The sequence below is a fragment of the Streptomyces sp. NPDC056600 genome (assembly GCF_042792855.1).
GTDB lineage: Bacteria > Actinomycetota > Actinomycetes > Streptomycetales > Streptomycetaceae > Streptomyces.
Genome location: NZ_JBHTVQ010000013.1, coordinates 1 through 57452, shown reverse-complemented (window position 1 = coordinate 57452; position 57452 = coordinate 1). Strand labels below are relative to the sequence as shown.

48 protein-coding genes and 1 pseudogene (1 of these 49 running past the window's edge) are annotated in these 57452 nt (G+C 72.3%); 27 read left to right on the top strand and 22 right to left on the bottom strand.

Annotated elements, in window-relative coordinates; all coding sequences use genetic code 11:
• Positions 1–1840, top strand: partial view of an amino acid adenylation domain-containing protein gene (locus ACFRAV_RS09645; protein WP_382553163.1) — the end only. The gene continues 3584 nt to the left of window position 1, outside the view; 1840 of the gene's 5424 nt are visible here — the last part of the coding sequence; its start codon lies off the left edge, out of view; the stop codon is at positions 1838–1840.
• Positions 1841–1894: 54 nt separating this feature from the next.
• Here ACFRAV_RS09645 and ACFRAV_RS09640 read toward each other — a convergent pair whose 3' ends face one another.
• Positions 1895–2800 (bottom strand): alpha/beta fold hydrolase, encoded by a 906-nt coding sequence (locus ACFRAV_RS09640; protein WP_382553161.1) that lies wholly within the window; start codon positions 2798–2800, stop codon positions 1895–1897.
• A 239-nt stretch (positions 2801–3039) separates the two neighbouring features.
• Here ACFRAV_RS09640 and ACFRAV_RS09635 point away from each other — a divergent pair, with 239 nt between their 5' ends.
• The 3 genes from ACFRAV_RS09635 to ACFRAV_RS09625 all read left to right on the top strand — a co-directional run bounded on the left by ACFRAV_RS09635 (position 3040) and on the right by ACFRAV_RS09625 (position 7460).
• A complete protein-coding gene (locus ACFRAV_RS09635; RefSeq protein WP_382553159.1) occupies positions 3040–3702 on the top strand; it encodes an HAD family hydrolase in 663 nt (220 codons plus the stop codon).
• 197 nt (positions 3703–3899) lie between these two features.
• Entirely contained in the window at positions 3900–4664 is a 765-nt protein-coding gene (locus ACFRAV_RS09630) for an ABC transporter ATP-binding protein (protein ID WP_382553156.1), read from the top strand.
• Between the two features lie 216 nt (positions 4665–4880).
• Entirely contained in the window at positions 4881–7460 is a 2580-nt protein-coding gene (locus tag ACFRAV_RS09625) for an ABC transporter permease (protein WP_382553154.1), read from the top strand.
• Between the two features lie 117 nt (positions 7461–7577).
• Here ACFRAV_RS09625 and ACFRAV_RS09620 read toward each other — a convergent pair whose 3' ends face one another.
• Both ACFRAV_RS09620 and ACFRAV_RS09615 read right to left on the bottom strand, forming a co-directional pair.
• Positions 7578–8030, bottom strand: coding sequence for an SSI family serine proteinase inhibitor (locus ACFRAV_RS09620; RefSeq protein ID WP_382553153.1), 453 nt, complete (start codon positions 8028–8030; stop codon positions 7578–7580).
• 63 nt (positions 8031–8093) lie between these two features.
• Entirely contained in the window at positions 8094–8522 is a 429-nt protein-coding gene (locus tag ACFRAV_RS09615; RefSeq protein ID WP_382553150.1) for an SSI family serine proteinase inhibitor, read from the bottom strand.
• Between the two features lie 135 nt (positions 8523–8657).
• Here ACFRAV_RS09615 and ACFRAV_RS09610 point away from each other — a divergent pair, with 135 nt between their 5' ends.
• The gene (locus ACFRAV_RS09610) at positions 8658–9092 is read left to right on the top strand and encodes a DUF4240 domain-containing protein (protein WP_382553148.1); all 435 of its coding nucleotides are present in this window, start codon (positions 8658–8660) and stop codon (positions 9090–9092) included.
• A 51-nt stretch (positions 9093–9143) separates the two neighbouring features.
• Here ACFRAV_RS09610 and ACFRAV_RS09605 read toward each other — a convergent pair whose 3' ends face one another.
• The 10 genes from ACFRAV_RS09605 to ACFRAV_RS09560 all read right to left on the bottom strand — a co-directional run bounded on the left by ACFRAV_RS09605 (position 9144) and on the right by ACFRAV_RS09560 (position 20834).
• Positions 9144–10367, bottom strand: coding sequence for a peptidoglycan DD-metalloendopeptidase family protein (locus tag ACFRAV_RS09605; RefSeq protein ID WP_382553145.1), 1224 nt, complete (start codon positions 10365–10367; stop codon positions 9144–9146).
• 120 nt (positions 10368–10487) lie between these two features.
• Complete coding sequence (locus tag ACFRAV_RS09600; RefSeq protein ID WP_382553251.1) at positions 10488–11123, bottom strand: DUF1345 domain-containing protein; 636 nt, start codon at positions 11121–11123, stop codon at positions 10488–10490.
• A 197-nt stretch (positions 11124–11320) separates the two neighbouring features.
• On the bottom strand, positions 11321–12058 hold the full coding sequence (locus tag ACFRAV_RS09595; protein ID WP_382553143.1) for a VOC family protein: 738 nt from the start codon (positions 12056–12058) through the stop codon (positions 11321–11323).
• A gap of 141 nt (positions 12059–12199) precedes the next feature.
• Positions 12200–13123 (bottom strand): phosphotransferase, encoded by a 924-nt coding sequence (locus ACFRAV_RS09590; RefSeq protein ID WP_382553140.1) that lies wholly within the window; start codon positions 13121–13123, stop codon positions 12200–12202.
• A gap of 119 nt (positions 13124–13242) precedes the next feature.
• Entirely contained in the window at positions 13243–14445 is a 1203-nt protein-coding gene (locus ACFRAV_RS09585) for an MFS transporter (protein ID WP_382553139.1), read from the bottom strand.
• Between the two features lie 164 nt (positions 14446–14609).
• Positions 14610–15002: a hypothetical protein gene (locus tag ACFRAV_RS09580; RefSeq protein ID WP_382553137.1), complete on the bottom strand. Its 393-nt coding sequence runs from the start codon at positions 15000–15002 to the stop codon at positions 14610–14612.
• Positions 15002–17350, bottom strand: a complete 2349-nt coding sequence (locus ACFRAV_RS09575) for a DUF4132 domain-containing protein (RefSeq protein WP_382553136.1) — start codon at positions 17348–17350, stop codon at positions 15002–15004. The genes ACFRAV_RS09580 and ACFRAV_RS09575 overlap by 1 nt, the downstream gene beginning before the upstream one ends.
• A complete protein-coding gene (locus ACFRAV_RS09570) occupies positions 17350–19860 on the bottom strand; it encodes a DUF4132 domain-containing protein (RefSeq protein ID WP_382553133.1) in 2511 nt (836 codons plus the stop codon). The genes ACFRAV_RS09575 and ACFRAV_RS09570 overlap by 1 nt, the downstream gene beginning before the upstream one ends.
• A 78-nt stretch (positions 19861–19938) precedes the next feature.
• Positions 19939–20472 (bottom strand): 2'-5' RNA ligase family protein, encoded by a 534-nt coding sequence (locus ACFRAV_RS09565; protein WP_382553131.1) that lies wholly within the window; start codon positions 20470–20472, stop codon positions 19939–19941.
• Between the two features lie 89 nt (positions 20473–20561).
• Positions 20562–20834, bottom strand: a complete 273-nt coding sequence (locus tag ACFRAV_RS09560) for a hypothetical protein (protein WP_382553129.1) — start codon at positions 20832–20834, stop codon at positions 20562–20564.
• 243 nt (positions 20835–21077) lie between these two features.
• Here ACFRAV_RS09560 and ACFRAV_RS09555 point away from each other — a divergent pair, with 243 nt between their 5' ends.
• The 7 genes from ACFRAV_RS09555 (at position 21078) to ACFRAV_RS09525 (ending at position 28824) form a co-directional block, all read left to right on the top strand.
• Positions 21078–21893: a VOC family protein gene (locus ACFRAV_RS09555; protein WP_382553127.1), complete on the top strand. Its 816-nt coding sequence runs from the start codon at positions 21078–21080 to the stop codon at positions 21891–21893.
• Between the two features lie 226 nt (positions 21894–22119).
• Positions 22120–23718, top strand: coding sequence for a M48 family metalloprotease (locus ACFRAV_RS09550; RefSeq protein WP_382553126.1), 1599 nt, complete (start codon positions 22120–22122; stop codon positions 23716–23718).
• Positions 23719–24471: 753 nt separating this feature from the next.
• Complete coding sequence (locus ACFRAV_RS09545) at positions 24472–25566, top strand: LLM class flavin-dependent oxidoreductase (protein ID WP_382553124.1); 1095 nt, start codon at positions 24472–24474, stop codon at positions 25564–25566.
• A 67-nt stretch (positions 25567–25633) separates the two neighbouring features.
• Positions 25634–26458: an NADPH-dependent oxidoreductase gene (locus ACFRAV_RS09540; protein WP_382553123.1), complete on the top strand. Its 825-nt coding sequence runs from the start codon at positions 25634–25636 to the stop codon at positions 26456–26458.
• Between the two features lie 108 nt (positions 26459–26566).
• Positions 26567–27604 carry an aldo/keto reductase gene (locus tag ACFRAV_RS09535; protein ID WP_382553121.1) on the top strand — a complete coding sequence of 346 codons (1038 nt, stop codon included), beginning with the start codon at positions 26567–26569 and terminating at the stop codon, positions 27602–27604.
• A gap of 288 nt (positions 27605–27892) precedes the next feature.
• A complete protein-coding gene (locus tag ACFRAV_RS09530; protein WP_382553118.1) occupies positions 27893–28240 on the top strand; it encodes a hypothetical protein in 348 nt (115 codons plus the stop codon).
• A gap of 50 nt (positions 28241–28290) precedes the next feature.
• Positions 28291–28824, top strand: coding sequence for a hypothetical protein (locus ACFRAV_RS09525; RefSeq protein ID WP_382553117.1), 534 nt, complete (start codon positions 28291–28293; stop codon positions 28822–28824).
• Between the two features lie 79 nt (positions 28825–28903).
• On the opposite strand, the gene ACFRAV_RS09520 is transcribed toward ACFRAV_RS09525, so the two are convergent.
• From ACFRAV_RS09520 to ACFRAV_RS09510, 3 genes are all read right to left on the bottom strand, one after another.
• Positions 28904–30307, bottom strand: a complete 1404-nt coding sequence (locus ACFRAV_RS09520; protein ID WP_382553115.1) for a cellulase family glycosylhydrolase — start codon at positions 30305–30307, stop codon at positions 28904–28906.
• A 162-nt stretch (positions 30308–30469) separates the two neighbouring features.
• Entirely contained in the window at positions 30470–31237 is a 768-nt protein-coding gene (locus ACFRAV_RS09515; RefSeq protein WP_382553113.1) for a calcium-binding protein, read from the bottom strand.
• A gap of 353 nt (positions 31238–31590) precedes the next feature.
• Entirely contained in the window at positions 31591–32196 is a 606-nt protein-coding gene (locus tag ACFRAV_RS09510; protein WP_382553112.1) for a lytic polysaccharide monooxygenase, read from the bottom strand.
• Between the two features lie 522 nt (positions 32197–32718).
• Here ACFRAV_RS09510 and ACFRAV_RS09505 point away from each other — a divergent pair.
• From ACFRAV_RS09505 to ACFRAV_RS09495, 3 genes are all read left to right on the top strand, one after another.
• Positions 32719–33408: an alpha/beta hydrolase gene (locus tag ACFRAV_RS09505; RefSeq protein ID WP_382553109.1), complete on the top strand. Its 690-nt coding sequence runs from the start codon at positions 32719–32721 to the stop codon at positions 33406–33408.
• A 56-nt stretch (positions 33409–33464) separates the two neighbouring features.
• Entirely contained in the window at positions 33465–35000 is a 1536-nt protein-coding gene (locus ACFRAV_RS09500; RefSeq protein WP_382553107.1) for a glycoside hydrolase family 43 protein, read from the top strand.
• Positions 35001–35152: 152 nt separating this feature from the next.
• A complete protein-coding gene (locus ACFRAV_RS09495; protein WP_382553104.1) occupies positions 35153–36211 on the top strand; it encodes a LacI family DNA-binding transcriptional regulator in 1059 nt (352 codons plus the stop codon).
• 106 nt (positions 36212–36317) lie between these two features.
• Here ACFRAV_RS09495 and ACFRAV_RS09490 read toward each other — a convergent pair whose 3' ends face one another.
• The gene (locus ACFRAV_RS09490; protein ID WP_382553101.1) at positions 36318–37613 is read right to left on the bottom strand and encodes an ABC transporter substrate-binding protein; all 1296 of its coding nucleotides are present in this window, start codon (positions 37611–37613) and stop codon (positions 36318–36320) included.
• A 303-nt stretch (positions 37614–37916) separates the two neighbouring features.
• Between ACFRAV_RS09490 and ACFRAV_RS09485 the strand changes: the two genes are divergently transcribed.
• Together ACFRAV_RS09485 and ACFRAV_RS09480 are read left to right on the top strand one after the other, a co-directional pair.
• Positions 37917–39458, top strand: a complete 1542-nt coding sequence (locus tag ACFRAV_RS09485) for a xylan 1,4-beta-xylosidase (RefSeq protein WP_382553099.1) — start codon at positions 37917–37919, stop codon at positions 39456–39458.
• Between the two features lie 81 nt (positions 39459–39539).
• Positions 39540–40043, top strand: coding sequence for an N-acetyltransferase (locus ACFRAV_RS09480; RefSeq protein ID WP_382553096.1), 504 nt, complete (start codon positions 39540–39542; stop codon positions 40041–40043).
• Between the two features lie 334 nt (positions 40044–40377).
• Here ACFRAV_RS09480 and ACFRAV_RS09475 read toward each other — a convergent pair whose 3' ends face one another.
• On the bottom strand, positions 40378–41529 hold the full coding sequence (locus ACFRAV_RS09475) for a helix-turn-helix domain-containing protein (protein WP_382553095.1): 1152 nt from the start codon (positions 41527–41529) through the stop codon (positions 40378–40380).
• A 175-nt stretch (positions 41530–41704) separates the two neighbouring features.
• Between ACFRAV_RS09475 and ACFRAV_RS09470 the strand changes: the two genes are divergently transcribed.
• Genes ACFRAV_RS09470 through ACFRAV_RS09455 form a run of 4 tightly spaced genes read left to right on the top strand, consistent with a single transcriptional unit; the run spans position 41705 to position 46194 of the window.
• A complete protein-coding gene (locus ACFRAV_RS09470) occupies positions 41705–43171 on the top strand; it encodes a flavin-containing monooxygenase (protein ID WP_382553093.1) in 1467 nt (488 codons plus the stop codon).
• Complete coding sequence (locus tag ACFRAV_RS09465; protein ID WP_382553091.1) at positions 43168–43998, top strand: SDR family NAD(P)-dependent oxidoreductase; 831 nt, start codon at positions 43168–43170, stop codon at positions 43996–43998. The genes ACFRAV_RS09470 and ACFRAV_RS09465 overlap by 4 nt, the downstream gene beginning before the upstream one ends.
• Entirely contained in the window at positions 43995–45425 is a 1431-nt protein-coding gene (locus ACFRAV_RS09460) for an MFS transporter (RefSeq protein WP_382553088.1), read from the top strand. Before ACFRAV_RS09465 ends, ACFRAV_RS09460 begins: the two co-directional genes overlap by 4 nt.
• Before the next feature lie 46 nt (positions 45426–45471).
• Entirely contained in the window at positions 45472–46194 is a 723-nt protein-coding gene (locus ACFRAV_RS09455; protein ID WP_382553085.1) for a TSUP family transporter, read from the top strand.
• 54 nt (positions 46195–46248) lie between these two features.
• Here ACFRAV_RS09455 and ACFRAV_RS09450 read toward each other — a convergent pair whose 3' ends face one another.
• Positions 46249–46863, bottom strand: coding sequence for a TetR/AcrR family transcriptional regulator (locus ACFRAV_RS09450; protein WP_382553083.1), 615 nt, complete (start codon positions 46861–46863; stop codon positions 46249–46251).
• 208 nt (positions 46864–47071) lie between these two features.
• On the opposite strand from ACFRAV_RS09450, the gene ACFRAV_RS09445 reads away from it, so the two are divergent.
• Entirely contained in the window at positions 47072–48211 is a 1140-nt protein-coding gene (locus ACFRAV_RS09445) for an FAD-dependent oxidoreductase (protein ID WP_382553082.1), read from the top strand.
• A gap of 110 nt (positions 48212–48321) precedes the next feature.
• Here ACFRAV_RS09445 and ACFRAV_RS09440 read toward each other — a convergent pair whose 3' ends face one another.
• Entirely contained in the window at positions 48322–49743 is a 1422-nt protein-coding gene (locus tag ACFRAV_RS09440; RefSeq protein ID WP_382553249.1) for a family 43 glycosylhydrolase, read from the bottom strand.
• 407 nt (positions 49744–50150) lie between these two features.
• Here ACFRAV_RS09440 and ACFRAV_RS09435 point away from each other — a divergent pair, with 407 nt between their 5' ends.
• The 3 genes from ACFRAV_RS09435 to ACFRAV_RS09425 all read left to right on the top strand — a co-directional run bounded on the left by ACFRAV_RS09435 (position 50151) and on the right by ACFRAV_RS09425 (position 51665).
• A complete protein-coding gene (locus ACFRAV_RS09435) occupies positions 50151–50393 on the top strand; it encodes a DUF6411 family protein (RefSeq protein ID WP_356136024.1) in 243 nt (80 codons plus the stop codon).
• Between the two features lie 18 nt (positions 50394–50411).
• The gene (gene ppk2 / locus ACFRAV_RS09430; protein WP_382553079.1) at positions 50412–51389 is read left to right on the top strand and encodes a polyphosphate kinase 2; all 978 of its coding nucleotides are present in this window, start codon (positions 50412–50414) and stop codon (positions 51387–51389) included.
• A 117-nt stretch (positions 51390–51506) separates the two neighbouring features.
• Positions 51507–51665, top strand: coding sequence for a hypothetical protein (locus tag ACFRAV_RS09425; RefSeq protein ID WP_382553077.1), 159 nt, complete (start codon positions 51507–51509; stop codon positions 51663–51665).
• 79 nt (positions 51666–51744) lie between these two features.
• On the opposite strand, the gene ACFRAV_RS09420 is transcribed toward ACFRAV_RS09425, so the two are convergent.
• Positions 51745–53628: an SMI1/KNR4 family protein gene (locus tag ACFRAV_RS09420; protein WP_382553074.1), complete on the bottom strand. Its 1884-nt coding sequence runs from the start codon at positions 53626–53628 to the stop codon at positions 51745–51747.
• A gap of 298 nt (positions 53629–53926) precedes the next feature.
• Here ACFRAV_RS09420 and ACFRAV_RS09415 point away from each other — a divergent pair.
• Both ACFRAV_RS09415 and ACFRAV_RS09410 read left to right on the top strand, forming a co-directional pair.
• Positions 53927–54469 (top strand): annotated as a pseudogene (locus ACFRAV_RS09415) (RICIN domain-containing protein); the annotation flags it as partial.
• Positions 54470–54595: 126 nt separating this feature from the next.
• Positions 54596–55240, top strand: a complete 645-nt coding sequence (locus tag ACFRAV_RS09410; RefSeq protein WP_382553246.1) for a pectate lyase — start codon at positions 54596–54598, stop codon at positions 55238–55240.
• A 149-nt stretch (positions 55241–55389) separates the two neighbouring features.
• On the opposite strand, the gene ACFRAV_RS09405 is transcribed toward ACFRAV_RS09410, so the two are convergent.
• A complete protein-coding gene (locus tag ACFRAV_RS09405; RefSeq protein WP_382553073.1) occupies positions 55390–57030 on the bottom strand; it encodes an ABC-F family ATP-binding cassette domain-containing protein in 1641 nt (546 codons plus the stop codon).
• Between the last annotated feature and the right edge of the window lie 422 nt (positions 57031–57452).

The following is a 57452-nucleotide window of genomic DNA, read 5'->3' as shown; positions in this document are numbered from 1 at the left end:
CCCCTTCGCCCGCCCCGGCGGCGTGTGGAGCCGGCTCGTCCGGCCGGACGTCCTCGACCGGCTGCGCGGCAGCCGCCGCGACCTCGACTCGCTCAAGGCGCGTGGCGTCGACCTGGACGAGCTGGAGCCGGGGGTCGCCGACCGGATCGTCCGCACCATGCGGCACGACTCACGGGCCGCCGAACGGTACTTCACCCGGCTCTTCGACACCCCCGACCGTGAGCGGCTGCGGGCCCCGGTCGTCTCGGTGATCGGCGAACGCGACCCGGCGACCCATATGTACGAGGAACGCTTCCGGGAGTGGCACTTCCTCACCGACACCGCCGCCCTGGTGGTGCTGGACGAGGGCGGTCATTTCTTCCTGCGCTACCGGGCCGAGGAGCTGGCCGACGTGCTCCGCGTCCACACCCGGCTGGACGATCCCCCGCCGCGTGCCGAGGACGACACCTGGTGGGTCCACGAGGTCGCCGCCGCGGGGCAGGACAATGCGCCGGCCGACACGGTCAGGCCCGGCATGGGCCGCTTCCTGACGATCGCGGCGGGCCAGCAGATCTCGCTGATCGGCTCGGCGCTCACCGGCTGGGCGCTGCCGATCACCGTGCTGATGGACTCCGGTTCGATCGCCCAGTTCTCCGCCCTGGCCGTGCTGAACCTCGCGGGTCTGCTGCTCTCGCCGCTGGCCGGGGCGATCGTGGACCGGGGCAGCCGGCGGAAGGTGATCCTGCTCGCCGACGTCGCCTCCACGGTGGTGACGGCGGTGCTCGCGGTGCTGGTGCTGAGCGGTGGTCTGCAGCAGTGGCACACCTACGTGCTGGTCGCCGGCCTGTCCGTCACCAGCACCTTCCAGCGGCTCGCCTTCGGCTCGGCGGTGCCGCAGCTGGTCCCCAAGCACTTCCTGGGACACGCGATCGGGGTGACCCAGCTGACCAACGGCGTGGCGCAGCTGGTCGTGCCGCTGGTGGCGGCCGGGCTGCTCAGCCTGATCGACCTGGGCGGCATCGTGCTGATCGACGTGGCCAGCTACGCGTTCGCCATCGTCACGGTCGCACTGGTCCGCTTCCCGAACACGCTGCCGTGGCGTCCCAGGGAGCCGCTCACCACCGAGATGGCCAAGGGGTTCTCCTACACCTGGCGGGACCGGGGTCTGCGGTCGATGCTCGGCTTCTTCGCCGTCCTCAACCTCTTCCTCTCCCCGCTGATGCTGCTGGTCTCCCCGCTGGTGCTCTCCTTCGCGAGCCTGACCGAGGTGGGAACCATCTCCGTCGTCTCCGGCCTCGGGGTGCTGCTGGGCGGCGCCACCATGGCGGTGTGGGGCGGCCCGAGCGGCAACCGCTTCCGGGTGGTGCTGGGGACCACGGTCTGCATGGCCGCGGGCGGTCTCCTGGTGGGTCTGCGGCCGTCCCTGGTGACGGTGGGCGTGGGGGCCTTCGCCCTGACCTTCTTCCTCACCCTGATGAACAGCGTCTACACGACGATCGTCCAGCTCAAGGTGCCGTTCCGGTACCACGGCCGGGTGTTCGCCCTGAACACGCTGGTGGCCTGGTCGACGCTGCCGATCGGCATGGGCCTGATCGCTCCACTCGGCTCCGGTCTCTTCGACCGCCTCCTCACCGAGGACGGCGCCCTGGCCTCCACGGCGGGGCTGCTGGTCGGCACGGGTCCGGGCCGCGGCATCGCCCTGATGTTCGTGCTCTGCTCCGCGGCGATGGCCCTGGTGGTCGTCGGCGCCCTGCGGATGCCGCGGCTCCGTCACTTCGACACCGAGATGCCGGACGCGGTCCCGGACGACCTCCTCGGGGTGGAGACCCTGAAGGAGCGCCGGCACACGGCAGGGCTCTGACGCGGGGGCGTGCGGGCCCGGCCCGCACGCCCGCCGCGGGAGGGTGCGGGCGGGTCAGCGCGTGGCGCGGTACGCGGCCGCGATCTGCCGCACCACGACGTCCGGGTGGGACATCATCACCACGTGGGAGGCGCCCTTGACCTCGACGGTCCTGCTCCGGGCGCGTTCGGCCATGAACCGCTGCAGGGCCGGCGGGATGACCCGGTCGGCGCCCGCGACGACGTACCAGGACGGCAGGGTCCTCCAGGCCGGGACCCCACTGGGCCCCGACAGTCCGTTCAGGCTGCCCGGCCGCTGGGAGACGGCCATCACCCGGGTGGTGGAGCGCGGCAGGTCCGCGGCGAACACCTCGTGGAACTTCGCCGGGTCGATGTACCCGTCGGCGTCGGTCCCGCCGGGCAGCGGCCGGGTCACCAGCGCGCCCTCCAGCCTGCTGCCGGGGAACCTGCGCGCCAGTTGCAGCGCGTTCTCGCCTTCGTCGGGCGCGAAGGCGGCGGCGTAGACGAGGGCCTTCACGTGGTCGTGGCCCCGGGCGGCGTTGGTGATCACCTCGCCGCCGTAGGAGTGGCCCACCAGGATCACGGGGCCGGGCAGCGTCGCGAGGATGCTGGACAGGTACGCCGAGTCACCGGCGAGGTCCCGCAGCGGGTTGGCCGGTGCGAGGACCTGGTGTCCTGCCTCCAGCAGCCCGGCGGTCACGGCGTTCCAGCCGGAGGCGTCGGCGAAGACGCCGTGGACGAGCACGACGGTCGCGCCGGTGGCCCGCCCGGCCGCCTCGTCCGCGACGGCGGGCGGCGCGGTGCCGGGCCTCGAACCGGTGCCGGCTGCGGAACCGGCGCCGGCTGCGGAACCTGCGCCGTCGCCGTCGGAGGCGTGCGCGGCGGCGCCGAACGTGAGGGCGCCGCCCGCCCCGATCAGCCCGCCGAGCACGCGGCGACGGGAATGGCCTTCGGAAGTCATCGGACGGGGTCCTTTCGTCGGAGGTCGAGGGGCGAGCGGCCGAACGGGCGGGTTCCTGACCCGGTCCGCCGGACCTCTGCGCCGCCCACGTCGGCCGGCACGGGACGACTCCTGGTCACGGCCTTCGCAGGACTCCGATCGTTCACGCCGTCGGCGGTTCGTCGACCCGGCGCGCCGAGGGGACTCCTGGCGTTCACCCCGCGACGACCGAACGGCCGAGGCGGTGCCATCCTCGACGGGTGTCCTCCTCATCTCACGTGGGTGCCGTGTTCTTCGACGTCGACGGCACGCTGGTCCCCGGCACCAGTTCCTCGGTCTTCCTGGCCGGCTTCCTCGGTCACCACGACGAGCTGGCCGCGGCGGAGGACGCCTACGCCGCGGGCGAGCTGGACAACCGGCAGGTGTCCGAGCTGGACGCGAAGGCCTGGGCGGGGGTGACCGGGGAGCAGGTCTCCCGCCTGCTCGACGCGCTGCCCCTGGTGGCGGGCATCGCGGAGACCGTGAGCTGGTGCCGCAGGAACCGGCTCGCCCCGGTACTGGCGACCCTTGCCTGGTGGCCGGTCGGCAGCCACCTCACCGGCCGCTTCGGTTTCCACGCCTTCGGCGGCCCCCGGCTGGAGGTCGTGGACGGCCGGTTCACCGGCCGGGTCGCCCACCACTTCGACGAGTACGACAAGCGGGATCTCGCCCTGGCCCAGGCGCGGGACCTGGGGCTCTCCGCCGCCTCGTGCGGGGCCGTCGGGGACAGCCGGTCCGACCTGCCCCTGTTCGCCTCCGCCGCGGTGAGCGTGGCGTTCAACGCCTCGGGCGCGGCGCGGGCGTCCGCCACCGTGGCGGTGGACGGCCACGACCTGCGCGCGGTGCTCCCCGCGCTGGACCGCCTGGTCACAGCCGTGCCGTGAGGGTCCCGGAGATCGCGCTCCCGTACGGCACAACCCGCACCGCCGGCAGCCCGACGTCATACCGCAGGAGGAGAGGGCCGTCCCGCCGTCAGCCTCCGGAGGGCACCGGGAACGGGCACCTGGAGGGACGGTCCGTGGCCCCGGCGGGCGTCAGGATGGTCAGGTCCCACAGCAACAGCCCTCAGGAGTGCAGTCACGTGACCACCACCGCCCACCGAACCACCGCAGTGGCCGCCCGCGCCACGGAGCTGTCCAAGGTCTACGGACAGGGCGAGACCCAGGTGGTCGCGCTCGACCGAGTCACCGTGGAGTTCCGGCAGGGCGAGTTCACCGCCATCATGGGCCCGTCCGGTTCCGGCAAGTCGACGCTGATGCACTGCGTCGCCGGCCTCGACACCTTCAGCGGCGGCTCCGTGCGGCTCGGCGAGACCGAACTCGGCGCCCTCAAGGACAAGCAGCTCACCAGGCTGCGCCGCGACAAGGTCGGTTTCATCTTCCAGGCGTTCAACCTGCTGCCGACCCTGACCGCGATGGAAAACATCACCCTGCCGATGGACATCGCCGGCCGCCGGCCCGACAAGGAATGGGTGGAGCGGGTCATCGACATGGTCGGGCTCTCCGGGCGGCTGCACCACCGTCCCGCCCAGCTGTCCGGCGGCCAGCAGCAGCGCGTCGCCGTCGCCCGCGCGCTCGCCTCCCGGCCCGAGATCGTCTTCGGCGACGAGCCGACCGGCAACCTCGACTCGCGCTCCGGCGCCGAGGTGCTGGGCTTCCTGCGCCACTCCGTGCGGGAGCTGGGCCAGACCGTCGTGATGGTGACGCACGACCCGGTGGCGGCCTCGTACGCGGACCGCGTCGTCTTCCTCGCCGACGGGCGGATCGTCGACGAGATGCTCGCCCCGACCGCGGACGGCGTGCTGGACCGCATGAAGGCGTTCGACGCCAAGGGCCGCACGAGCTGATCCCTGCCGGGCCCGCCTCACCGAGGCCGAAGCCGAAGCCGCACGCGAGGCCGAGGCCGAACGCCGAGGCCGAAGCCGAGGCAGGGGCCCCACAGCGAAGCCCTGGCGAAGTTCGCAGCGAAGCCCGAGGGGCGTGCCCGAACCCGGCCCGCTCCCGTCACCCCGTCCGGCCCGCGTCGACCGCGGACCCGGACGCCCCACCACCTGGACACCCACATGTTCCGTACCGCCGTGCGCACCGTCCTCGCGCACCGGACCAGACTGCTGATGACCGTGCTCGCCGTGATGCTCGGCGTGGCCTTCGTCTCCGGCACCCTGCTCTTCACCGACACCCTCTCGAACGCCTTCCGGAGCCAGTCCGCCAAGAGTTACGACGACGTGGCGGTGGCCGTGACCTCCTACGGCGACCCCGACGACCCCGAGGCCGACCCCGGCGTCCCGCAGAAGACCCTCGACAGGATCCGGGCGCTGGACGGCGTGGCCGCCGCGTACGGCCGTGTCGACGGCTTCGCCGGTGTGGCCGACCCCGACGGCAAGCTCATCGACGGCGCCTTCGGCAGCCCCAAGGGCTCCAACTTCGCCCCGGGCGAGGACGGCAAGGACCCCCGCTACACCTTCACCCAGGGTTCCGGCCCGCTGAAGGCCGGACAGATCGCCCTGGACGAGGGCACCGCCGGCAAGGGCGGCTACCAGGTGGGAGACCGCGTGCGCGTCGCCACCAACGGGCCGGTCAGGACGTTCACCCTCAGCGGCGTCTTCACCACCGACGACGGCGAGGTGAAGGCCGGCGGCAGCCTCGTCCTCTTCGACACGGCGGTCGCCCAGCAGCAGTACCTCGAGGAGGGCTGGTTCAGCGACGTCACCGTCGTGGCCGCCCCGGGCGCCGACGACGAGGAACTCCTCGACGCCGTCGAGCCGCTGCTGCCCGCGTCCGCCGAGGCCGGCACCGGCCAGAAGCTCGCCGAGGAGCAGGCGAAGGAGATCGAGTCGGGTCTCGGGGCCCTCAAGCAGGTCCTGCTGGGCTTCGCCGGCATCGCGCTCTTCGTCGGCGTCTTCCTGATCTCCAACACCTTCTCGATGCTGGTCGCCCAGCGCACCAAGGAACTCGCGCTGATGCGCGCCGTCGGCGCCTCCCGCAAGCAGATCACCCGCTCGGTCCTCGTCGAGGCGGCGGTGGTGGGCGCGGTCGCCTCGGCGGTCGGCTTCGCCGTCGGCATCGCCCTGGCACTCGGGCTGCGCTCGGGCATGTCCGCGTTCGGCATGACCGTCCCGCCGGGGCCGCTGGTCGTGACCGTCACCCCGGTGGCCGCCGCGCTCGCCGTCGGTGTGCTGATCACCATGCTGGCGGCCTGGCTGCCGGGCCGCCGGGCCGCGAAGATCCCGCCGGTGGCGGCGATGAGCAGCGTCCACGCGGTCGCCACCACCCGGTCCCTGGTCGTCCGCAACTCGGTCGGCGCGGTGGTCACCGCGATCGGCGCGGCCGCCATCGTGTGGGGTGCGGGGGTCGGCGGTGACGACGGCAGGATCCGGATCGCGGGCGGCGCGTTCTTCGCGCTGATCGGCGTCATCGTGCTGATCCCGCTGCTCTCGCGTCCCGTCATCGCGCTGATCCGCCCCCTGCTCACCGGCCCGTTCGGCGTCTCCGGCAAGCTCGCCGGACAGAACGCGGTCCGCAACCCCCGCCGCACCGGCGCCACCGCGTCCGCGCTGACCATCGGTCTGACGCTGGTGACCGGCCTGACGGTGCTCGGCGTGACCGTCGGCCAGGCCCTGGACCGGATGACCACGGACAACATCAAGGCCGACTACATGGTGGTGATGGCGAACGGCGGTCCCCTCGACCGGTCGGCGCTGACCGCCCTGGAGAAGGCCGACGGCGTGTCCGCGGTCTCGCCGCAGCAGGCCGTCTCCCTCCAGCTCGGAAGCGCCGGCAAGGACGAGGACACGGCGGACGGGAAGCCCCGCCGGGGCGACTACCTCTCCGCGTCGGCGGTCACCCCGGGGGCCGTCGAGAAGGTCCTGCGCATCGACGTGGTGCGGGGCGACCTGGGCTCGCTCGCCGAGGGGCGCGTCGCGGTCGCCGAGAAGACGGCCGCCTCGAAGGGCTGGAAGGTCGGCACGGACATCCCCGTGACCTTCGCCGACCGCGAGCACGGCACCCTGACGGTCGGCGCGGTCTACAAGGACAGCGAATTCCTCTCCCCCGTCGTCATCGGCACCGACGTCGCCGACGCCCACGAGGCGAAGCCGTACATCCCGCAGATCTTCGTCACGATGGAGGGTGGCGAGTCCGCGGCGAACGAGAAGGCCCTGGCCCACGCCCTCGGCGACAACCCGGCCATCACGATGATGGATCACCAGGACATCCGCGACCAGTTCGGCGGCATGATCAACCTGCTGCTCAACATCCTCTACGGCCTGCTCGCGATGGCCCTCCTCATCGCCGTCCTCGGCGTGGTCAACACCCTGGCGATGTCGGTCTTCGAGCGTCAGCAGGAGATCGGCATGCTCCGCGCGATCGGCCTCGACCGGCGCCGGGTCAAGCGGATGGTCCGGCTGGAGGCCGTGGTGATCTCCCTGTTCGGAGCGCTCATCGGCGTCGGCCTCGGAGTCTTCCTGGGCTGGGCGATCGGCCAGACCGTCAAGTCGTCGATCCCGGGTTACGAGCTGGTCCTGCCCTGGGACCGGATCGCTCTCTTCCTGGTGGCCGCCGGCCTCGTCGGGGTCCTCGCCTCGCTGTGGCCGGCCCGCAGCGCGGCGAAGCTGAACGTGCTGGACGCCATCAAGACGGACTGACCACCGCCCTGCGGCGCGCGGGGCCGGGCCCTTCACCTGAGTGAAGGACCCGGCCCCTCCGCCGTCGCGGGCAGGCCGCGTCGAGGCCGTGGACGTGGGCGTGGGCGTGGGCGTCCGTCAGAACTGGAACACGAGGTTGCTGCCGACCGCGGCCTCGCAGTCGTTGCCGTACGTCTTGGTGAAGTACACCGGCTGCAGCCGCCAGGTCCCGGTCACCGTGATCGTGACGGGCAGCCAGACCCCGGGGCAGCCCATGCCGGAGGCACGCGGGAGCTGGTCCAGCTTCCCGTTGACGGCGGCGATCTTGGCGCAGGCGTCCTCCGGCTTGGGATGCGTCCCGCCGGCGGGCTCGCACAGGAGCGTCACCTGCTTGTTCAACGAGCCGCTCCAACTCGAGCCGCTCCTGGTCATGGTCAGGCTCGACAGCGCGGCGGCACCGGCCGCCGACCCCTCGGTCGCCGACGCCGCGCCGGACGCGGCGGTGGCGTTCCCGGCCGCCGCGGCCGGGACGACGGACCCGCCGGTCGCCAGGACCCCCGCGGCCAGCAGTACTCCCAGTCTCGTTCTCATGCTCGTACGTCTCCGATCGTCGTACTCATGTGCCGTCACCTGCGGATGTCAGGGGCGGTCGGGTCAGAACCGGAACACGTAGCCGCTGCGGAACCCGGCATCGCAGTCGCTGCCGTACGTCTTGGTCCAGTACACCGGCTGCAGCCGCCAGGTACCCGTCACCGTGACCGTCGTGGGCATCCAGACGGGCGGACAGGCAGCACTCCCGACGGGCTGAAGCTTGTCGAACTGGCCATCGACGGCCAGGAGTTGGGCGCAGGCGTCGGCTGCGGTGGGGTGGGTCCCGCCGGTGGGCTCGCACTGGAGGGTGACCTGCCTGGCCGGCAGACCGCTCCAACTCGACCCGCTCTTGGTGATGGTCAGGCTCGACAGCGCGGCCGCGCCGCCGCCCGACGCCCCCGACGAGGACGCGCCGGCCGCCGCGGCCGGGACGACGGACCCGGCGGTCGCCAACACTCCCGCGGCCAGAAGCACCCCAAGTCGCTTTCTCATACCTCTCCGATCGTCGCTTCGGTGTGCCCCACCACCACCAAAGTCGTGCAGCACACGGCACCCCACAAGTGGGCCGTCGGCCACCTTGCGGTCCCGACGTCCCGGCCTGTCGGACGCCTCCGCCAGACTCCGGCCATGGACGACAACACCTTCTGGCAGCTCATCGATGCGTGCCGCCCCGCGGGCCCCGACCCGGACGGCCACGGGCTCGCCGCCGCCCTGACGGACCGGCTCGGGAAAGGGCCGGTCTACGCCGTGGTCGGTTTCGCCGAGCAGCTGTCCTGGGCCCTGTACCGGTTGGACCGCAGGGAATACGGCGAGGCCCTGTCGGGCGACGGGTTCCTCTACACCCGTGCCGCGGTCGTGGCGGCGGGCCGCGCGGAGTACGAGGACGTGCTGCGGGACCCGCGGCGGTTCACGCCGTACGCCGACGGCCTTGTGTGGGCCGAGGCCCTGCTGTACGTGCCCGACGATGCGTACGAACACCTCACCGGCGAGGAGTGGCACCGCCGCACCCGGTACTCGTTCGAGTCGTACTCCAACGCGGCCGGGTGGGCCGACGCACGGTGAAGGCCCGCCGCACCCGGAGGGCGGCGGGCCTGAATCAGACGGTGCGAGGGATCAACAGGTGCCGTTGACCGCGCCGTTGTAGCCGGTCCACAGGTAGGCGTCGGAGATCCAGGTCCCGTCGCTCAGCCTGTCCCACAGCGAGGTGACGCCGAACCGTCCCTCGTGGCTCGTGCCGTTGCGGGAGCAGGAGACGGTCACGACGGCACCGTCGGCGACCGAGCCGACGACCGCGTACCCGGTGCCGGGCCCGGACCGCTTGTTCACCGTGCCGCCGCCGTTGGCGTCCACGATGCCCTGCGTCAGCCCGAGGGCCCCGTAGTTGGTGAGGGCGCTGCCCGCGCCGCGGGTGGTGGACCCGTGCATCGCGTAGCCGGCGTAGGAGCCGGTGGTGTAGAAGACCCAGCCGCCGATGCCGTGGTCGGCGATCGGCACGTACGCGTTGTTCTGGCGCAGGCCGAAGTGGACGTGGCGGCCGGTGGCGGAGCCGCCGCAGGCGACGTTGGTGCCGGTGTTGCCGAGGAAGGTCCCCTGCGAGACGGCGGCCCCGTTGGCGTTGATGTGCCCGGTCAGGTGGTAGTAGTCGGAGGCGTAGCCCCGGTCGTGGATGACGCGCACGAAGCCGGAGCAGAGGGTGTACGCGGCTCCCGCCCGCGCCGCACGGACCGCCTGGTCGCCGCCGGCGAAGTCGACGGAGCTGTAGGGGCCGCTGGCGCCGTCCCACTGGTGGCCGCCGCCGGTCAGGGTCCACGACGCGCCGGTGGACCAGGGCAGTGCCATGCCGGTGCGGAAGTCCCCGTTGGCCAGCGGCTGGACCAGGTTTCCGGAGGAGCCCTCCGCACCGGCGGCCTCGGCGGACGCACCGGCGGAGGCATCGGCGGAGGCGAAGAGCTTCTTCTCGTACGCGGTCACCACGGGTGAGGCCGCGGCGAGGCCGGCGAAGGCCGGTTCGCCGTCGAAGGCGACGGTCCAGGCGCCGCCCTCGGCGCGGGCGACGAAGACGGCTCCGGTGGGCGCCGCTCCCTCCTTCTTCGGCGCCACGACCACCGCGGTGCCGAAGGCCCACGTGCCGCCCTTCTCCCGGGTGATCCTGACCCGCGTCTCCTGGGACGACGCTCCGCGGCCGGTGAGGGCGTTCTGGTTCAGCAGTTTCTCGGTCACGGCCGTGGTCACCGATGTGCGGGGCTCCGCCTGGGCGGTGCCGGGATGCGCCAGACCGACGGAGACGAAGGCGAGGGCCGCGGATATCAGCCCGGCCACGCGTCTGCGATGCAACACCGTTTCTCTCCCTACGTCAGGGGGGTGGTACGCCCGGAGGGCCTAGCGAGGCTAGGGATGCGGAGCTCGCGCGTCCAGAGGGCCGACCTGACGCACCGGACGTGGGCCCGCCCGCTCCTGTCACACTCCGCCGAGCACCGAGACGAGACTGGCCACGGTCACCGTGTTGAAGACGAAGGCGATGGCGGCGTTGGCCGCCACCGTGCGCCGCATCTCCCGGGAGGTCACGGTGACGTCGGTGGTGCCGAAGGTGGTCATGACGGCCAGGGCGAAGTAGACGTAGTCGGCCCACGTCGCACTCTCCTCGCCGGCGAACAGCAGTGCCCGCTCCCCCTCCATCAGGTTGTCGGCCTGGAAGGTGACGGCGAAGGAGAAGAGGACGCACAGCCACGCGACGACGACCAGCGCCAGGGCCGTCACCACCCTCGGCGCCACCGGGAAGGCGGACCCGAGGTAGCCGGGCAGCCAGACCACGGCCACCAGCAGCGCGGCCACCGCGATGAAGATCGACCCTCCGGGGCCCGGGGCGGTCCCGTAGACGTATCGCTGGAGCATCGTCCCGCGCGCCTCGCGCCCGGCCCAGGCACGCAGCCGCTCCGGCGGGGCGGTGGCGAACGCGCTCACGGTGAGGATCAGGTACGGCAGCAGGTACGAGAAGAGCACCAGGACTCCGGTGTCTCCCACCGAGATCAGCCCGTGGCGCCGGTCGAGGAGCAGCAGGACCACGGCAGCGCCCAGCGCGACGCTGCCGCTCATGAGGTCCCGACGGCGTTCCGAGAGCCAGTACTGCACGGCGCGCTCCCCTCACTCCCCTCCGGATCGATCCGCGTGATCCGGTGATCCGCGCGATCCGCGTGATCCGCGTGATCCGAAGATACGGGGCGAAAAGGGAGGAAGCGCCGGTCGCCGCGCTGCCCGCGCGCACCCGCGCCGACGTGCGCGGCGTCCGTGGGTCAGCGTGGGGTGAGCAGGCAGAACTCGTTGCCCTCCGGGTCGGTCATGACCCTCCAGGGGAGCCCGGACTGGTCGATGCCGGGGTCGCTCCCGCCCAGTGCCCGCAGCCGGGCCTCCTCCGCGGCCAGGTCGTCACCCTTGTACGGGGCGACATCGACGTGGACGCGGTTCCACCCGCTCTTGGCGTCCGGCGTGCGGACGAACTCCAGGTAGGGACCGACGCCCTTGGCGGAGCGCAGGCTCGCGTGGTCGTCGGCGACCTCGTGCACCGTCCAGTCCGTCGCCGCGCCCCAGAACCGGGCCATCGCCCGCGGGTCGGCGCAGTCGACCACCACCGCGGCGATCGGCCCGGTGTCCCCGTAGACCGGGCGGGGCTCCAGCACGCAGAACTCGTTGCCCTCCGGGTCAGCCATCACCGTCCAGGGGACGTCGCCCTGGCCCACGTCGGCGAGCGTGGCGCCGAGGGCCCGCAGTCGCTCGACCAACTCCGCCTGGTGGGCGGGCGAGGTGGTGGCCAGATCGAGGTGCACCCGGTTCTTCACCGTCTTCGGTTCCGGGCGGGCGATGATGTCGATGCAGACGGCCGTGGGGTCGGGGTAGGCGAAGCCCACGGGTTCGAGATTGGTCACGCCGGGCCCCTCGCTGTCGATGCCCCAGCCGAGCACCTCGGCCCAGAACCGGCCGAGCGCGGAGTCGTCGTGGGCCTTCTTGGTGATCTGCACGAGTCTCGTAGCCATGCGCAGATACTAGAAGCCGCCCCCACTGCCGCGCCGCCGCCCCACGAAGCCGTCTCGAAGTGCGCGCACTCCCACGCCTCGCGAACCTCACGCGGAGAACCCGACGGGGCCGGTCCGGTCGGTGGCCGAGCAGGTCCGAGGTCAGCCCGTGCCGAACCACGCCTCCGCGAGCGAGGGCAGGGTGTCCTCGGCGGGCGCGGGGAGTTCCCGCAGGTACCAGGGCAGGTTGCTGTACACGTGCAGCAGTGTGTAGGCCATGAGCGCGTGCGGCGCAAAGCCGTGGCCGTAGACGCCGGTGAGCCGGGTCAGCAGGGTCGGGTCGCCGCGGGTGACGAACAGGCCGGCACCGACGAAGTCGTAGGCGCGGTCGCCGATCATCGCGGGCTCGAAGTCGCACAGTCCGGTCAGGCGCCATCCGTCGGGGTCGACCAGCAGGTGCTGCCGCATGACCTCGGTGTGCAGCAGGGAGGGCCGCGGGGCTCGCGGCAGCGGAACCGAGGCGAGGAAGTCCGGTATCTGGTCGAGCCAGGGCGTGGACGGTCCGCGCGCGGACTGCCGCCGCACCGCGCCGGCCCTCTGACGGTCCAGGAAGGCGCCCCAGTCTCCGGGGCCGAGGACGTCCCCCAGCTGATCGGTGCCGAGGGAGTGCAGCACCGCGAGCATCTCGCCGATCTCGGCGACGAGCCGTTCACGGTCCCGCCGGGGGACGTCGCCCCAGCAGTGGGCGAGGCTCTCGCCGCGGAGCCGGGACATCAGGACGTACCGCCAGCCGTTCTCGTACGGCCCGGAGTCCCGCACCGTGGGCGTCGGCACCGGCAGTCGTCCCTGGACATGGGTGAGGACGCGGCCTTCGGCGATGCCGTGCCGGGCGGCGGCCGTGGGGAAGAGCTTGAGCACGTGGTCGTCGCCCACCGCGTACACCGGCTGCGATCCCTCGGGGAAGCGGACCAGTGCGGCGCCGGGAAAGCCGAGGCGTGCGCAGAGGTCCTCCGCCGCGGGACGCATCACGCTCTCGTCGCGGACCACGGAGTCCCACGCGTCGTCCGTCTCCACCACAGGCAGCATGATCGGGACCGTAGGCCACGGGCGATCACGCGGCAACGGTGTTTCGCGGGCGCGGGCGCGGCGCTCCGACGCCGTAGGGGCGGCGGGCCTCCGCGGCATGTCGGGGGAAGCCGCCCACGTCACGCGGTGGCTCCGGCTCCCCGGGGCGTCGGACGCAACGAGGAGGCGCCGACGACGACCAGGAGGATCAGCACCGCGGGGATGCCGAGGGCGGTCGGCAGTCCGGTGACGGTGCTGACCGCGCCGATCACCAGCGGCCCCACGAGGAACCCCACGTAACCGAGGCTGACCACGAGGGACAGTGCCGCCCCGGTGCGGGCCGGGTCGCGTTGCGCCGCCGCCATGTAGACCTGCGGGGCTATGCAGGACATGCCGGCCCCCAGGCAGGCGAAGCCGACGACCGCGGCGACCGGATGCCCGATCAGGAGGGCGGCGATCATGCCGGCCGAGGCGAGCACCCCGCACCCGCGGACGAGTCGCACGGGCCCGAAGCGCGCTGCCAGGCCGTCGCCGAGCAGCCGTCCGACCGTCATCGCTACCGAGAACGCCGCGAAGGCCGCGGCGGCGAAGGCCGGTGTACTGCCCAGGCTCTCGTGCAGGTAGACGGCGCTCCAGTCCGCGGCCGTGCCCTCCCCGACCAGCGTGCACATGGCCAGCCCGCCCAGCAGGAGGAGGCCGGCCGGCTGCGGACGCCCACGCCCGCGCCCGATGGAGGACTCGGGGTCCGCGGCGGCCGGCGGGGCGGTTTCTCCTCGCAGGGTCCAGGCGATCGCCCACAGGGCCAGCGCCAGGACCACGGCGCCGACCGCGGCGAACGTCGCTTCCGGGCTCACGTCCTGGTGCGCGAAGGCGCCCCCGGCCGCGGCCCCGAGGAAGCCGCCGATGCTGTACACGGCGTGGAACGACGTCACGACGGGACGGCCCCAGGCCCGCTGGACCTCCATCCCGTTCGCGTTCATCGCGATGTTCAGCGTGCCGTGCACCAGCCCGAAGACGAACAGTGCCGCCATGAGCGAGGCCAGCGACGGCATGAACGCGGTCGGGCCGAGCAGGACGCCCTCCAGCAGCGCCGTCGGGACAAGGACCCGGAAGCTGCCCCAGCGGTCGACGAGCCGTCCCAGTCCCAGCATGCCCGCGATGGCGCCCACGGCGAACGCCAGCAGGGCGAGGCTCAGCTCCCCGTCGCTCAGACCGAGTTCGGACTTGATCGCGGGAATGCGGCTCGTCCAGCAGCCCAGGGTGGCGCCGAAGAGCAGGAAGTACAGCGCCGTGGCCACCCGCCCGCGGAGGAGAGCGCCTCTTCGTATGTCGTCACGGCTCACGCCTGCGTCCTCCGCTCGACTGCGTCTTCGCCACCGGACCGCCTACCGCGACCGTGGCGATCGGCCGGGACGGCGCAACTCCCGCCTGCGAACAGCTGATCGGAACGCCCCGTCAGCCGGGTCCCTACCCCGCAGCGCGGACGAGTGCACCCGAAGCCCGGCACTCAGCCCCCGACCAGGGCGACGAGCTTGATGAAGACCAGGTCGGGGTCGGTGGTGAGGTCCACGACCTCGTCGAGATCCTCGACCTGGCGGTCGCCGGCCAGCACGAAGAAGCCGTTGGCGAGGAACGCGCGCTCGGCGGTATCGGCCTGGCGCTCCCAGTCGATACGGCGAGGCTCCCGGAGGAGGTAGCCGTTCAGTTCCGTCTCCGCGTCGTCGGGGCGGACGAGACCGTTGAAGCGGTGGGTCGGATGCGCGTTGTGCCGAGCGACCTCCTCGCGGACCCGCAGCCTGATCAGCTGCCGTACGGTCATCGTCCCCGGGAGCCCGGTGACCTCCCACTCGGTGAGCGGCCTGCCCGCCGCGGTCTCGTCCCGGAACGTCACTGTGGCCATCAGGCACCTCGCTCGATCTGCGTGAGGATGGACTTGTCGGTGATCTCCGTGTCGGCGGCCAGCAGGAACGCCTTGCTGAGGATGAGCGAGAGCCGTTCGTCCTCGAAGGGCAGGAACACCGTGCCGACACCCTTGCCGCGTGAGGGGACGACGCAGAGGTAGCTGTTGTCCGGTTCCATCAGGATGTTGGCGGAACCGAGGTGGATCCGGTACGTCCGCAGGTCTCCCCGGACCACCAGGAAGCGGCCGTCGATCGAGCACCGGTCGGCGATCCGCAGGCGCGGCAGGATCCGTTCGAGGACGTCGCGACGCGCCTCGGCGCTCTCGGTGAGCTCGGCGAAGCCGGCCCGCTCCCAGTAGGCCCGTTCGCGGCCGCCGGCCGTCCAGTCGGGGTCGGCGGCGATCGAGGTGACGCCCACGAAGAGGTCCACGTCGCGCATGACCTCGCTGAACACCAGCGGCGGCACGTCGGCGAGCGGGGCCTGGCGCCAAGCGCCGTCCACGCGGCGGTCGAAGCGCACCTGGTCGGTCGAGGCGAGTTCGTCCTCGCCCGACCAGTCGGCCCAGGTGTGGAGGAAGCCGGCACGCCACTCCCCTGCCGCGAGGGTCCGTTGCGCCTCGTCGCTCCCCCCGCCGTCCCAGGGGCCGAGCAATGCGCTCTTCCATCCGCGGGCCCGGAAGAGGGCGAACATCCGGCGGTAGCGGACGAGGTGCGCGGCGAAGCGGTGGGAGTGGACGCGGGTCTCCTCCTCGGCCGGGGTGAGGCGGTAGATCTCGCGGAACGCCTGCTTGAAGGGCTGCCGGACGCACCGCTCGGTGATCAGGTCCCGCCAGGCGCGCACGGTCTCCGGCTCGGAGCGGATCGGGTGCCACAGGCGTACGGAGGCGTCCTCCGGGGCGTCGGGAAGGTCCTCTCCCGCTTCCGGGAGGACGGCCTGCCACTGCCCCGGGGACACCTCGATCTCCCAGATGAGCCGGCGCACCAGGGTCCTGGCGACGGGGTGCCCGGCCAGGTCGGTGCGCCACCAGCCGTAGGGGTGCACCGCGTCGACGCCGAATCCGCCCTCCAATGCCCGCACCAGCGTCGCCAGTTGGGCGTTGACCCGCTTGACCGTGTCGCGCAGCTCCTTGACCGGCGCGGGGTGGTCGCGCCGGACCGGCGCCGGTGTGGCGCGCAGCGGGCGGCCGCCCTTCTCCCAGGTGAGTGTGGCGGTGTCGGTGACCGTGACGACGGCCTGGTAGTCACCGACCGTCCGCCGCAGGACGCCCACCGCCGCCGAGCCGCCGACGGAGTCCGTCTTGAAGTCCTCCGGCGCCGGCAGCCGCAGGGCCACGTCGGTGCGTTCGGCCAGGGCCGCGTCGGCCTTCTTGAGCATCTTGTCGAGCTGCTTGGGCACGCCCGCGTGCCGGACGGTCCGGCGCACGGTGCGCAGGGCCGTCAGCAGCTCGGGCGTCGGGAACTCCTGTGCGGCGCGCACCACTTCGTACAGGAGGGCTTGAGAGGGGAGGGTCCTGGCGGCCGTGGGCGCGAGGGAGACGCCGGGCAGCAGCCGCTCGAACAGCTCCGGCAGCCAGGGCTCGTCGCGTTGCAGCGCCACGCGCAGGGCCTGTCCGAGCGTGGTGACCTCGCGGTCCGTGAACGCCTTGTCCGCCCGGTAGGGGATCCGGCCCTCCCGGACGGCGTCGGTGCGGTCGGCCGCGGCTTCCAGCGCGCGGCGGGCGAACGCCGCGTAGGCGGGGTTGTCGGCCGATCTGCGCCAGGCGTGGACGGACGTCGGGGTCGGCCGGTCGTCCCGGTCCGCCACGGACGCCGAAACTCCTCGGGGCAGGGCGGAACCGGCGACGACGGCGATCTCCTCCGCGACGATCGTGTCCACGTTCCGGGACAGGTGTTCCACCGCCAGGCGCAGTTCCTCCTCGCCGGTGAAGTGGGCGAGGGCGAGGAACGCGTACGGCTGGCGCAGTGTGTCCTTGCTCAGCCAGAGCCGGACCAGGGCACCGGCCGGTCCGGACACGTCGGGCAGAGGTCCGGTGCAGTTCTCCAGGGCGTCGAGGCCCCAGGCGAGGTCCACCCAGCCCCGCTGCTCGTACCGTTCAGCCAGTGCTTCGAGCATCTCGCGGCAGGCGGCGGGCGTGAAGCGGGGCCGGCGCTGCTCGGCGGCCTGCTCCACCGCGAGGCGGACCGTTCCTGTCCTGGGGGCCTCCAGGGCGGCCACCCGCTGGGCGGCGGCGAGCAGGCCGCCGAGCTCCTCGTCGGACACCTGCGAGAGGTCGACACGCCGGTGCAGCTCCTCCGGCGGGACGCCGGCGTCGGTCAGGGCGCGCATCAGTCGGGCTGCGAGGTCCATCAGGCGTCCCTCCCGATCTGCCGGAGGATCGTCCCGTCGGTAATCTCGGTGTCGGCGGCCAGCAGGAACGCCTTGCTGAGGATCAGGGAGAGCCGTTCGTCCTCGAAGGGCAGGAACACCTTGCCGGCGCCCCTGCCGGGTGAGGAAACGACGCACAGGTACGCGTCGTTCGGCGCCATCAGGATGTTGGCCGAGCCCAGGTGGATCCGGTACGTCCGCAGGTCTCCCCGGACCACCAGGAAGCGTCCGTCGATCGAGCACCGGTCGGCGATCCGCAGGCGCGGCAGGAGGCGTTCCAGCGTCTCACGGCGGACCTCGGCACTCGCCGTCAGGGCGCCGAAGGTGGCCGTCCGCCAGTAGCCGCTCCAGCGGTCCTCGCCCCGGTCGCTCCAGTCGGGGTCGGCGGCGATCGAGGTGACGGCCACGAACAGGTCGACGTCCCGCATCGCCTCGCTGAACACCAGCGGGGGCACCTCCGCCAGCGGCACCTCGCGCCGGCGCCGCCCCTCGCGCCGCTCGAACCGCACCTGGTCGGTCGCGGCGTGGTCGGTCGCGTGGTCGCCGCCGTCGCCGGCGGGCTCGTGGTGGAAGCAGGCCCGCCACTCGCCGTCGCCGAACTCGCCCCACGCCTCCCCGTCGTGACCGCCGTCGTAGGGGCCGAGGAAGTTGGCCTGCCAGCCGCGCTCCTTGAACAGCGCGTAGAGCCGGGGGTAGTGGACGATGTGGGCGGCGAACCTGTTGGAGTAGAGGCGGGTCTCCTCCTCCGCCGGGGTGAGCAGGTAGATCTCCCGGAACGCCTGCTTGAACGGCTGCCGTACCTGTTCGGCGACGAGGAGTTCCCGCCACGCCCTGATCTCCTGGGCCGACGCCAGGATCGGATGCCACAACCGGACGCGCACGGGCTCGCCCTGCGGCTCGGCCGCCGGGGCCGCCGCACGCCAGGCACCGTCCGCGTCCTGGAACTCCCAGATCAGTCCGCGGACGACCGTCCCGGTGACCGGGTGGTCGCGGTAGTGGCGGCACCACTCGTCGTACGGCCATTCACGTCCGGCCGACATCAGCGCCTCGAGGCGGGACCGCTCCGCCGACAGCGTCCCCCGCACCTCCTTGGCCAGGGCCTTCACCTCCCGCAGCGCCTCCGGGAAACCGTCCTTGACCGCCGCGGGGGCCGTACGGGAGGTCCGGCCGTCGGGAGCCGTGAAGGTGAGCCGCACCGTCGCCGCGTCCTCCACCGCCACACGCGCCCGGTGTCCGCCCAGCATCCGCTCGATCGACCCGTCCGGCGCCAGACCGTGGGCGGGCACGCTCCGTTCGACGAGCTGCCCCTGCGTGATCCCCTGCCGTGCGGCGGCCGTCGTCAGGGCCGTGCCGATCTGCTTGCGCAGGGCCCGGTGCCTGATCTGGGACCGCAGGCGCCACAGGACTTCCAGGGCGGCCGGATCGTCGACCTCGGCCAGCGCGTTGATCGCCGCGCCCGCGAGCTTGAGGTCCTCGGCCACGTCGGTCCGGGGGCCGCCGGCCCGCAGGGCGAGCGCGCCGAGGTGGGGCACGGCGGCCGGTCCGCCCGCCAGCGCGCCCGCCCAGACGAGGCCCCGGGCCAGATCCCCGTCGTTCTGGTGCACGAGGTAGTGGTAGTGGTAGTCGTCGGGCATCCACCCGTTGTGCGTGCCGCGCCTCCTGCTGCACAGCGGCTCGTCCTCGGCCAGCGTCCGCAGGATCCCGGTCACCAGTTCGCCGGCCGACGCCGCCTCCATGAGGGTGCGGCAGATCCGCCGCCACCGCTGCGAGGGGCGTGGTCCGGACGGAGCCACGAGGTGCTGGACGAGCTCGGCCAGCTCGGGCGTGGGCCGCGCCTCGGCGCGGTCACGCAGTGCGGCGGCCCACGGGGCGTGCGGCGGGATCAGTCCGTCGGGTATGAGCGCCCTGTCCACGCGCGCGAGCAGTGCGCGCAGCCGCTTGCCGAGCGGTCCGCGCAGGTGCGCGGGCGCCTCACCGCTCATCAGCCTGGTGTGGGCGAGGCGCAGCTGGGGGGCGAGGGCACGGCAGCCGTCGGCGTCGAGCTGCTCGGCCGCGTCCAGGGCCGGCCCCAGGGGGCCGCCGGACCAGTAGTCGATGGCGGTCGCGGTGACGCAGGACAGCATCACCGCGACCTCCTCCGGGTTCCAGCCCCGCACCCGCCTCATCACGGTCCCGAGCTCTGCCTGGTAGTCCCGGGATCGGGGGATGTCGCAGCGGGACGCCTGCATCAGGCACAGGGCCGCGGCCCTGCCCTCCGCGTCCGAGCAGGCCGCCAGCCACCCGTCGATCGCGTCCTGGTTGGCCGCGCGGACCACCAGGATGCGGTCGTACTCCCCCGCCCCGCGCGACGCGGCGAAGGCGTCCCACTGCGGTTCCGTCCGTCGACGTTCCAGGAGGTCGACGAGATCGCGGGCGCGGTCGAGGGCCTCGGTCCTGACGTCGTCGAGCGGGTCGTTGCGGCGGGCCTGGACGGCCAGGGCTTCGTGCAGCATGACGGGATGATGGCAAGGGGGACTGACAACGGGGCCGGTCACGCGGGCAGGTGGCCGAGCGTCCCGCCGTGATCTTCCTCAGGGGCGGGGCAGCAGCACCTCGAGGGCGCCGGTCTCGGTGTCGTAACTGCGCAGGGTGGTGAGCCGGACCGGCAGCGGCGGCGCGGGCAGCAGATCGTGGACCCGCCGGCCGGCGAACGCGCCGGGCCTCCGGCTGCGTCCCAGGGTGACGTGCGGGGACCAACGCCCGGGTGCGTGCAGGGGGTTGAGCGCCTGGGGCGGACTGTCCGCGGTCACCGCCTCCCACACCCGGCGGTGCAGGCCGGCCAGCGCGTCGTCGCGGTCCAGGGCCCAGGCGAGCACCGAGGTGGGGCGTTCGAAGCGGACGACCCCGGTGAACCGCACCGGCAGCGGCAGCGCGGCGGCCACCTCGGCGAGCTCCCAACGGATCGGGGCGGTCAGCTCCGGGCAGGTGGCCAGGGTGAGGTGCGGGCTGTTGGTCGGCGACCGGTGGCGCGCCTGACTGGGCAGCCCCGCGTCCGCGAGCCGCCGCCATGCCTCACGGACCGCAAGGTCCGCCGACTCGTCCAACAGAAGCTCGACCGTGCGCACCACCGCAGGGTACCCATGGGGTACTCACGGGGCCGGCACCCGTCCGTCCCGCACCACGGGGCCCGGCCGTCCGGGCGGTGCCGGTGGCCTCACTCCTTGTGCGGCGGCCAGAAGTAGTACGAGTCGAAGGGGCCGCCGCTCACATGGACGAGTTGGACGAATCCTGCGGCGACCACCTCGGGTGAGCCGAGGTTCCTGGCGTCGACGCAGATGCCGTTCACCTTGTACTCGGGCTCCAGACGCGACCGGAGGAAGCCCGCCGGGTCCGCCGTCAGCGCCTCCCGGTCCTCTTCACGGACCTCGACCTGGAAGATCTCGAGGACCTGCCCGGTGTGCTTGCCCTTCCGCGTCACTGCGGTCATGCCGTTGCTCCTTCTGCTGCCGTGCTGACGGTGGCCCCCTCTCATCCTGAGCCCGCGTGCCGGGAGGGCAACTCGTGCGGAGGCGTCCCTGGACCGGGCGAGTGACGCTCGGAGGGTGCGGCGAGGAGAGCGGAGCGGCCGCGCGGGGCGCGCCGCCGCTCCGCCCGTGGCGGCCGAAGCGCGGCCCGCGCCGCCCCGTGCCAGGCTGGCTTGGTCAACGATCTGCGGAAGGGAATCCTCGCCATGATCACGAACGACTTCGTCCCCGGTTCCCCCTGCTGGCTCGACCTCGGCGCCCCCGACGTGGGTGCCGCCGCGGCCTTCTACGGCGCCGTCCTCGGCTGGGACTACGAACCCATGGGCGCAGGCGGGGGCGGCCAGGACGCCGAGGCCATGGAAGGCGGCATGTTCCGCAAGGACGGGAAGATCGTCGCGGGGCTCGGCAAGCTCACCGAGAAGGGCGCCCGGTCGGCCTGGATGATCTACTACTGCGTCTCCGACGCGGACGCCGCCACCCGGACCGTGGAAGGTGCGGGCGGCACCGTGCGGGTGGCGCCGACCGACCTCGACGAGTGGGGCCGGATGGCGCAGTACAGCGACCCCCTGGGGGGACAGTTCGCGGTCTGGCAGCCGGGCGCCGACAAGGGCGTCGAGCTGGTGGACCAGCCGGGTTCGCTGTCCTGGACCGAGCTGTACACGACCGACGCGGCGGCGGCCAAGGAGTTCTACGGCACCGTCTTCGGCTGGCAGTTCAGCGACATGGCCATGCCCGGTGGTGGCGGCACGTACACGATGATCACACCCGCCGGGCTCCCCGAGGAGCGCATGCACGGCGGCCTGATGGAACTCGGCATGGAGAACCTCGGCCTGGCGCACGGCCGGCCGTACTGGCACCCGGTCTTCAACGTCACCGACTGCGACGCCGCGGTCGCCCGGGTCACCGAGAACGGCGGCACCGTGCAGATGGGGCCCGAGACCGCGGAGGGCGTCGGCCGGATGGCCGTCTGTCTCGACCCGTCGAACGCGGACTTCGTCCTGCTCACCCCGTCGGAGAGCTGAGCCCGGCGCACAGGACCGGCAGCCGGCCGTCGGCCTGAGCCGGAACGGGGAAGCGGCGGCGCCCAAGCCCTCGCGCCCCTGGCCCCGCACCTGGTGAGAGCCCCATTCACATGCGTGCCCGCCCCCGTGGCGCACCGGCCTCCCGTGTGGTGCGCCCTGTGGGTAGGATCCCGCGAGCGCGGCAGCCCGGTCGGGGGTGACGGCTACAGCTGGAAGGGCTGCCATGATGTCCCGTTTGCGTGTGGTGCGCGCCTTCGTGCTGCTCATCGGCTTCTTCCTGCTGGGGTTCGTCCTGCTGGCCGCCCTCGGAGCACTGGACTGGCTCCTGCTGACGCGGGCGGCCGCCGGTGCTCGGACGTCGTTGGCCCAGGGCGGGGCCCTCACCGCCTCCCTGCTGCTGGCCGTGGCGATCGTTCAGGGCATGCTCGCCTTCCTGCGGGCCGGGCGCCTCAGGAAGGAATGGGACGCGATCGCGGTGACGCCCGACGCCCAGCCCGAGCTGTGGGCACTGGTCCGGGCCGCCGCCGAGGCGACGGGGGAACAGCCGCCCGACGAGCTGTACCTCGACACGCAGGTGAACGCCGCCGTCTCCGAGGCGAGCCGGATGCTGGGCCTGCTGCCCGGACGGCGCCGGATGCGCATCGGCGTGCCGTTGCTCGTCGGCATGACCGTCCAGCAGCTCCGCGGCGTGCTGGCTCACGAGTTCGGCCACTACGCCAACCTGGACACCCGGCTCGGGAGCGTCATCATGCGGGGCCGCGCGGCCGTGCTGCACACCGTGGACGTCTTCGGGCGGACCAGCACCTGGTTCCACGAGGCGGTGGGCATGCTGTACGTCAGGTACGCCCACCTCTACCTGCGCACCTCGCAGGCCGTGGGACGCGAACAGGAACTCGCCGCCGACCGGACGGCGGCGCGGCACGCGGGCCGGGACGCGACCGCCTCGGCACTGCGCGCCCTGCCCGTGCTCGACGCCGCCTACGAGCACTACCTGACCGCCTACGCCGGGATCGGCGAGCCGGTGGGGACCCTCCCTCCGCGGGGTGAGGTGTACGGCGGATTCCGCCGGATGATGGAGGGCCGCTCCGCCGAGGACCTCGCCGAACTGTCCGCCGGACAGACCCCGCCGCGGCCCCACGAGTACGACTCTCACCCTCCGATCGCCGAACGCGTCGCCCTGATCGAGGCGTTGCCCGCGGACGGCAGGACCGCCGAACCGGACGACGCGAGGTCCGCGCTCACCCTCCTGCGTGAGGCGGACGCCGTGTTCACGGCGCTGGAGGCCTGCACGCTGGGACCGGCGGATGCCGCGGTGCCTCGGGCGAGTTGGGACGATCTCGTCATGGCCCGCGCCGTCGCCGAGGCCCAGGAGGAGTCCCGGCCGCTGCAGGTCGCCACGGCCAGGGCGCTGCGGGCGGAGTCGGCCGACGACCGCGCCGGCAGACCGGCCGGCCCTGTCGCGGACGACGCGCTGCCCGGCCTGGAGGACGTGCTGGACGCCGTCGACCGGGGTCTGCTCTGGATGGAGATCGCCGACCGCATACCCAAGCCCCAGCAGGCGTCCTGGCTGACCGGGGCCTCCGCCCGCAACTTCGTCCGGCCCTCCGTCTTCAACGGCCTCGCCGGTCTGGTCCATCTGCGCCTGGTCCGGGCCGGGCAGGTGACTCCCGACCTCGCCTGGTCGGGCCACAGCCCGGGCCTGGCCCTGCCCGGGGAGTGGGCGCGGCACATGGACGAGGCCCTCGACGCGGCCGTCGCCGACACCCCCGACACCGCGCTCCTGCGTTCCCTGCTGGCCGGGGTCGCGTCCGAGGTCGTCCGGTAGCCGAGGCGTCGTGGGGTCGTCAGGCCGTGGGGCCGTCAGGTCGTGGCGTTGCTTAGTTGTCGCGTTGTCGAGTTGTCGATCTTTGGGCGACCACCTTGGCGCGCGGGTGTCCTGGCCTCGACGCAACTCGACCGCAGGTCTCGGCATTCGGGCCGCCCTTGACCCCCCTCGCTCCTGGATGCCAATCTCTCGCTCATGCCGTGGACCCCGTTGACCAGCCGCCGAGTGGTTGACTTCATGCTCATCGCCACCAGCGCGTGTCGCTGCTGCTGACGGTTCCTCCCGTCGACCGTTCTGATCGGTCGATCGCCGGCTTCCGCTGACCCGTCCATCGCGTTCGCCCCGCCCCTCCCGTCGTCCGGCTCCTTACGTCCGTCCGGGCCCGTGGGTGACGGCGCCTGCCTGCCGCGAACTTCGGTAACGCTTCCTCCGGTTCGCACCGCTGCCGCCGCGTGCTCCCGCACGCTCACCGGGGCGGCGTGAATCACCGCGTCATCGATGATCCCGGCGCGATGCCGCGTTCCGGTCGCCTCCACCGCAGGGCACGGCGCGTCCTTCGGCGAGCCGCGGATCGCGGTTCCGCGTACGCGACGGCTCCTCCCCCGCACCGCCCGTCGCGGGCGCGCCGCGGCCTGCGCGTCCCCCCTCGCGCCCCCTCCTGGCGGCTCGCGCCGTCACCGAAGGCATGCCCGCGCACGAAGCCGCTCGGCTCCGTTCCACTCCACCAGCACCCACACCGAACAGGTCACCGACATGAGCTACCTCTGGTACATCCCCAACCAGATCGAGCCGGGCCACCGAGGCGACGACACCGGCCAGGACCAGGGCTGGGGCACCCTCGACCACTCCACCGATCTGGCCCGCACCGCCGAGAGGCACGGCTGGGAGGGCGCGTTGCTGGGCACCGGCTGGGGCCGCCCCGACACGTTCACACTGGGCGCCTCCCTGGCCGCACGGACCACGACCTTCAAGCCGCTGATCGCCGTGCGGCCCGGCTACTGGCAGCCCGCGCACTTCGCGAGCTCCGCCGCCACACTCGACCACCTGACCGGCGGCCGCGTGCTGGTCAACATCGTCAGCGGCCTCGACAACCTCGCCGCCTACGGCGACCACCACACCGATCCGGCGAACCGGTACGCGCGCACCCGCGAGTTCCTCCAGCTGGTCCGACGCCTGTGGACCGAGGAGAGCGTCACCTACCGGGGCGAGCACTTCGCCGTCGAGAACTCCACCGTGGTGCCGCACCCCGACGGCTACCCCGACCGGCACCCCACCCTCTACTTCGGCGGCGCGTCCGAGCCCGCCGAGCGGGTGGCCGCCGCGGAGGCGGACGTGCAGTTGTTCTGGGGCGAGCCGCTGGAAGGCCTGGCCGAGCGCATCGAGCGGCTGCGGAAGCTGGAGGCCAAGGTGGAACGCCGGCACCAGCCGCTGGAGTTCGGTCTGCGCATCACCACACTCGTCCGCGACACCACCGAGGAGGCGTGGCGGGACGCCGAGGCCCGGGTGGCCGCCATGGCGAAGCGGGGCCTGGACGGTCCCGTCCGGGCCGTCGGAGGCGAGCGCGGGGCCGCGGTGGGCCAGCAGCGGCTGCTCGAACTCGCCGAGCGCGGCGACGTCCTCGACGCCTGCCTCTACACCGCCCCGGGCAGGGTGGGCGGCGGCGGAGCGGGGACCACCTGGCTGGTCGGTTCGGCCGACGACGTGGCCCAGGCGCTGCAGCGCTACCGGGAGCTCGGCATCTCGCACTTCGTCCTCTCGGACACTCCCTACAAGCAGGAGATCATCCGCGTCGGCGACGAACTGCTGCCCAAGCTGCGCGCTCTCGAGAGCACGTCGGCCCACGCCTGAACCGCACCCCCGGCCCCCTTTCTTCCCCTCTCCCCTCCCCTCCTCTCCTGAAAGCGAGCCTTTGCGCATGACCCTCACCGATTCCCCGACGGTCAACCGGGCGGGCGCCCGCTACGGTGACCCGGACTTCGTCCTCGGCGCGACCTCGCCGGTCATCGAGCAGCAACTGCGCCACCGTTCGGTGCGCGCGTTCCTGCCGGCCCCCGTCACCGAGGAGGAGCTACGGGCCGTCGTGGCCGCGGCGTCATCGGCGTCGACGTCCTCGAACCTCCAGGCCTGGAGCGTCATCGCGGTGACCGACCCGGCGCGCAAGCGGCGGCTGTCGGACCTGGCCGCCCGGCAGGAGTTCATCGCCGAGGCCCCGTTGTTCCTGGTGTGGGTGGCCGACCTCGACCGCAACCACCGTCTGGCGGAGCGCAACGGCAAGCCCCTCGACGCCACGGTCTACCTGGAATCCACCCTGCTCGGTGTCATCGACGCCGCGCTGGCCGCCCAGAACGCGGTCGTGGCGCTGGAGTCGCTCGGCCTGGGATCGGTCTTCGTGGGCGCGGTGCGCAACCACGCCCAGGAGTTCGCCGACGAGCTGGGCCTGCCGCCGCACAGCGTGGCCGTCTTCGGGCTCGCGGTCGGGCACCCCGACCCCACCGAGGAGGCCGGCGTCAAGCCGCGCCTCCCCCAGACCGCCGTCCTGCACCGCGAGACCTACAACGCCCCCGAGGCCGACGCCGATTTGCCGGCGTACGACGAGCGGCTGGCCGCCTACAACCGCGCCCACGGGCTCACCGGCGCCTGGACGGAGCGGGTCCTGGCCCGGCTCGCCGGCGCCGCCTCCATGGCGGGACGCGACAGGCTCCGCGGCATCCTCGAACGCCGCGGTCTGCCCTCCCGCTGATCTTCCGGCAGGCGAGGCCGGCCCACCAAGCGGCAGCACCGGCGACCCGCGGCCGGCGACCAGCGACCAGCGACCAGCGACGACATCAGTAACGAGAGTGAGCACACGATGAGCGAGCAGTACCCGCACTACGAGAACGTCTTCAAGGCGGCCGACACCCGCTACGACTCCTTGCCCTACCGCCGCACCGGACGGTCCGGGCTCCACCTGCCGGCCGTCTCGCTGGGGCTGTGGCAGAAGTTCGGCACGGACTACTCCTACGACACGCAGCGCGACATCATCCTGCACGCCTTCGACCTGGGCATCTCCCACATCGACAACGCCAACCGCTACGGCCCGCCCCACCGCGCTGCCGAGCAGACCTTGGGACGTGTGCTGCGCCGGGAGCTGGCGCCCTACCGCCACGAGCTGATCCTCTCCAGCAAGGCCGGCGGCGTCTTCGGTCCGAACCCCAACCTCCGCGGTGGCGGCCGCAAGGCGCTGCTGACCTCGCTGGACCTGAGCCTGCGCGACCTCGGCACCGACTACGTCGACATCTTCTACCACCACAGGCCGGACGAGACGACGCCGCTCGAGGAGACCGCCGCCGCGCTCGCCACGGCCGTCAGGTCGGGCAAGGCCCTGTACGTCGGCATCTCCAACTACGCGCCCGACCGCGCCGAGGCCATCGCCCGGCTGCTCCGGGCCGAGGGCGTGCCGCTGCTCATCCACCAGCCGCGCTACTCCCTCTACGACCGCGGCATCGACCGCGACGGGCTCGCCGACCTGGCGATCGAGGAGGGCTTCGGCCTCATCGTCTACTCACCGCTGGCCCAGGGCCTGCTCACCGACAAGTACCTCGAGACCATCCCGGACGGCGCCCGCGCCCGGAACAGCGACTTCCTCAAGCCCGAGCAGATCGACGAGACCTACCGGCACCGCACGGCCCGGCTCGACAAGCTCGCCCGGGACCGCGGTCAGTCGCTGGCCCAGCTCGCTCTCCAGTGGGTGCTGCGCAACCCCGCGGTCACCTCGGCGCTGATAGGCGCCAGCTCCACGGAGCAGCTCGACCACAACTTGCAGGCGCTGAGCGGCCCGGAGTTCACGGACGACGACCTCGCCGTGATCGAGGAGTTCGGCGTCCACGGCACGGGCCTGCACGGCTGACGCACCCGGCCGGCACCGGGCCGGCACCGGCCGACCGGCGTGACGGGGCGGGCGCCAGGCGCCCGTCCCCTCCGTCCGGTGCCGGTCCGCTCACCGGCCAGGTGACGTCCCACGTCCACGACATCGCCGGCCGCCTCGTCGGGATGACCTCGGGCAGCCGTGCCATCACCTTCGCGTACGACCCGGAGACCGGACGCTACACGGCCCCCGACCCCGCTGGGTCGCGGGCCTGCGCCCAGCCCCACAGCCTACGTCGACAACCCGCAGACCTGGTGCGACCCGCTGGGGTTGGCCCCCTACAAGAACCAGCTCCCCGACGGGCTGGAAAGGGAACTGGCGCAGGCGGAGGCGCTCGGCGTGCGCCCGCTCAGAGTCGGCGACGCGGGCTTCGACGAAGCCGTCAATTCCGGAACCCTCAAGAGGGTGGTCGACGAGAACGGCGAACTGCTGGTCATGCCGAAGACCGTCGACGGCATAGAGTTGAAGCACCCCGTGCTGACTCGTGGCGGTGACGTGCACGCACCAGGGGAGGCGGACATAGCCGGTGGTGACGGCAGTTACTTTCGGGCTCGAGATCAACAACAACAGTGGTCACTACCGCCCTCCCTGGAGAGCCTGCGGAAAGGACGCCTTTGAACGCGCCGGAATCCCTTTCTCCTGAGAACGGGCAGGGCGGAGCGGAGGACATGCGGAACGTGGACCTCAGCCTGGTCCCGCTCGAGCGTCTGGAACGTCTCGCCGCGAGGCCTGCGGGCGTCCGCCCGGAGGACCAGATCTGGGAGGCCCTGCGAGAACTGTGCACGACCCGGATGGGCCGGGCGGACCTCGGCGAGGCGGTCCGGCTGCGCTGGGCCCGGCTGGCCGCCACGGCCGTCACCCGCAAGTACGCCCACGCGCCCGACGACGACGCCAGGAAGCACGTCGACGTCGTACGGCTGAGGGCAGCCTCGATCAAGGCTCTGGGTCCCGAACCCGGTGATCCGGACAGGGATCCGGAGCTCCTGTTCCGGTACCTGACGGAGAAGTGCGCGATGACCTACGACGAGGTCGCCGCCGAGACGCCGCGGTGGCGTGAGCTTCCCACGGCGGAGATTCTGCGGCTGAGAAGAGTCAAGAACATGCTCACAGCCGCACTGGGGGTCGAACAGCATCTGCCCAGCGGCAGTCCGGTGAGAGCGGCAGCCGAGAAGTGGCTGGCCCTGCTGCCGGATCTGCCCTGAGCTCCGTCGTGCCTGACGGTCCGCGGCTTCCCTGTCGCCGGTGGGCGGGGCTCCGGGCCGGCCGGAGCCCCGCCGACGGTCAGCTGGTGGGGAAGGAGTCCGCGGTGCTGATGCGGCTCTTCAGCAGAGCCCCGGACTCGGTCAGCACGCCGCTGCTGCTGTAGTCGCTGCCGTTGCAGGTGCCCGGCTTGAACGCCGCGCTGCCCTCATCGGCGTCGGAGTACGTCCAGTTCGCGTAACTGATCTTGTGCCGGTCGAGGAGGTCCAGCCAGGCCGTGGTGCTGGCCCGGTCCACCGCTCCGCCGCCGGTGTAGGTCACCGTGCCGAACTCGGTGACGAACAGCGGGAGCCGGGTGGCCGCCCGGTTCACCACGGTGCGGTAGCTGTCCGTGTGGCTGGCGGCGTAGAAGTGGAACGCGTACATGATGTTGGTCGCGTTCACCGGGTTGTTGACGATCTCGCTCTCGTCGGCGCCGTCCGAGACGCCGAGCGAGGACCAGCCACGGGTTCCGACGATGACGACGGCGTCCGGGTCGGCGGCCCGGATCACCGGGATGACCTGCTCCGCGTAGCTCTTGATGGTCGCCCAGCTCACCCCGTTGGGCTCGTTGGCGATCTCGTAGATCACGTTCTTCTTGGCGGCGTTACGGGTCGCGACGGACTTGAAGAACGTCTTGGCGCGCTCGAGGTTGTAGGTCGGGTCGCCGGGAGTCAGCGTGTGGAAGTCGATCAGCGCGTACATGCCGCGGGCCTCGGCCTGGTCGACGAGGCTGTTCACCTTGCTGGTGAACCCGGCCGGGTCGGTCTCGTAACCGTCCTCCTGCACGTACATGGCGGTACGCAGCAGGTCCGCCTTCCAGTCCTTCGCCAGCGCGTCCAGGGACGCGGTGTTGTAGCACTTGCTGAACCACTGCAGGCCGTGGGTGCTCATGCCCCGCAGCTGGATGGGGCGGTTGTACTGGTTGCACAGGTTCACGCCGCAGACGCGCAGCTGCCCGTTGACGCCCACGGGAGTTCCGTTCGCGGGCGGCGGGCTGGTCGGCGGGTCGGTGGGCGGCGGCGTGGTCGGGGACTGGTCCACGGAGCCCGTGCAGGCCACGCCGTTGAGCTTGAAGGACGTGGGCTTCGGGTTGGCGCCCGTGAAGGACCCGACGAAGCCGATGTCCGCCGCGGCGCCGGTGGCCAGTGTGCGGTTCCAGTCGACCGGGGCGGCGGTGACCGTGGAGCCGGACTGCGACAGGGTGGCGTTCCATCCCTGGACGAACTTCTGTCCCGCGTCGGGCCAGTCCCAGGTGAGCTTCCAGCCGGTGACGGAGTCGCCCAGGTTGGTGACCTTCACGCCGGCCTGGAACCCGCCCTGCCACTGGCTGGTGATCGTGTAGTCGACCTTGCAGCCGGTGGCGGCCGAGACCTGGGGAGCGCTCAGCGCTATGAGGCCCAGACCCGTCGCGCAGGTTGCCACTAAGGCTGTCAAGCGTTTCAAGGCATATCTCCTCGTGTGTGGGGGGAAGGGGGACAACGGGATGGGAGCGCTCCCAGAGCCCGCCGAGGCGAGACCGTACACCGGTGCGGTGATCTGCGTACAGATGTTTGACCGTCGAGTGCCCGGCCGTCGCGGAACGGCCGACGCGGCTGCCGCCGTGCGCTACGGGAGGACGATGTCGCGGCCGGGTCCGCCCGTGAGGACGTCCTTGCCCGAGCCGCCGAGGACCAGGTCGTCGTCGCCCTCGCCGTCCAGGGTGTCGTCGCCGGGTCCGCCGAGGACGACGTCGCGGCCGTCCCCGCCCATGGCGTGGTCGTCGCCCTGGCCGGCGTGCACGACGTCGTCGCCGCCGTACCCCTGGATCATGTCGTCGCCCCGGCCGCCCGACAGCCGCTGGTCGGCGTGGTCACCCATCAGGTCGTCCATGCCGTCGCCGCCGTACAGGGCGCCCGACCCCATGACCATGTCGTCCCCGGCGTCGCCCCGCGCCGTGCGCGCGGTGTGGGCGTGCAGTTCGTCGTCGCCGGGTCCGCCGCTGACGGTGCCGACCGCGGGGTCGAAGGCGGCGATCGTGTCGTCGCCGTCGCCGAGGAAGACGTCGATCCTGTCGGGGCGGGGGCCCTCGACGGGCAGTTCACAGACCACGGAGGTGAGGTCCTCGGCCCTGGAGTACGCGCAGTGGTCGCCCGGCTGGAGCGGGACCACGTCGCTGAAGCCGATCCGCCGGATCCCCTCGGCGGTGTACATGGAGAAGATCTGGAGGTTGTTGGCCTGGCCCGGAGCGGCGGTGAAGACGATCGACCGGCTGGCCCAGTCGGCGCCGACGCGCGCTTTCGCCTCCGCGGGGGCGGCGACTCCCGGACCGGTGGCGACACCCGTGGCGAGCAGGGCCACGGCGACCGCGCCGACGGTCACGCGGTGGAGGTTCACAGGTCCTCGTTTCGATGTGGGGGGCGGTGGATCGATCGAGCTGTCCGCGGGCGCGGGCATGCCCGGGGAGGGCGGGCCGAACGGCGCGACGGCCCCAGCGGGTCGACGGAGTCGCGACGGCCGCTCGGTGCCGCGGACCGGCCTGCGAGGGGACGGCGGTGAGCCGGCCGCCGGATGCCGGGCCACGGACTGCGGGCCGCGTGCGCACCAGGAGCAGGGAAGCCCCGCCGGGGCAGAGTGACCGCATGGGTCCCCTGCCCCGACGGGGCTCGGTCTGCCGGGCGGCGGGTTACCGGCGCCCGGCAGACCGGTGCCACGTGCGGCGTTCTTCAGCTCAGCTCAGCTAGCTCGGCTCAGGTGAAGTTGACGTCGCTGCACCACATGTAGGCCTGGTCGAGGTGCGAAGCCTGCCAGATCACGAACACGATGTGGTGGCCGCTGTAGCCGGAGGTGTTGACGTTGAACGAGATGTTCTGTGCCGGGGCGTAGCGGCCGGTCTGCGTGATGTAGTCGAGGTTGCCCCAGCCCAGGGTCTGGGTCTTGGGGTTGAACCCCTGCTTGCTCACGTAGACCTTGAAGTAGTCGGCACCGTGCGACGCCTGGTCGTAGAGCTGGACCGAGAAGTTGCTGCCGAGGTTGGTCATCTTCCAGGCGCCGGGCTTGTTCAGGCTCGCGTTCCTGGAGAGGTTGTTGCTGCAGAGCGTCCCGTCGGGGGTCCGCGCCTGGAACTGGCCGCCGAGGCCATCGCGGAGAGCGCTCATCCAGTTCCACATGGTGTCAGGGTTGGCCTGGAAGGCCTGATAACACATGGGGTCTTCGGTCTGCATGGCGGGGTTGGTGTGGTTGCTACCCCACTTCTGCCAGCACTGGTACGCGCGGGTGGCAGGACCGACAATGGTGCCGTGAGCCTGGGCGGGGGCCGACCAGGCCAGCGCGCCGGCGACCACGGCGAACAGCATGACCAGCGCCTGGAGAGGTCGTCGGAGAGCCGACCGGGACCGCCCGGCTAACGGAAGCTGTGTGCGCATGTGGGGGGAACTCCTTCCAATTGGATGCACTGTGGGAGCGCTCCCAGCGTTACGACACATGAACGAAATGTCAATGGAGCAAACAAAATTGGTTGCAGAAGCAGCGGTGAACAGGGAGTTGTCGTCCTCGGCCTCTGCCGTGGGCGGGGGCTGGGGCTCCGCTCCCCCGCCCCACGTGCCGCGGACCGCGTGCGGGATCTTCACGGGCAGCGCCTCGTCAGCACCGTCCGGGCCGACGCGGGGAGGCCGCGGTGGCCTTCGGCACCACGACGACGTGGACCGGCCACAACGGCTTGATGTGCTCGAAGGCCGGATCCGGCGGGTTTCGGCCAGGGCGATTCCCGGGTCTCTCCTCATAGGACCTCGCCGCGGGAGAAGTCCTTTCCCGTGGATGCACGGCACGGCAGGGCGTGCGGCGAAGACGGCCGGCACGGTGTCAGGAGATGAGGCGAAGTGACCGCTGTGGTGCTCGTCCACGGCCTGTATCACCGACCTGAGCACTTCACCCTGGTGGCGAGATGTTTGCGGTCGAAGGGAATCGAGGTCGTCGTTCCCGAACTGCACCGGGGCTCGCTGACAGCCGACACGGCCGCGGTCCAGGCCGCCGTCGACGGATTGCGGCAGCCTCCGCTCGTGCTCGGTCACTCGTACGGAGGGTCGGTGATCACCGGGGTCCGCGGAGCGCGGCACCTGGTGTACCTGGCGGCCTTCGTCCTGGATGCCGGCGAGAGCGCGGCCGCCTGGGGCGGATCGTCCCGGCAGTTCCAGGACGCCGTCGTCCAGGAACCCGACGGCTCCACCAGCCTGCGCCCCGAGCGGGCGGCCGGCCCCCTGTACGGCGACTGTCCCGAACCGCTCGCCGCCTGGGCGGTCGGCCTCCTGCGGGCACAGGCCCCCGGCTGTGGGCGAGGGGTCCCGGAGTACCACAGCTGGCAGCGCACTCCCAGCACCTACGTCGTCTGCGCGCTGGACCGGGCTGTCGCCCCGGACGTACAGCGGACGATGGCCTCGCGCTGCACCGAGGTACGGGAGTGGCGGACCGGCCACTCCCCGTTCGTCGGGCGTCCGGAACTGATCGTCGGCCTCGTGCGGGAGTTGCTCCCCGACGCCCGTGTCGCACCGCCCGGTGGCGCTCCGGCCTAGACTCGCCCGGCGGCAACACTCGTCGGCGCCAGGCGGCCTGAAGGGAAGTGCGTTCCGTGCCCACCTACGACAACCCGGTCATCAGCGGATTCCACCCCGATCCCAGCGTGTGCCGGGTGGGTGACGACTACTACCTGGTGTGCTCCAGTTTCGAGTACTTCCCCGGGCTGCCGCTCTTCCACAGCAAGGACCTCGTTCACTGGGAGCAGATCGGCAACGTGCTCGACCGCCCCGCCCAGCTGCCGCTGCCGCTCCCGGGCGCCAAGGCGTCCGGTGGCCTGTACGCTCCCACGATCCGTCACCACGACGGTCGATTCTGGGTCGTCAACACCAACATCGACGGCGGCGGCAACTTCGTCGTCTCGGCCGAGCGGCCCGAGGGTCCGTGGAGCGACCCGGTGTGGCTGGATCTGCACGGGATCGACCCCGATCTCGCGTGGGAGGAGGACGGCACCTGTTGGTGCGCCTTCTCCGGGCCCGCGGGAGGCATCAACATGGCCAGGATCGACCCGGTCGGCGGGAAGGTGCTCGAGGGGCCGTTCCCCACCTGGTCGGGCAGCGGTCTCAAGTTCCCCGAGGCACCGCACCTCTACCGCATCGGCGACTGGTGGTACCTGCTGATCGCGGAGGGCGGCACCGAACGCGGCCACAGCGTGTCCGTCGCCCGCGGCCGTTCGCCGCGTGGCCCCTGGGAGGACGCGCCGGCCAACCCCCTGTTGTCGCACAGCGGCACCGGCCGCCCCATCCAGAACACCGGGCACGCCGATCTGGTGCGGGCTCCCGACGGCAGTTGGTGGATGGTGCTGCTCGGCGTCCGGCCCCGCGGCTTCACCCCCGACGTGCACGTGCTCGGCCGTGAGACGTTCCTGACTCCGGTCGAGTGGGACGCCGAGGGCTGGCCCGTCGTCATGCCCGTCCCCGAGAGTCACGCGGCACCGGACGGCGCCTGGCACCCCGTGGCGGAGCCGCCTGCTCGCGACGACTTCGACGGGTCCGTTCTGGCTCCGCACTGGATCTCGCCGTTCGCCCGCCCCGAGGGCTCCTGGTCGCTCACCGAACAGCCCGGCCGGCTGACCCTGCGGGCCACCGGAACCACGCTCGACCGCCCTGGCTACACCTTCGTGGGCCGCCGCCAGCAGCACCATGACTGCCGGGCCGGTGTGTCGATCGATCCGGGCACGGGACGCGGCGGACTGGGCGTGCGTCTGGACGAGGCCCACCACTACGAACTGGAGGTCGGCGACGGACAGGCGGGGGTCGTCGCCCGGATCGGCCCGCTGCGCCAGACCGTCGCCTCCCGGCCGGTCCCGCCCGGACCGCTGACCCTCACCGTCACGATCCGGACGTCCGATCTCGTCCCCGCGTCGCCCGAACTCACCGACGGCGGGACCACCGGCCCGGACACCCTCGCCTTCTGGGTCGGTGATCCCGGCACCGAGGGCGCCAGGCCGCTCGCCGAGCTGGACGGGCGCTATCTGTCCACGGAGGTCGCCTGCGGATTCACCGGACGCGTCATCGGCATGTACGCCACCCAGGGTGTGGTCGCCTTCGACTGGTTCGAGTACGCGCCTTCCTCCGCGCCCTCCTTCTGAGACGCGGAGGAAGGTCTCCGGCCCGGGGCGGGCGGCGTTCCCCGTCCCCGCCGGGTACCGCGCCCCGCCCCAGGTCGTGGCCCCCGGCGCAGGCGCCCGTGACGGCCCCGCCCCCCGTCCCGCACGGATCACCGGCTGGATAGCCTGTCCGTATGTCCCCCCGACCCGTCGGCTCGCGTCCGACCTTGTCACTGGTCGCCGAGACCGCCGGTACGAGTGTCCCCACCGTGTCCAAGGTGCTGCGCGGCGGAACCGACGTCTCGGCCGAGACACGGGCGAGGGTGATGGAGGCCGTCCAGGCGGTCGGCTACACCCGCCGGGGCGGGGCCAAGATCGAGAGTGAGCGGGACGAGAGCGGTCTGTCCAACGTGCTCACCCTGGTGGTCACCCACTTCGAGGGCTCCTGGGCCAATCTGGTGACGGCCGGAGTCGGGCGCGAGGCGGCGGCCGCCGGACTGGACGTCGTGCTGACGCTGGCCGAGCCGCACACCGACTGGGTGACGCGGGTCCTCAGAAGGCGCGGCATCGGCACCGTCGCGATGCCGGTCGACCCCAACTCGCGGCACCTGCACGCCCTCTACGCGGCAGGCGCCCCCGTGGTGCTGATCGACCCGATGAGCAAGCCGCCGGCCGGAGTGGCGAGTGTCGGCGTGGCGAACTGGGACGGGGGCCGCATGGCCGCCGAACACTTCCTGTCCCTCGGCCACGTACGGCTGGGGGTCGTCGCGGGTCATGCCCGTCACCTCTACAGCCGGGCGCGCGTCGACGGCTTCCGGGCGGCTGCCGAGACGGCGACCGGGGGCGGGACCACGGTGTCCGTGGCGCACGGCGGGTGGGACCGGGCCAAGGCGACCGCCGCCACCCACACCTTGCTGGACAAGGACCCGGGAATCACCGGCGTCTTCGCGTGCTCGGACACCATGGCACTCGGCGTCTACGACGCGCTGGCAGCTCGTCGGCTGCGCGTGCCCGAGGACATCGGTGTGATCGGCTTCGACGACCTGCCCGAGGCGCAGTGCGTCACCCCTGGGCTGACGACCGTCCGGCAGCCGAGCGCCGAACTGGGCGCCGCGGCGGTACGGCTCCTGCTCGACCTGTCGCGGGGCGGGGCCGGCGGATCCCGCCGCCCGGTCGGCATGGAACTCGCCACCGAGTTGGTCGTCCGCGCCTCCTGCGGCCGTGCCCCGTCCTCCGCGGCGCCTCTCGCGTAACGGCGCGCGGCGGAGGGAAGGTTCCGGGGCGCTGCCCGGCCGCAATCCCCGTTCCCGCCTCACCGCACGGCGGCCGGTGACCGCCGTGCGCGAGTCGTACGCCGCCTCAGCCCTTGGCGGCAGCGGCGGTCGTGTCCTTGGGGATGTCGGCGCCGGTTCCCTTGCCTGCCATCAGGTTCACGACGGCGGTGTTCATGGCGTTGCCCACGTTCTGCCCGTACACGGTGTCCAGGAACATCATCGTGTAGGAAGCCTTGTTGAAGGCCTCGAGCGCCGAGACGTTGTAGGACTCGGTGACGACGTCCTGGGCGTCCTTGTTCACCGGGATCGTGAAGAAGGCCTTCGCGTAGGCCTTCTGCTGGTCCTTCGTGACAAGGAACTGGAGGAAGCCGAAGGCCTCCTTCGGGGCGTCCTTGGACAGGGAGTAGCCGCCACCGCCGCCCATCAGGGCGGTCGGGTCGCCCTCGCCGCCTTCGACCGCGGGGAAGGCGAACCACCCCAGGTCGGGGAGCGACTTCTTGTCGGGGGTCAGGCCGGCGATCACACCGGGCTGCCAGGTGCCCATGAGTTCCATGGCGGCCTTGTGGTTGGCGACCATGCCCGCCGACGATCCCGCTCCCTGCTGGGACGGGGTCGTCAGGAAGCCCTTCTGGAAGGGCTCGGTCTCGAGGAACTCCTCCAGGTCCTCACCGGCCCTGGTCCAGCACGGGTCGTCGAACGTGAGCGACTCGGCGGCCTTGTCCATGCTGTCCCGGCCGCACTGGCGCACGGCGAAGTTGTAGTACCAATGTGCGGCCGGCCAGGCGTCCTTGGCCCCGACCGCGATCGGCGCGACGCCGCTCTTCTTCAGCTTCGCGACGGCGTCCTCCAGCTCCGCCATCGTCTTCGGGGGCGCGGTGATGCCGGCCTTCTCGAAGAGGTCCTTGCTGTAGTAGATGCCCTCGGGCTGCGTGTCGGTCGGCATCGCGTAGACCTTGCCGTCGATCGTGTTGCCCGCGACGGCCGCCTCGCCCGTGTTCGCCCGGTCGGCGGCGGTGAGCTCCAACTCCTGGACCTGGCCCGCCTCGACCATGGCCCGCATCTTGCCGCCGCCGCGCTGGAGGAAGATGTCCGGCGCGGTGTCGGAGTTGAGGGCGGTCTGGAGCTTTCCGTCGAAGTCCTCGTTCTGGATCGCCTGAAGCTTGATCGTCACGTTCGGGTGCAGCGCGTGATACTCCTTCACGGCGGCCTTGAAATAGTCGTCGCCGGGCCCGGGCATGGCGTTCTCCCAGAAGGTCAGCGTGACCTTGCCTCCGGACGAAGCCTCGCCGTCGGTGTCGCCGCCGCCCGCGCAGCCGGTGGCGACGAGGGCTATGCCCAAGCCCACCGCCGCGGCTGTCTCCCAGCGTGTCTTCCTCGTCATCGTGGAACTCCCTGATCCGTCGCCATGGAGACCACAAGCCGCAGTTTTTGCGCAAACTAATGGCCGTCCGTCAAGTCGCCGCAATGTCTACCGCGTTGAACCATGCGGGTACTACCCAAAGTTTGCGCAGATTGCTGAATTGTTACTGGACCGGGCAGTGACGGCGTCCCATGCCTTGACACCGTTTTCGGCGGCTCCCTAGGGTGCCCGGAACCGCTCGCTCAACCCGCCCCCTGAACCGCTCGCGGAGCACCCTCGCCCTCGCCCCCGCCTCGCCCCCGGCAGCAAAGGACCGTCTCCACCATGCGGATCGTCGTTCCCAGCCGCCCGACGGCTCGGCTCTCCGACGCCTGGCGTCACAGCGTGGGCACGGGCCGGATGGACCTCGCGCTGCGGCGTGACTACCAGGACTCACTCGACCTCGTGCAGCGGGAGATCGGGTTCCGGTTCATCCGCGGGCACGGCCTGCTCAGCGACGGGATGGGCATCCACCGGCCCTACCAGCACGCCGGCGGGCGGCACGTACGCCACGCCTTCACCTACCTCGACCAGGTGGTGGACGCCTACCTGGAGAAGGGCGTCGCGCCCTTCCTCGAGCTCGGTTTCATGCCGTCCGGGCTCGCCTCCGGCGAGGAGACCGTGTTCTGGTGGAAGGGGAACGTCACTCCCCCTCGCGACGAGAAGGAGTGGGCGGACCTCGTCCGCGCCGTCCTCGGACATCTCGCCGACCGCTACGGCCTGGACCAGGTGCGCCGCTGGCCGGTCGAGGTGTGGAACGAGCCCAATCTGGCGCCGTTCTGGGCCGCCGACCAGGAGGCGTACCACCGGCTGTACGAGGTGACCGCGCTGGCCGTCAAGGACGTCGACGCCGAACTCCAGGTCGGCGGGCCTTCGTTGGCACCCGGGTATGAGGACGAGTGGATCCTGCGCTTCGCCGAGTTCGTCGAAGGACGTGACGTTCCCATCGACTTCGTGAGCCGCCACGCCTATGCGTCCGGACCCGAACAGCACGTGCCGTTCGGAACGCACCAGACCCTCATGCCGGCCTCGGCGCTGCTCGAGCAGTTCGGCGCTCCGCGCAGGCAGTTGGCGGGCACCGGCCTCGCGGACCTGCCGGTGCACATCACCGAGTTCAACTCCTCCTACCGGCCGGACAACCCGATCCACGACACCGCGTTCCACGCGGCCTACCTCGCCCCGGTCCTGGCCGGTGGCGGCGACCACGCGGACTCCTTCTCCTACTGGACCTTCAGCGACGTCTTCGAGGAGACGGGCATCCCCACCGCTCCCTTCCACGGCGGCTTCGGACTGCTGACCCACCGCCAGATCAAGAAGCCCACCTACCACCTGTACGCGTTCATGGCCGAGATGGGCGCACACATCCTTGCCCGGGGCGAGGACCACCTGGTGACACGGCACGACGACGGCAGGGTCACCGTGCTGGCGTGGGCGCCGGCCGACCCGGCCGGCGGCGAGCCCGTCGGCGGTCACACGGTCCGGCTGTCCCTGCCCGTCGGCGCGCCGGGGGCCCGCGGGTCCGCCTACGCGCGCCGGCTCTCCGTGAGCGAGGACGCCGGCAACGCATGGGCGGCCTGGTGCGAGATGGGACGGCCACTCGCGCCGGGCCACCGCCTGCTCGACGCGCTCCGCGAGGCGGCCGAACCCGCCCGTTCGCACCGGAGCGTCCCCGTCGCCGGAGGGCGGGCGGACGTGGATCTGGTCCTGGGCCGCAACGAGGTGACGCTGCTCGAGCTCACCCCGGTCGTCGACGAGACGCCGGCATGGTGGCGTGACGACCGCCTCTTCGGCCGCGGCGCCGAGGATGCCGAGGCTCCCGGGGTGTGACGCCCGCCCCCCTTCCCGGGGGCCCGCCGCCCCCGGAAAACTCGGGGGAGCGGACGGCCGCGCGCTGCTACGGTCGGCCCCATGAGCTGGCTGCCCGAAGACTTCGTCCATCCTGTACGGGTACCGCTGCCGGACGGCGGTCATCATCTGCGCCCGATCCGGGAGACGGACACCCCGTTGGACTATCCGGCGGTGATGGGTTCGCGCGAGCGGCTGTGGGACCTCTACGGCCCGGCCTGGGGCTGGCCCGCCGCCACCATGACCTACGAGGCCGACCAGGCCGACCTGTTGCGGCACGAGAAGGAGATCGCCGCACACGAGTCCTTCAACTACGCACTGTTCGACGCTGCTGAGACGGCTCTGCTCGGCTGCGTCTACATCGACCCGCCGGAGAGGTCCGGCGCGGACGCCGAGATCTCATGGTGGGTGGTGGACGAGCTCGTGGGCAGCAAACTCGAGCAGGAACTCGACGCACTGGTGCCGCGGTGGATCACCGCCGGGTGGCCGTTCCAGCGACCCCGCTTCGTCGGCCGCGAGATCTCCTGGCAGGAATGGCTCGCTCTGCCGGAGCACTCCGACACGTAAGGGACCGCCGCCGTCCCCCTTCCTCCGGTCCCTGACTCGCGGCGGTGGGAAACCGCCGGCCGGCCGCAGACGTTCGCGTCCACCCTGCGCATCGTCGCCCGCGCGGGACGACCGCCCAGGGCCGCGTGAGGATGCTCCACCCGGACGGGCACGACGCGGGCACGGGCCCGGAGGTGTGGACCGCGGTGGCCGGCGGTACCGCGGTGCTCCTGGCGGCGGAACTGCTCCTTGGCCTACGCCGATCCGCGTGACGCGTCGTCCTCCGAGGGCCGGACCCGCACGTCGGCCGGCGGCCGGCCCGTTCCGCAGGCCGGGGTGGCGACGAGCTCCGTGCCTACGCCCCGGCGTCGACCGTCCAGGCGTGGCACAGCCACCACGCGGTGATCCCGCCGAAGGTGCTGTGGGGGTCGATGCCGGTCACCGTGGAGAAGCGCTGGACGCGGTTGCGCACGGTGTTCTCGTGCACGTACAGGGTGCGGGCGACGGACGCCGCGTCGCGGTCGGCCTCGAGCCACGCGCGAACGGTGCGGGCGACGGCGCCCGCGGCGGGGCCGAGCTGGGCGTGACCGGCACGGTGGTGCGCGGTGAGGGCGGCGGCGAGGTCGGTCCGGGACAGGAGCGCGACGGCCGGGGCGACGGCGCTGATGTGGACCGGCCCGGACAGGCCGGAAACCTCCGCGGCGGGGACGGTCGCCGCCGCCAGCCGGTGCGCGAGGCCGAGTTCTTCCGCCACGACCGGACCGGCGATGCCGACGACCTGCCCGGCCCCGCCGGAGCCGAACGCCGGACGGCCGGCCACGACAGCGACCAGGGTGTCGTCGACCACCGCGGCCAGCCCTCGCCCACCGCCCTCGGCCGAGCGTCCTTCGGTCAGGCGGCGCAGCGCCGTGGCGGAGGCGGGGTCGCCGGGCCGGGTGACCAGCACCCAGAAGCCGGTGCCGGAGGTGAAGCCCCGCTCGGCGGCGGCGAGGGCGGCGGCCGAACCGCCCTCGAGCAGGCGACGCATCGACTCGGCGTCCCGGTCCCAGCCGTCGTGCTGGCGGGGCGCCTCCCGATGGGCGCGGATCAGCCGGGCGCGCACGGCGTCGGCCCAGTCGTCGTACAGCTCGCGGGCGTCCAGCACACGCTCGGCCGGGATCCCGGCGGCCTCGGACAGCTCGCGCGCGCGGGCCCAGATGGCGCGCTCGGAGATCCGCACCGAGCCGAGGACCACGTCGATGGGGATGCCCTGCCGTGCGCGGGTGACGGCGAGCTGTTCGACGACCGTCAACTCCGCCTCGGTCGGGGCCCGGCGGCCGGCCAGCGCGCGGGCGGCCGCGGTGAGCAGGACCCTCGTGTGGCCGGTGATGTCGGAGACCGGCAGGGTGGCCGACTCCTGCACGTGGCTGCGCACCGCGGCGACCACCTGCGGGAGCAGATCCTCGTCGGCGAGCACCCGCTCGATCAGGTCGACGAACGCCTGCCAGTCGTGCTCCTCGTCCTTCACGGCTGCATCGTTCCACAGGTTGTGGCGGGCCACAATCAAGCCCTCGAACGCGGTGGCCGCGGCCAGTCCGCGAGGAGGTGGGGCGACCTAGCGTTGTGACCGCCACCAGACGAAGCTCCCGGCCCCACCGCCCGAGCCGTCGGTCCCACCGCTCGGAACAGGAGAAGGAACGCGCATGAGCAATCCCGCCCGCGTCGCCGTCATCGGCGCCGGCGCCGCCGGCCTGGCCACCACCAAGGCGCTGCTCGACATCGGCGCGGACGTCGTCACCTACGAGAAGGGCGACCGGCCCGGCGGTCTCTGGGACCGCCACAACGGCAGCGGTCTCTCCCCGGCGTACGACTCGCTCCACCTGAACACCAGCAAGTGCCGCACCCAGTTCGCCGACCACCCGATGCCGGCCGACTGGGTCGACTACCCGTCGGCGTCGCTGGTGGCCGGCTACCTGGCCGACTACGCCGACACCTTCGGCGTGACCGGGCGCATCCGGTTCGGCAGCACCGTGACCCGCGTCGAGCGCGAGGAGACGGGCGCCCGGGCCGGCGCGTGGACGGTGACGACGGAGGACGGCGGCGCGGGCCGGTACGACGCCGTCGTCGTCGCCAACGGCCACAACTGGGACCCCCGGCTGCCCGAGCCGGGCTACCCCGGGACGTTCGACGGCGTCCAGATGCACGCCCACGACTACCGCGACCCGGAGATCTTCCGCGACCGTCACGTGCTGGTCGTCGGCATGGGCAACTCGGCCATGGACATCGCCGTCGACGCCTCCTACGTGGCCGCCTCGCCGGTACTCCTCTCGGCCCGGCACGGCGTGCACATCGTCCCGAAGTACCTCTTCGGCCGCCCTGCCGACGCCACCGGCGGCGCCATCGCCGGGCTTCCGTGGCGGATCCGCCAGCGCCTGGCGGAGACCATGCTGCGTGTCGCGGTCGGCCGGCCCGAGGACTACGGCCTGCCGGCCCCGGCGGGCGGCCTGTTCCAGAACCACCCGACGATCAGTGACACCGTCCTGCACCGGCTGACCCACGGCGAGGTGGTGGCACGTCCGGGGATCGAGCGGCTGGACGGCGACCGCGTCGTCTTCACCGACGGCCGTGCCGAGCGCGTCGACACCATCGTGTGGGCCACCGGCTACCGCGTCACCATCCCGTTCCTCTCCGATCGCTGGATCGGCGCCGACCCGGAGAAGCTGCGACTGCACCACCGCGTCTTCCACCTCGACGACCCGAGCCTGGCCTTCGTCGGCCTGATGCAGTCCACCGGCGCCGCGCTCCCGGTCGTGGAGGCGCAGGCGAAACTCGTCGCGGCGCACCTCGGCGGCCGCTACGCCCTGCCGGACGTCGACGAGCGTCGCCGCATCGCCGACCGGACGCTGCGGGACGCCCGGGCGCGGTGGGGGGAGAAGCGCCCCGCGATGCGCATCGACTTCGACGCCTACATCGCCTCCGTGCCGCGCGAGCTCGCCGCGGGCAGGAAGCGGCTGGCCGCCCACGGCGGCGCGTTCGAACCCCGCCTCACCGGCACCGAAGCCGACACCGGCACCGGCACCGGCACCGGCACCCAAGCCGGCGGCGACACCGGCACAAACACCAGCACCGACGCCTCCGCGTCCCCCACCACCGACGAGGTCTCCGCATGAGCCTGCGTAACGCCACCGGTCTGCGCGTCCTGATCACCGGGGCCTCCGGCACGTTCGGCCGGGCGCTCGCCACCGAGCTGATCGGCCGGGGCGCGCACGTCGTCGGGCTCGACGTCGCGCCGCGCGACGACGACCCGATGACGGTCGTCGCCTGCGACCTCACCGACGACGACGCCGTGCCCGCGGCCGTGGCCACCGCTCTGGCGGAGCTCGGCGGGCTCGACATCCTGATCAACAACGCCGGCATCGGCGGTCCCGCCCCGGCCGAGCTGCCGCCGGGCGAGGAGGTCCGACGCCAGCTCGACATCAACCTGCTCGGCACCTGGCGCGTCAGCGCGGCCTGCGTTCCGGCGCTCGTCGCCTCGCGCGGCCGCGTCGTCATGCTCACCTCGCGGATGGCCGTCATGCAGCTGCCGCTCGCCGCGGCGTACGGCGCGTCCAAGCGCGCCCTGGTCGCCTACGCCGACGCGCTGCGCCTGGAGCTCGGCACGCACGTGGGCGTCACCTGCGTCTACCCGTCGGCCGTGCGCAGCCCGATCCACGACTCGACCGCCCGGGCCGGCCTGTCGCTGGAGGGCATGAGTTCCTACGAGCCGCTCGAGGGCGTGGTGAACACCGTGCTGCGCGCCGCCCTTTCACCTCGGGCGCGGCGGGACCTGCCGACCACGCGTCGTGGTGCGGTGGAGTTCTTCCTCGCCCGTCACCTGCCGTCGCTGACCGACCGGATCGTGCGGCGCACCTTCTCCTCGCGCATCCGGTCGGGCGCCTTCCACGACGCCGAGCTCGCGGCCGGTGCGGTGGCGCGCCACGCGGAGGCCGCGGAGTGAGGGCCCCGGACACGCTTCCCGCTCACGACGGACCGGGCTCCCCCGTCGGATCCGGTCCTCACGGCGGACCGGGCACCGCCGTCGCGGAGGACGGGGAGCCGGCACGGGCCGAGCGCGGACCGCTGCTGCGGTACGCCGCCGGCTCCCTCGGCATGGGCGCCTGGGTGACGGTCCCGGGCCTGCTCCTGCTGTACTTCCTGACCAACACTCTCGGCGTCTCCCCGCTGATCGCCGGCCTGGCGTTGCTGATCCCCAAGGTCGTCGACGCCGTCGTCCACCCCGTCTTCGGCACCCTCTCGGACCGTCAGGCCCGTCGGCGGGGGAACCGTCGCGGGATGATGCGCTGGGGCCTGCTGCTGGGCGCCGCCATGATCGCGATGTTCACCGTCCCCGGCGGGCTGCACGGCACCCCGGCCGCCGTCTGGGTCGCCGCCTGGTACGTCGTCGGCAACCTCCTCTTCGCGGCGTTCCAGGTGCCCTACCTGACCACGCCCTCGGACCTGCGGGTCGGCTCCCACGAGTCCGCCCGCGTCTTCATGGTGCGGATGGTGCTGCTCACCGTCGGCCTGCTGGTGGCCGGGGTCCTGGCCCCGGTGCTGGTCTCCGACGAGCAGCGCGGCAGCTACACCCGGATGGCGTTCGTCTTCGCCGCCCTCATGCTGGTCACGGCGCTGGTGGCGATCCGCGGCGTCCGCCGTCTCAACGACACCTGCGGCTTCCGGGAGCCCGCCGCGCACTCCCAGTCCGCCCTCGCCGACCTGCGGCTCGCCTGGACCGATCGTGGTTTCCGGCTGCTGGTGCTCTCCTACCTGTTCACGGGGACGACCACCCACCTGGTGCTCGCCGCCGTGCCGTTCTACGCCGAGCACGTGCTCGGCCGCTCGGGCCTCACCGCTGTCCTGATGGGCGCGTTCCTCGGTCCCGCGATGATCACCTCGCCGGTGTGGCTCCGTGTCTCCGGGCGGATCGGCAAGCAGCGCGGGCTGCTGCTCGCCCAGCTGCTGTTCGTCCTCGGCAGTGTCGTCCTCGTCGCGGGGGACCACGTGCCGGTGGCGGTCACCGTCGTGGTCGTCGCGCTGCTGGGCACGTCCTTCGCCGGGCTTCAGCTGCTGGCGTTCTCGATGGTGCCGGACGTCGTGGCCGCCGCCGAGCGCCGTGGACACTCGCGGGCGGGCGCCTACACCGGGGTATGGACGGCCACCGAGGCCGTCGGAACCGCCGCCGGTCCGTACGTCTACTCGGCCGTGCTGGCCGTCGGCGGCTTCGCGGCCGCGGTCGACGGGGAGGGCGTGACGCAGAGCGCGGGCGCCGTCCAGGCCGTGCTGCTCGGGTTCACCGTCGTGCCGGCGGCCCTCATGGCCGTCGCCTGGCTCATCCAGCGGCGCTGCGGAATCGATCAGCTCGCGGACACGGCGGCGACGCGGTGACCCGTGCCGCGACGACCGGCGACGTGGTGACGCGGCGACCGGAGACGTGGTGATCGGAGACGTCGGCTCGCTCGGGACCCTCGTGGGTCTGGCCGCCGTCGTGGTCGGGGCCGTCGCCCAGGCGGCGACGGGCATGGGTTTCTCGCTGGTCGTCGCGCCCTGCCTCGTGGCGGTGATGGGGCCTCGCGACGGCGTGGCGGTGACGCTCGTGCTCGCGGCCCTCTCCTCGGTGGCTCCGTTGTGGAACAACCGCGCCCACGTCGAGCCTCGGGCGGTCGCCCGTCTGCTCGTGCCGACGCTGGCGTTCACCCCCGTGGTCGCCTGGGCGGTCCGCGACGTCGAGACCCGCTGGCTCGCCCTCGCGGGAGGTGTGGGCGTCATCGGCGCCACGCTCCTGCTCGCCGGCGGCCTGCGCTCCCCGTGGCTGAGGCGTCGCGAAGCGGTGGTCGTCGTCGGGGCCGCCAGCGCCGCACTCAACGTGGTCGGAGGAGTCGGGGGCCCGCCCGTCGGCCTGTACGTGGCCAACGCCGGGTGGGAGCCGCGCAAGGCCCGCGGCAGCCTGCAGGCGTTCTTCGGCGTCCAGAACCTCGTGACCGCCCTGGTCCTCGGTCTCGTGCTCCCCGACCCGGCCCAGTTGGCCGCGCTCGCCCTCGGGACGGCGGCCGGGCTGCTGCTCTCCGGCCGGACGGGGGCGGCCACCGTGCGCGCCGGGATCCTGGCCGTCTCACTGTTCGGCGGCGTCTGGCTGGTGGCCGGCGCCGTCGGGTAGCGGCGCGTATCGCGGGACGGGAGCGGGCGCCCGGTCCGGCAGCCGCACGCCGGCTCAGCCGGCCCGGGTGACCGCCGTCCCGCCCGGCGGACGCCAGCCGTCGGCGAGGACGTCGAAGATCTCCTCGACGGCGGCCCTGCGGTCCTTCTGTCCCCGCGCGAGGACCGGGATCTCCAGGACGAAGCGGGCGAGGGTGACACAGGCGAGGTTGCCGTGCTCCACCCCGAACTCGTCGGCGAGCGCCGCGCCGAGCGTGTCGGTGTGCCGGGCCCACATGCGTTCGGCGTAGGCACGCAACGAGGGTGTGGAGTCAACCAGTCGGAAGAACTCCTCGTTCTGCGGGTGGTCGGCGATCGGCAGCCAGGTGTCGAGGAGGCGCCGGCGCAGCGACTCGAGGACGCCCACGCCGTCGGCGCGCTCCCGCACCGCGGCGATCAGGTGGGCGTCGGTGCTCTCCTCCTGGTCGAAGACGAGAGCCTCCTTGCCGGTGAAGTGCTTGAACACCGTGGTGGTCGACACGTCGGCCTCCTCGGCCACGTCCCGGACGCTCACCTGGTCGTATCCCCGCTCCAGGAAGAGACGGAGCGCGGCGTCGGCGATCGCCTTCCTGGTGGCGGCCTTCTTGCGTTCACGGCGTCCGACGGGGGCTTCGGCGGGGGGTTCGGTCATGGGCGTGAGCCTATCCGACAGCGGCTTCCGTAAATTAGCGGCCTCACTAAAAAAGTTGTCGGATTACACTTTTACATCTACTCTCCTTTTGCACCCCGGCTCTGTCCCGGCTCCGCGCCCTGACGCCGCGCTCTGCCGTTGCGTCCTGACGCCGCGCCCCGCTCAGCGCCCGGACCTCTCCCGCACGACCACCGACGAGGAGCGACCCATGACCTCTCCGCACCCCAGCCGCGCACGGATCAGCATCGTCGGGGCCGGCCCCGGCGGACTGACCTGCGCCCGCATCCTTCAGCGGCACGGCATCCGGGCCACCGTCCACGACCGCGACGCCCGCCCCGAGGCGCGCGATCAGGGCGGGAGCCTGGACCTGCACGCCGACAACGGTCAGATCGCCCTGCGCGAGGCCGGCCTCCTGGAGAGGTTCTTCGAACTGGCCCGCCCCGAAGGCCAGGAGATGCGCCGGCTGGACCCGTCGGGCGCGCTCACGTTCCATCGGATGCCGGAACCCGGGGAGCTGTTCAAGCCCGAGATCGACCGCGGACAGTTGCGCGGCATGCTGCTCGACTCGCTGCACCCCGGCACCGTGCGCTGGGGCCGGGGCGTGGAGCGTGTCAGCGGCCCGGCCCGGGGGCCGCGGCGGCTGCACTTCTCCGACGGAAGCACCACCGAAGCCGATCTGGTCATCGGCGCGGACGGCGCCTTCTCCCGGGTCCGCCCCGCCGTCTCCCCCGCGACCCCCGGGTACAGCGGTGTCAGCTTCCTCGAGGCGTGGTTCTCGGACGTCGACCGGCGTCATCCCGAGATCGCCGAACTGGTCGGCCGGGGCGGAGCGCACGCGGCCGACGGCGAGCGCGCCCTGTTCGCCCAGCGCAACAGCGGTGACCGGATCCGTGTCTACATCGTCCAGCGCGTCCCCGCCGACTGGATCGCGGCGCGCGGTCTGCGGCGCGACGACACGGCGGGCATCCGCGGCCTGCTCCTGGAGCGCTTCGCCCACTGGTCGCCCCGGCTGCGCCGGATGATCACGGACAACGAGGGCGCCTACGTGGACCGCCCCATCCTCGCCCTGCCCGTGCCGCACGTCTGGGAGCACAGTCCCACGGTGACCCTGCTCGGCGACGCGGCCCACCTCATGCCGCCGCTCGGCGTCGGCGTCAACCTCGCCATGCTCGACGCCTGCGAGCTCGCCCTCGCCCTCGCGCGCGCCGCCACCGTCGACGACGCCGTCCGCGCCTACGGGACGACCATGCTCCCCCGCTCGACCGAGACGGCGAAGATGCTCGAGGGCGCCGCCGCACACCTCCTCGAAGCCGAGGGCCCCGGGCCCGACGAGGACGTCCCTCAGTGAGGGGCTGCGCCGACGCCCCGGAGCGTCAGCGCCGCCTGCCGCCGGACCCGACGACGAGCACCGGCGAACGGTCCGACCGCTCGGGCGCCCCCTGGAGCCTCACTGGAGCCTCACTGGGTGTAGAACGTAGCGTCGGCCCGGTCGGTCGCCGTGCTGAGGGCCTGCACCTGCAGCAACTGGTCGAAGTGGCGGATGTAGCGGCCCGGGAAGTTGGACGACTCGTAGGAGACGCCGGCGGAGTCGGCGAGGCCGGCCCGCGCCGACCAGGACGCGTCGCCGCGGAACACGGCCGTGCCGTCGTTCTTCTCCACCCGCACCTCGAAGTTCCGGTGACGCAGGAAGTAGCCCGGGAAGTTGGCCGACTCCAGGGAGACGGTGCCTCCGCCGGCCAGCCCGGAGACGACACGGAACTGCGAGTCGGCCAGCGGGCTGACGTTCGCGTCGGTCCTCGCGCGGAACTCCCAGTGGCGGACGAACCGGTCGGGGAAGTTGTACGAGGAGAGCCGGATCGGTGTCACGCCGTCGGCGACCGGTATCCCGAAGTCGGGTGTGCCGTCGGCCTTCCAGTAGATCTTCTGGACCCGCGTACGGCGGTTGGGGTCGTTGAGGGGGTCGCCGCTGATGTCCCGGTAGCCGCGGTCGTGGTAGACCAGGATGTCCGACCTGCCGTCCTCGGAGACCGTGAACTGGTTGTGCCCGGGGCCGTACTGGCCGGTGGCGGCGTTGCTCGCGAAGACCGGGCCCGCGGTCTTGGTCCACGACGACGCCTTCGTCAGGTCGGCGGAGGCGGACGCCGTCAGCATGCCCATGCAGTAGTTGGCGTCCGTCGCACTGGCCGAGAAGGTCATGAAGACCTTGCCGTTGCGCTGGATGACGGCCGGGCCCTCGTTGACGGTCTGGCCTCCCGCGGTCTCCCACGAAGCGGTCGGCCGGCTGAGCATGACCGGCGTACCCGTGATGGTCCACGGGTTGGACATCCGTGCCAGGTAGAGGTTGGTGCCGGCGCCGACCGCCGGGTCGTTCTGCGCCCAGGCGAGGTAGCGGGTGCCGTTCACGGCGAAGGTCGTCGCGTCCAGCGAGAAGGTGTCGAGGGGCAGCGCGATCCGGCCCTTCTCCGTCCACGTCCCGGTGAGCGGGTTCGCGGCGGCGCACTCGAGGACGTACGGCCGGATCCTCCACACGTCGTTCGCGTCGCCGGCGGCGAAGTAGACGTACCACTTGCCGTCGACGACGTGCAGTTCGGGCGCCCAGATGTGGGACCCCATCGCGCCGCCGGCGTGCTTGGTCCACACGGTCGTCTCGGCGGCCGAGGACAGCCCCTGGATGGTGGTGGCGCGGCGCAGCACGATCCGGTCGTACGCGGGCACGGTGGCGGTGAAGTAGTAGTAGCCGTCGGTGTGCTTGTGGATGTGCGGATCGGCCCGCTGCTCGACGAGCGTGTTCCGGTACGTCACCCCCGGCGACGCCGGCACGGCCGCGTGGGCGGTGGTGGCCGTGGTGCCGGCGAGGGTGGCGACGGCCGAACCGGCGATGACGCCGAGGGCCGAGCGGCGGGTAAGGCCAGGTCTCACGACTACTCCCTTGCGGGGCGGGGGTGCGGGCGCCGGACGTTCACACACTGCCGATGTACCGAGCACGGCTCGTAGCCTCGGCGAGAGGCTAGGTTCCGCGGATCACGTCGTCAACGCCTCCGTCGGCATCCGGCATCCGGCATCCGGCATCCGGCGGTACACGGCGGCGGCCGCCGCACCGCGCCGGAGACCGTCGCGACGCGGGAGGGCGGATACGCCCGGGAGGGCGGGGCGGGACGGCCGGGAGGGGGACGGCGGAACGAAGGGCGACTGGTCACGGCGCGAGCGGGCAGGCGGGTCTCGCACGCGGGTCACCACCGACACGCGGCGCATTTGCGGCCTTACCGTCCAGACCTCAGGAGTTCCGCGTGATGATTGTCGGCGTGATAGCAGCTTGTGTCGTCCTGGCCGTGCTCGCCTTCCTGCTCCCCCGGCTGTCCCGGCACCCGCAGAACGGCGCACAGCGTGCGCTGGGAGCGGGTTCGCGCACCGGGTCCAAGGCGCCCGGCCCGCTGGGGCGGCTGCTCAGCAAGCCCTTCAGCTCCAGTTCGCGTGCCGTGGGCCGCAGCGGCTCCGCCGGCCGGCGGGCGCGCCGACGCCTGCCGTTCTGATCACCGGGAGAGGACGCAGTGGACGAGCCCGAGGACGACCTTCTCGACGGCCTGACGGTGAACGAGCGGCGGCCGGAGAAGCCGGTCCTGCTCAACGCCGACGGCAGCCCCATCAAGACCTGGCAGGAGAACCATCCCTACGCCCAGAAGGTGCGCCGGGCGGAGTACGACCGCCGGAAGCGGGCTCTGCAGATCGAGCTGCTGAAGATGCAGCGCTGGGTGAAGGAGACCGGCCAGCGGATCGTCGTGGTCTGCGAGGGCCGGGACGCGGCCGGCAAGGGCGGCACCATCCAGCGGTTCACCGAGCGGCTGAACCCGCGCGGCGCCCGCGTGGTGGCACTGGAGAAGCCCACCGAGCGGGAGGCGGGCCAGTGGTACTTCCAGCGTTACGTGTCCCATCTGCCCGCGCGCGGTGAGATCGTCTTCTTCGACCGCTCCTGGTACAACCGGGCGGGTGTCGAGCGGGTGATGGGCTTCTGCACGGAGGAGGAGTACCAGCGGTTCCTGCGGCAGGCGCCGATGTTCGAGCGGATGCTCACCGACGACGGCATCCTGCTGGTGAAGTTCTGGTTCTCCGTCTCCCGTGCCGAGCAGCGCACCCGTTTCGCCATCCGGCAGGTCGACCCGGTACGCCGCTGGAAGCTGTCGCCGACGGACCTGGCCTCGCTGGACCGCTGGGACGAGTACACGACCGCGAAGGTCGAGATGTTCCGTGCCACGGACACGCCGCACGCCCCGTGGACGGTGGTGAAGAACAACGACAAGCGGCGCGGCCGCCTGGAGGCGATGCGCAGCCTGCTCGACCGCTGCGCCTACCCGCTCAAGGACCACACCGTCGTGGGCACGCCGGACCCGCTGATCGTCGGCTCGGCCGACACCCTGCTGGAACCCGGCGAGGAGCCCGCCGACCTCTCCCCCACTCCGCTGGCCGGTGACCGGCGCGGCCCCGGGCTCCATCCCGACCGCGGGGACCAACGGCCGGGTGGCGCCGCCTGAACGTCGCGCGTCGCCGCGACGACGCGCGAGGCGAACCGGTGTCGGCGTGAGATCCTCCGCCGACTCTGCGGCCCTGCGCCGCGTGGTGGCCAACTCTCCTTTCAGGGACAGCGATTCGTGAGAGCAGAGCAAGCAGACAGGACCGCACCCTGGGCGAAAGCCCTGGCTGCGGTCCTGCTCACGCCCGTACTGGTCGTCGTCTGCGCGTTCGCCGTCGGCCGGTTCCGTGAGTCCCGCCGGGAACACGAGGCCTTCGACGCCTTTACGCCGCGCTGAGCGGCACGGCCGCGGACGTCGTTCCGCCGGAGCCGGCGGTTCCGGCCCCGACCCTGACCGGCCACGAACGCTCCGGCGGTCACGACGGCCCGATCCGGCCGAGGGTGATGTACGCGTACGACTCCCCCTCCCGGGGCTCGCGGTTCCACGAGCGGGTGGTGAGACTGTGGAGCCGTCCCCGGGTCACCGCGTAACGGGGTAGGTGGAGCCCGAACTCGTCGCCGATCGCGGCCAGGGCGCGACGTTCGCCCGCTTGCCCGTGACCGGGGTCGTCCTGCTCCCCGCGGGTGAACAAGGGTTCCGGGTCGAGCGTCGCGGGGACCGCGCCGGAGCGCTCGATCTCCGTGCCGCGCACGGTGAACGCGTACCGCTCCACGCCGTCCTCCGCGACCGACAGGTGGAAGACGGCGGGGTCCCCTCCCGGATGGCGGGCGGGAGTGCTCCACACGACCACCGCACGCGACCCGTGGGACGCCTCCACCGCGGGCGAGACGTATCGCTCGTGCGGCCCCGAGGGCGGGTGCGGCTCGAAGGCGAACGCCCAGCCCTCGCCACCCCGGCCCACGACTGTCCTCGCCCGGTCCTCCCAGGGCTGCTCGCCCTCGTTCCGGCGGCCGCTGAAACGGACCCGCCCCGCGTCGGCCAACTCGCCCATGGCGGCGCCCTCCTCGCCGATCAGCGCGGGCAGGCCGGCCGGCTCCACACCCTCCACCCAGAGGCACCGGTACCCGGCCGGTACCTGCCGGTAGGGCGCCGGCTCGGTGAGCCAGGTCAGTCCCGGCGGGTCGAGGTCCAGGTCCCCGGCGAGAGCCGGCGCGGGACCGGATCCGCCGGCCCGAGGTGTGGCCAGCAACGCCGCTCCCCGCTCCGGTGTGAGCAGGGAGCCGAGCACCGGATCGCCGAGCAGCCCCACCGGGGCGATCAGGTCGGGACCGGGCCGCACCCACGCGGGGAGCGCGGTCCGCAGCGTCCGCCACGCCGCGTCGGTGTCACCCCAGCGGGCCAGCTCCCGTGCCCGCGCCACCGCCTCGCCGAAGGGTCCGGTCGGCCGGTACCGGTAGGTTCCGTCCTCCATCGGATCCAGGATCGACGCCTCGGCGTCCGGTACCCGCGCGGCGACCATGCGCCGCGTCCACTCGCTCGGCCGACCGCGCACCCCGCTCTCCGCCGCCACCAGCGCGGGCACCAGGTCGGCGCTGTACCGGGGATCGTCCAGCAACCGGTGGAACGCGGTCCTGTACGGCCGTCCTGCCAGCTGCCAGATCTGTTCGAGCATGCCGCGTGCGCCCGGACGGCCGAACTCCGCTGCCTCCGCGAGCAGGTGCTCCGCCTCCTCCCAACGACCGGACAGTGCCGCGTCCCGGGCCCGGGCCACCCGTGCGTCCTGCTCCCGGGTCGTGGTGTTCACGAACGGCCGCCCGCTGTCCACGGTCCGTCCGTGGAACGCCCGGTACATCGCCTCCATGTACGCCCTGAACGACGGGTACCGCGTCGGGTACTCCCCACCCCAACCCTGGTACACGTACAGGGCCCATTCCCCGTCCGGGTCCGTGTCTCCGGGGTCGAGGAGGGCGTGGCAGCCGTCGTCGCCCTCGGTCTCCAGGCGCAGCGCCCGCCGCCACATGCCGGCGAGCAGCACCTCCGGGTCCGCCGGGTCGTCGTCCAGGGACTCCTCGTACATCTCGGCGTGCCCGTACCGGTCGTCGAACCGGTCGACGTCCTGGACACCGCCGAGCCGGTACACGGAGGCGATGGCGCCCACCCACCACCCGTCGCTGGCGGCCAGGAACCCCCGGTAGGACGGCGGCAGCCGCATGCCCAGCCGCCGCTCCGCCGCCGCGATCGTCTCCTCGGCCGCGGCCGGTCGGCCAAGCACGGAGGGCTCGTCACGCTCCGGGTCGGGATCCCACTCCTCCTGCCAGCGATGCAGGAAGGATGGCCAGTCGAACGTCTCGTCGATCATGCCGGGATCGTTCCATCCGGCACCGACATCGCCGCCGCCGAGCAGCCCGTTCTCGCAGGAAGCCCAGGTCAGAGCTGGTGCGTTCGCCGCGGGGAGCATGACGGGCCGGCCGACACCCACTCTTCCGCGCAACCCATTGACCACTCCGTGCACGCGCCGTACCGTCAAGAACTGTTCACATACACGAACATGATTCATTGTACTGAATTCCCTTGACCGGGAATCGGCCCTTCACCACCGCACCAACCCCCCAACAGGTGCCTGCGGAGGACGCCGCAGGCGGTGAAAGGAACAGCCAGTGCGTACCAAGAATCAGCACGTCAGAAGGCGTGGCGGCCGTACCGCCGCCGTCTTCGTCGCTGCGGTTTCCCTCCTCGTCGCGGGCCTCACGGCCCTCTTCGCGACCGGTTCGGCCTCGGCGGCACCCGCCGCAGGCTCGTACAGCCTGAAGAACTTAGCAAGCGGCCTGTGTCTGGGAGTGCCGGGCGCCTCGACGTCCGCGGGCACGCAGCTCGCCCAGACCCCCTGCACCGGAGCCGCGAGCCAGACCTGGAAGCTCACCGCCTCCGGAAGCGGCTACACGCTGGCCGCCGCGCACAGCGCCAAGTGCGCCGGCGTGCGGGACGCCTCCACCAGCGCGGGAAAGGCCGTGGAGCAGCAGAACTGCGCCGGGACCGCCACCCAGGTGTGGACCCTGACGTCGGTCAGTGGCAACACCTACCGGGTCGTCAACAGCAACGGCGGCAAGTGCCTCAACGTCAAGGACAGTTCGACCGCCTCCGGTGCTCTGGTGCAGCAGAACTCCTGCGACTCCGTGACGAGCAAGAGCTGGACCTTCACGGCGTCCGGCACCGTCCCCACCGATCCGCCGACCACCCCGACGACCCCGCCGACCAACCCGACGGACCCGCCCACGAACCGGCCGTCGTGGCCGACCGCCAACGGCAGCCAGGCGGTCTCGGCGACCATCGAGGTCTCGGGCACGTACGACGGTGGCATGAAGCGCCTCTACGGCAGCGGCGATCTGGGCAGCGGCGGGCAGGACGAGGACCAGCCCCCGATCATCAAGCTGGCGGACGGCGCCACCCTGCAGAACGTCATCCTCGGCGCTCCGGCCGCCGACGGTGTGCACTGCGCGGGCACCTGCACCATCAAGAACGTCTGGTGGGAGGACGTGGGCGAGGATGCCGCGACCTTCCGCGGCGGCTCCTCCTCGACGGTCCGTACGATCGACGGCGGTGGCGCGAGGCTGGCCGAGGACAAGGTGTTCCAGCACAACGGCGTCGGCACCCTGGTCGTGAAGAACTTCCAGGTCGACGACTTCGGCAAGCTGGTCCGTTCCTGCGGCAACTGCTCCACGCAGAACGCCCGCCACATCCAGCTGCAGAACATCTGGGCGACCGCGCCGGGCACCAGCCTGGTCGGTATCAACACCAACTACGGTGACACGGCCCGGATCTCGGACGTCACGATCTACGAGGACGAGGGCCGTGACATGAAGATCTGCACCAAGTACAAGGGCACGACGAGCGGTGAGCCGAGCGAGATCGGCTCGGGTGCGGACGGCACGTACTGCATCTACTCCGCGTCGGAGATCACGTACGTCGACTGAGCAGCGGTGTGCCCGTCCGGGCCCGTCCCTCCCCGCCGCGCCGGGAGGGACGGGCCCTCCGCGATCGGGCTCTCCGCGATCGGGCCCTCGGGGTTCGAGCCCTCCGGGTTCGGACCGTCGGGGCTCGGTCCTCCCGGTTCGGTGCGTGGTCAGCCGACCTCGGTGACCTTGCCGTCGGCGACCTCGACCCGGCGCGTGGTGCGCACCGCCTCCAGCATCCGCCGGTCGTGGGTCACCAGGAGCAGCGTCCCCGTGTACGCCTCCAGGGCCGACTCCAGCTGCTCGATGGCCGGCAGGTCGAGGTGGTTGGTCGGCTCGTCCAGGACCAGCAGATTGACCCCCTTGCCCTGGAGCAGGGCGAGACCCGCGCGGGTGCGCTCGCCGGGCGAGAGCGTGGTCGCGGGCCTCAGCACATGCGCGGCGCGCAGGCCGAACTTGGCGAGGAGCGTGCGCACCTCGGCGGGCTCGGTGTCGGGGACGGCGGCGCAGAAGGCGTCCAGCAGGGTCTCCGTGCCGTGGAAGAGCTTGCGCGCCTGGTCCACCTCTCCCACCACCACGCCCGACCCGAGCGAGGCGTGGCCCGAGTCCGGCGACAGCCTGCCGAGCAGGGCGGCGAGCAGGGTGGACTTGCCCGCACCGTTGGCGCCGGTGATGGCGACCCGGTCGGCCCAGTCGATCTGCAGGGTGGCCGGTCCGAACACGAAGTCACCCCGGGCCACGACGGCGTCACGCAGGGTGGCCACCACGGAGCCGGAGCGCGGCGCGGAGGCGATCTCCATCCGCAGCTCCCACTCCTTGCGGGGCTCCTCGACGACATCGAGACGCTCGATCATGCGCTGGGTCTGCTTGGCCTTGGCCGCCTGCTTCTCACTGGCCTCGCTGCGGAACTTGCGGCCGATCTTGTCGTTGTCGGTGGCCTTGCGCCGGGCGTTCTTGACGCCCTTGTCCATCCATCCCCGCTGCATCTGGGCACGGCCTTCGAGCGCGGATCGCTTGTCGGCGTACTCCTCGTACTCCTCGCGCGCGTGGGAGCGGGCGCGTTCGCGTTCCTCCAGATAGGAGGCGTACCCACCGCCGTAGAGGTTGATCTGCTGCTGGGCGAGATCCAGTTCCAGGACCTTGGTGACCGTACGCATCAGGAACTCGCGGTCGTGGCTGACCACCACGACGCCGGCCCGCAGCCCCGAGACGAAGCGCTCCAGGCGTTCCAGACCGTCGAGGTCGAGGTCGTTGGTGGGCTCGTCGAGGAGGAAGACGTCGTAGCGCGAGAGGAGCAGCGAGGCCAGTCCGGCGCGTGCGGCCTGTCCGCCGGAGAGGGCGGTCATCGGAAGGTCGAGGCCGACGGTGAGGCCGAGGTCGGCGGCGACCTCCTCGGCACGGTCGTCCAGATCGGCCCCGCCGAGCGCGAGCCAGCGCTCCAGGGTCTCCGCGTAGGCGTCGTCGGCGCCGGGCGCCCCGTCGACCAGCGCCTGGGTCGCGGCATCCATCGCGGCCTGGGCGTCGGCCACCCCCGTGCGGCGGGCGAGGAACTCCCGCACGGACTCCCCCGGGCGGCGCTCGGGTTCCTGCGGGAGGTGGCCGATGGTGGCGGTGGGCGGGGAGAGCCGGAGCTCGCCCTCCTCGGGCCGGTCGAGCCCGGCGAGCAGGCGGAGCAGCGAGGACTTACCGGCACCGTTGGCTCCCACGAGACCGATCACGTCCCCGGGCGCGACGACGAGGTCGAGTCCCGTGAAGAGGGTGCGGTCACCGTGTCCGGCGGCGAGTTCCTTGGCGACGAGGGTGGCAGTCATCAGGGGGCTGATCCTAACGAACGGGGACGTGGCCTCCGGTCCCGCCGTCGCTCACCCCGGAGGGCGACCGCCCCCCACCGACACGCGCGAGCGGCGGCGGGCGAACCGAAGCCCCGTCGACAGACGAGCCCTCGGTTCCTCCCCAGCCGCCGATCCCCTGACGGAGAGCATCGCTCAGGCAACTCGGCGCCACGAAGAAGCCCTCCATTTGTGAGGACAGGCATGGGACGCCCGTCACGTACGAAAGAAGTTAGAAGCCGCACCCGGAGCAACCAGTCCACTTGAGCAGGGGCGATGCCTCTCTCCTGACGAGCTGGCGATATCCCCCTACGATCCAGCATCGTAGGTCACATCTTTGCTTTGCGATTTCGCCGTGGCTAAGAATTGCACTCGTCGCTCAGCAAGCCGCGTCTTTCCGACCG

Excerpts from the sequence above, each read along its gene's own strand:
- ACFRAV_RS09495 (WP_382553104.1), top strand. The coding sequence starts at position 35,153 with ATGTCCCCCCGACCCGTCGGCTCGCGTCCGACCTTGTCACTGGTCGCC.
- ACFRAV_RS09640 (WP_382553161.1), bottom strand. The coding sequence starts at position 2,800 with ATGACTTCCGAAGGCCATTCCCGTCGCCGCGTGCTCGGCGGGCTGATC.
- ACFRAV_RS09545 (WP_382553124.1), top strand. The coding sequence starts at position 24,472 with ATGAGCTACCTCTGGTACATCCCCAACCAGATCGAGCCGGGCCACCGA.
- ACFRAV_RS09550 (WP_382553126.1), top strand. The coding sequence starts at position 22,120 with ATGTCCCGTTTGCGTGTGGTGCGCGCCTTCGTGCTGCTCATCGGCTTC.
- ACFRAV_RS09405 (WP_382553073.1), bottom strand. The coding sequence starts at position 57,030 with ATGACTGCCACCCTCGTCGCCAAGGAACTCGCCGCCGGACACGGTGAC.
- ACFRAV_RS09485 (WP_382553099.1), top strand. The coding sequence starts at position 37,917 with ATGCGGATCGTCGTTCCCAGCCGCCCGACGGCTCGGCTCTCCGACGCC.
- ACFRAV_RS09420 (WP_382553074.1), bottom strand. The coding sequence starts at position 53,628 with ATGATCGACGAGACGTTCGACTGGCCATCCTTCCTGCATCGCTGGCAG.
- ACFRAV_RS09595 (WP_382553143.1), bottom strand. The coding sequence starts at position 12,058 with ATGGCTACGAGACTCGTGCAGATCACCAAGAAGGCCCACGACGACTCC.
- ACFRAV_RS09625 (WP_382553154.1), top strand. The coding sequence starts at position 4,881 with ATGTTCCGTACCGCCGTGCGCACCGTCCTCGCGCACCGGACCAGACTG.
- ACFRAV_RS09510 (WP_382553112.1), bottom strand. The coding sequence starts at position 32,196 with ATGCTGTTCGCCGTGGTCGCCGGCGCGCTGGCCTGGTCGGCCCCCGCC.
- ACFRAV_RS09560 (WP_382553129.1), bottom strand. The coding sequence starts at position 20,834 with ATGACCGCAGTGACGCGGAAGGGCAAGCACACCGGGCAGGTCCTCGAG.
- ACFRAV_RS09535 (WP_382553121.1), top strand. The coding sequence starts at position 26,567 with ATGAGCGAGCAGTACCCGCACTACGAGAACGTCTTCAAGGCGGCCGAC.
- ACFRAV_RS09480 (WP_382553096.1), top strand. The coding sequence starts at position 39,540 with ATGAGCTGGCTGCCCGAAGACTTCGTCCATCCTGTACGGGTACCGCTG.
- ACFRAV_RS09465 (WP_382553091.1), top strand. The coding sequence starts at position 43,168 with ATGAGCCTGCGTAACGCCACCGGTCTGCGCGTCCTGATCACCGGGGCC.
- ACFRAV_RS09620 (WP_382553153.1), bottom strand. The coding sequence starts at position 8,030 with ATGAGAACGAGACTGGGAGTACTGCTGGCCGCGGGGGTCCTGGCGACC.
- ACFRAV_RS09525 (WP_382553117.1), top strand. The coding sequence starts at position 28,291 with ATGCGGAACGTGGACCTCAGCCTGGTCCCGCTCGAGCGTCTGGAACGT.
- ACFRAV_RS09555 (WP_382553127.1), top strand. The coding sequence starts at position 21,078 with ATGATCACGAACGACTTCGTCCCCGGTTCCCCCTGCTGGCTCGACCTC.
- ACFRAV_RS09450 (WP_382553083.1), bottom strand. The coding sequence starts at position 46,863 with ATGACCGAACCCCCCGCCGAAGCCCCCGTCGGACGCCGTGAACGCAAG.
- ACFRAV_RS09610 (WP_382553148.1), top strand. The coding sequence starts at position 8,658 with ATGGACGACAACACCTTCTGGCAGCTCATCGATGCGTGCCGCCCCGCG.
- ACFRAV_RS09580 (WP_382553137.1), bottom strand. The coding sequence starts at position 15,002 with ATGGCCACAGTGACGTTCCGGGACGAGACCGCGGCGGGCAGGCCGCTC.
- ACFRAV_RS09490 (WP_382553101.1), bottom strand. The coding sequence starts at position 37,613 with ATGACGAGGAAGACACGCTGGGAGACAGCCGCGGCGGTGGGCTTGGGC.
- ACFRAV_RS09600 (WP_382553251.1), bottom strand. The coding sequence starts at position 11,123 with ATGAGCGGCAGCGTCGCGCTGGGCGCTGCCGTGGTCCTGCTGCTCCTC.
- ACFRAV_RS09445 (WP_382553082.1), top strand. The coding sequence starts at position 47,072 with ATGACCTCTCCGCACCCCAGCCGCGCACGGATCAGCATCGTCGGGGCC.
- ACFRAV_RS09590 (WP_382553140.1), bottom strand. The coding sequence starts at position 13,123 with ATGCTGCCTGTGGTGGAGACGGACGACGCGTGGGACTCCGTGGTCCGC.
- ACFRAV_RS09615 (WP_382553150.1), bottom strand. The coding sequence starts at position 8,522 with ATGAGAAAGCGACTTGGGGTGCTTCTGGCCGCGGGAGTGTTGGCGACC.
- ACFRAV_RS09540 (WP_382553123.1), top strand. The coding sequence starts at position 25,634 with ATGACCCTCACCGATTCCCCGACGGTCAACCGGGCGGGCGCCCGCTAC.
- ACFRAV_RS09570 (WP_382553133.1), bottom strand. The coding sequence starts at position 19,860 with ATGCTGCACGAAGCCCTGGCCGTCCAGGCCCGCCGCAACGACCCGCTC.
- ACFRAV_RS09470 (WP_382553093.1), top strand. The coding sequence starts at position 41,705 with ATGAGCAATCCCGCCCGCGTCGCCGTCATCGGCGCCGGCGCCGCCGGC.
- ACFRAV_RS09575 (WP_382553136.1), bottom strand. The coding sequence starts at position 17,350 with ATGGACCTCGCAGCCCGACTGATGCGCGCCCTGACCGACGCCGGCGTC.